45 protein-coding genes and 2 pseudogenes (1 of these 47 cut by a window edge) are annotated in these 47397 nt (G+C 72.0%); 21 read left to right on the top strand and 26 right to left on the bottom strand.

The window, feature by feature from the left end:
- Nucleotides 1-381 precede the first annotated feature (381 nt).
- Complete coding sequence (locus tag L1885_RS00465; protein ID WP_235794876.1) at nt 382-882, bottom strand: winged helix-turn-helix transcriptional regulator; 501 nt, start codon at nt 880-882, stop codon at nt 382-384.
- 137 nt (nt 883-1019) lie between these two features.
- On the opposite strand from L1885_RS00465, the gene L1885_RS00460 reads away from it, so the two are divergent.
- Nucleotides 1020-2462: an amidase gene (locus L1885_RS00460; RefSeq protein WP_235794875.1), complete on the top strand. Its 1443-nt coding sequence runs from the start codon at nt 1020-1022 to the stop codon at nt 2460-2462.
- A 124-nt stretch (nt 2463-2586) separates the two neighbouring features.
- On the opposite strand, the gene L1885_RS00455 is transcribed toward L1885_RS00460, so the two are convergent.
- Complete coding sequence (locus L1885_RS00455) at nt 2587-3591, bottom strand: Gfo/Idh/MocA family protein (RefSeq protein WP_235794874.1); 1005 nt, start codon at nt 3589-3591, stop codon at nt 2587-2589.
- A 103-nt stretch (nt 3592-3694) separates the two neighbouring features.
- Between L1885_RS00455 and L1885_RS00450 the strand changes: the two genes are divergently transcribed.
- The 6 genes from L1885_RS00450 to L1885_RS00425 all read left to right on the top strand — a co-directional run bounded on the left by L1885_RS00450 (nt 3695) and on the right by L1885_RS00425 (nt 9532).
- Nucleotides 3695-4450, top strand: a complete 756-nt coding sequence (locus L1885_RS00450; RefSeq protein WP_235794873.1) for a GntR family transcriptional regulator — start codon at nt 3695-3697, stop codon at nt 4448-4450.
- A 115-nt stretch (nt 4451-4565) separates the two neighbouring features.
- On the top strand, nt 4566-5612 hold the full coding sequence (locus tag L1885_RS00445; protein WP_443732424.1) for a sugar ABC transporter substrate-binding protein: 1047 nt from the start codon (nt 4566-4568) through the stop codon (nt 5610-5612).
- A complete protein-coding gene (locus tag L1885_RS00440; protein ID WP_235794872.1) occupies nt 5609-6673 on the top strand; it encodes an ABC transporter permease in 1065 nt (354 codons plus the stop codon). Before L1885_RS00445 ends, L1885_RS00440 begins: the two co-directional genes overlap by 4 nt.
- Entirely contained in the window at nt 6670-7539 is an 870-nt protein-coding gene (locus L1885_RS00435) for an ATP-binding cassette domain-containing protein (protein ID WP_235794871.1), read from the top strand. Before L1885_RS00440 ends, L1885_RS00435 begins: the two co-directional genes overlap by 4 nt.
- Before the next feature lie 221 nt (nt 7540-7760).
- Nucleotides 7761-8927 (top strand): ROK family glucokinase, encoded by a 1167-nt coding sequence (locus tag L1885_RS00430; protein WP_235794870.1) that lies wholly within the window; start codon nt 7761-7763, stop codon nt 8925-8927.
- Complete coding sequence (locus L1885_RS00425) at nt 8924-9532, top strand: hypothetical protein (RefSeq protein WP_235794869.1); 609 nt, start codon at nt 8924-8926, stop codon at nt 9530-9532. Before L1885_RS00430 ends, L1885_RS00425 begins: the two co-directional genes overlap by 4 nt.
- Before the next feature lie 110 nt (nt 9533-9642).
- Here the strand turns inward: L1885_RS00425 and L1885_RS00420 are convergent, their stop codons facing one another.
- Together L1885_RS00420 and L1885_RS00415 are read right to left on the bottom strand one after the other, a co-directional pair.
- Entirely contained in the window at nt 9643-10422 is a 780-nt protein-coding gene (locus L1885_RS00420) for an SDR family NAD(P)-dependent oxidoreductase (RefSeq protein WP_235794868.1), read from the bottom strand.
- A gap of 289 nt (nt 10423-10711) precedes the next feature.
- A complete protein-coding gene (locus L1885_RS00415; RefSeq protein ID WP_235794867.1) occupies nt 10712-11029 on the bottom strand; it encodes a hypothetical protein in 318 nt (105 codons plus the stop codon).
- Between L1885_RS00415 and L1885_RS00410 the strand changes: the two genes are divergently transcribed.
- From L1885_RS00410 to L1885_RS00400, 3 genes and pseudogenes are all read left to right on the top strand, one after another.
- Nucleotides 11028-11219: a hypothetical protein gene (locus tag L1885_RS00410; protein ID WP_235794866.1), complete on the top strand. Its 192-nt coding sequence runs from the start codon at nt 11028-11030 to the stop codon at nt 11217-11219. The two genes, L1885_RS00415 and L1885_RS00410, sit on opposite strands and share 2 nt — an antisense overlap.
- Nucleotides 11220-11274: 55 nt before the next feature.
- Nucleotides 11275-12285, top strand: a complete 1011-nt coding sequence (locus tag L1885_RS00405) for an alcohol dehydrogenase catalytic domain-containing protein (RefSeq protein WP_235794865.1) — start codon at nt 11275-11277, stop codon at nt 12283-12285.
- Between the two features lie 111 nt (nt 12286-12396).
- A pseudogene (locus L1885_RS00400) lies at nt 12397-12710 on the top strand (SpoIIE family protein phosphatase); the annotation flags it as partial.
- 194 nt (nt 12711-12904) lie between these two features.
- Here L1885_RS00400 and L1885_RS00395 read toward each other — a convergent pair.
- Nucleotides 12905-13243, bottom strand: coding sequence for an STAS domain-containing protein (locus tag L1885_RS00395; RefSeq protein WP_235794864.1), 339 nt, complete (start codon nt 13241-13243; stop codon nt 12905-12907).
- A gap of 367 nt (nt 13244-13610) precedes the next feature.
- On the opposite strand from L1885_RS00395, the gene L1885_RS00390 reads away from it, so the two are divergent.
- Nucleotides 13611-14282, top strand: coding sequence for a GAF domain-containing protein (locus L1885_RS00390; RefSeq protein WP_235794863.1), 672 nt, complete (start codon nt 13611-13613; stop codon nt 14280-14282).
- Between the two features lie 326 nt (nt 14283-14608).
- Here L1885_RS00390 and L1885_RS00385 read toward each other — a convergent pair whose 3' ends face one another.
- The 8 genes from L1885_RS00385 to L1885_RS00350 form a co-directional block, all read right to left on the bottom strand.
- Entirely contained in the window at nt 14609-15925 is a 1317-nt protein-coding gene (locus L1885_RS00385) for an NtaA/DmoA family FMN-dependent monooxygenase (RefSeq protein WP_235794862.1), read from the bottom strand.
- A gap of 133 nt (nt 15926-16058) precedes the next feature.
- On the bottom strand, nt 16059-17582 hold the full coding sequence (locus L1885_RS00380) for an aromatic amino acid lyase (protein ID WP_235794861.1): 1524 nt from the start codon (nt 17580-17582) through the stop codon (nt 16059-16061).
- Nucleotide 17583: 1 nt separating this feature from the next.
- Nucleotides 17584-18612 carry an ornithine cyclodeaminase family protein gene (locus L1885_RS00375; protein ID WP_235794860.1) on the bottom strand — a complete coding sequence of 343 codons (1029 nt, stop codon included), beginning with the start codon at nt 18610-18612 and terminating at the stop codon, nt 17584-17586.
- A gap of 81 nt (nt 18613-18693) precedes the next feature.
- The gene (locus L1885_RS00370) at nt 18694-19629 is read right to left on the bottom strand and encodes a glycine betaine ABC transporter substrate-binding protein (protein WP_235794859.1); all 936 of its coding nucleotides are present in this window, start codon (nt 19627-19629) and stop codon (nt 18694-18696) included.
- Nucleotides 19630-19720: 91 nt separating this feature from the next.
- Nucleotides 19721-20503, bottom strand: a complete 783-nt coding sequence (locus L1885_RS00365) for an ABC transporter permease (RefSeq protein ID WP_235794858.1) — start codon at nt 20501-20503, stop codon at nt 19721-19723.
- A complete protein-coding gene (locus L1885_RS00360) occupies nt 20500-21192 on the bottom strand; it encodes an ABC transporter permease (protein ID WP_235794857.1) in 693 nt (230 codons plus the stop codon). The genes L1885_RS00365 and L1885_RS00360 overlap by 4 nt, the downstream gene beginning before the upstream one ends.
- A complete protein-coding gene (locus L1885_RS00355) occupies nt 21189-22328 on the bottom strand; it encodes an ABC transporter ATP-binding protein (RefSeq protein ID WP_235794856.1) in 1140 nt (379 codons plus the stop codon). The genes L1885_RS00360 and L1885_RS00355 overlap by 4 nt, the downstream gene beginning before the upstream one ends.
- Entirely contained in the window at nt 22325-23047 is a 723-nt protein-coding gene (locus L1885_RS00350) for an IclR family transcriptional regulator (RefSeq protein ID WP_235794855.1), read from the bottom strand. The genes L1885_RS00355 and L1885_RS00350 overlap by 4 nt, the downstream gene beginning before the upstream one ends.
- Nucleotides 23048-23364: 317 nt before the next feature.
- Between L1885_RS00350 and L1885_RS29310 the strand changes: the two genes are divergently transcribed.
- From L1885_RS29310 to L1885_RS00320, 7 genes are all read left to right on the top strand, one after another.
- A complete protein-coding gene (locus L1885_RS29310) occupies nt 23365-23451 on the top strand; it encodes a putative leader peptide (RefSeq protein WP_372481831.1) in 87 nt (28 codons plus the stop codon).
- A 256-nt stretch (nt 23452-23707) separates the two neighbouring features.
- Nucleotides 23708-24259 carry an NADPH-dependent FMN reductase gene (gene ssuE, locus L1885_RS00345; RefSeq protein ID WP_235794854.1) on the top strand — a complete coding sequence of 184 codons (552 nt, stop codon included), beginning with the start codon at nt 23708-23710 and terminating at the stop codon, nt 24257-24259.
- Between the two features lie 90 nt (nt 24260-24349).
- On the top strand, nt 24350-25597 hold the full coding sequence (locus L1885_RS00340) for an LLM class flavin-dependent oxidoreductase (protein WP_235794853.1): 1248 nt from the start codon (nt 24350-24352) through the stop codon (nt 25595-25597).
- Nucleotides 25594-26856 (top strand): MFS transporter, encoded by a 1263-nt coding sequence (locus L1885_RS00335; protein ID WP_235794852.1) that lies wholly within the window; start codon nt 25594-25596, stop codon nt 26854-26856. The genes L1885_RS00340 and L1885_RS00335 overlap by 4 nt, the downstream gene beginning before the upstream one ends.
- A 67-nt stretch (nt 26857-26923) precedes the next feature.
- Nucleotides 26924-28033, top strand: coding sequence for an LLM class flavin-dependent oxidoreductase (locus tag L1885_RS00330; RefSeq protein WP_235794851.1), 1110 nt, complete (start codon nt 26924-26926; stop codon nt 28031-28033).
- Between the two features lie 40 nt (nt 28034-28073).
- Nucleotides 28074-28541, top strand: coding sequence for an OsmC family protein (locus L1885_RS00325; protein ID WP_235794850.1), 468 nt, complete (start codon nt 28074-28076; stop codon nt 28539-28541).
- A 10-nt stretch (nt 28542-28551) separates the two neighbouring features.
- A complete protein-coding gene (locus L1885_RS00320; RefSeq protein WP_235794849.1) occupies nt 28552-29262 on the top strand; it encodes a GntR family transcriptional regulator in 711 nt (236 codons plus the stop codon).
- Here the strand turns inward: L1885_RS00320 and L1885_RS00315 are convergent.
- Together L1885_RS00315 and L1885_RS00310 are read right to left on the bottom strand one after the other, a co-directional pair.
- A pseudogene (locus L1885_RS00315) lies at nt 29245-29745 on the bottom strand (LLM class flavin-dependent oxidoreductase); the annotation flags it as partial. The gene L1885_RS00320 and the pseudogene L1885_RS00315 overlap by 18 nt on opposite strands.
- 117 nt (nt 29746-29862) lie before the next feature.
- Nucleotides 29863-30561, bottom strand: coding sequence for an SDR family NAD(P)-dependent oxidoreductase (locus L1885_RS00310; protein ID WP_235794848.1), 699 nt, complete (start codon nt 30559-30561; stop codon nt 29863-29865).
- Nucleotides 30562-30675: 114 nt separating this feature from the next.
- On the opposite strand from L1885_RS00310, the gene L1885_RS00305 reads away from it, so the two are divergent.
- A complete protein-coding gene (locus L1885_RS00305) occupies nt 30676-31542 on the top strand; it encodes a helix-turn-helix transcriptional regulator (protein ID WP_372481829.1) in 867 nt (288 codons plus the stop codon).
- A gap of 514 nt (nt 31543-32056) precedes the next feature.
- Here the strand turns inward: L1885_RS00305 and L1885_RS00300 are convergent.
- Both L1885_RS00300 and L1885_RS00295 read right to left on the bottom strand, forming a co-directional pair.
- Nucleotides 32057-32491: a pentapeptide repeat-containing protein gene (locus L1885_RS00300; protein WP_235794846.1), complete on the bottom strand. Its 435-nt coding sequence runs from the start codon at nt 32489-32491 to the stop codon at nt 32057-32059.
- A gap of 147 nt (nt 32492-32638) precedes the next feature.
- Nucleotides 32639-33472, bottom strand: coding sequence for a helix-turn-helix transcriptional regulator (locus tag L1885_RS00295; RefSeq protein WP_235794845.1), 834 nt, complete (start codon nt 33470-33472; stop codon nt 32639-32641).
- Nucleotides 33473-33583: 111 nt separating this feature from the next.
- Between L1885_RS00295 and L1885_RS00290 the strand changes: the two genes are divergently transcribed.
- Nucleotides 33584-34423 carry an SDR family NAD(P)-dependent oxidoreductase gene (locus L1885_RS00290; RefSeq protein ID WP_235794844.1) on the top strand — a complete coding sequence of 280 codons (840 nt, stop codon included), beginning with the start codon at nt 33584-33586 and terminating at the stop codon, nt 34421-34423.
- A gap of 158 nt (nt 34424-34581) precedes the next feature.
- Here the strand turns inward: L1885_RS00290 and L1885_RS00285 are convergent, their stop codons facing one another.
- Nucleotides 34582-34758 (bottom strand): hypothetical protein, encoded by a 177-nt coding sequence (locus tag L1885_RS00285; RefSeq protein WP_235794843.1) that lies wholly within the window; start codon nt 34756-34758, stop codon nt 34582-34584.
- 222 nt (nt 34759-34980) lie between these two features.
- On the opposite strand from L1885_RS00285, the gene L1885_RS00280 reads away from it, so the two are divergent.
- Nucleotides 34981-35328, top strand: a complete 348-nt coding sequence (locus L1885_RS00280) for an ANTAR domain-containing protein (RefSeq protein WP_235794842.1) — start codon at nt 34981-34983, stop codon at nt 35326-35328.
- A 40-nt stretch (nt 35329-35368) separates the two neighbouring features.
- On the opposite strand, the gene L1885_RS00275 is transcribed toward L1885_RS00280, so the two are convergent.
- The 8 genes from L1885_RS00275 to L1885_RS00240 form a co-directional block, all read right to left on the bottom strand.
- The gene (locus L1885_RS00275; RefSeq protein ID WP_235794841.1) at nt 35369-35587 is read right to left on the bottom strand and encodes a hypothetical protein; all 219 of its coding nucleotides are present in this window, start codon (nt 35585-35587) and stop codon (nt 35369-35371) included.
- A 698-nt stretch (nt 35588-36285) separates the two neighbouring features.
- Nucleotides 36286-36720, bottom strand: coding sequence for an SgcJ/EcaC family oxidoreductase (locus tag L1885_RS00270; protein ID WP_235794840.1), 435 nt, complete (start codon nt 36718-36720; stop codon nt 36286-36288).
- An 18-nt stretch (nt 36721-36738) separates the two neighbouring features.
- Nucleotides 36739-37404 (bottom strand): helix-turn-helix domain-containing protein, encoded by a 666-nt coding sequence (locus tag L1885_RS00265; protein ID WP_235794880.1) that lies wholly within the window; start codon nt 37402-37404, stop codon nt 36739-36741.
- Nucleotides 37353-37745: a hypothetical protein gene (locus tag L1885_RS00260; protein ID WP_235794882.1), complete on the bottom strand. Its 393-nt coding sequence runs from the start codon at nt 37743-37745 to the stop codon at nt 37353-37355. Before L1885_RS00260 ends, L1885_RS00265 begins: the two co-directional genes overlap by 52 nt.
- Before the next feature lie 406 nt (nt 37746-38151).
- Entirely contained in the window at nt 38152-38952 is an 801-nt protein-coding gene (locus L1885_RS00255; protein ID WP_235794839.1) for an ABC transporter permease, read from the bottom strand.
- Nucleotides 38949-39965 carry an ATP-binding cassette domain-containing protein gene (locus L1885_RS00250; RefSeq protein ID WP_235794838.1) on the bottom strand — a complete coding sequence of 339 codons (1017 nt, stop codon included), beginning with the start codon at nt 39963-39965 and terminating at the stop codon, nt 38949-38951. Before L1885_RS00250 ends, L1885_RS00255 begins: the two co-directional genes overlap by 4 nt.
- 47 nt (nt 39966-40012) lie before the next feature.
- Nucleotides 40013-40222, bottom strand: a complete 210-nt coding sequence (locus L1885_RS00245) for an MbtH family protein (protein ID WP_235794837.1) — start codon at nt 40220-40222, stop codon at nt 40013-40015.
- On the bottom strand, nt 40219-47397 hold the 3' portion of the coding sequence (locus L1885_RS00240) for a non-ribosomal peptide synthetase (protein WP_235794836.1). Its footprint extends 3165 nt past the window's final position; the window shows 7179 of its 10344 coding nt (coding positions 3166-10344); its start codon lies off the right edge, out of view — the gene reads right to left on this strand; it ends in the stop codon at nt 40219-40221. Before L1885_RS00240 ends, L1885_RS00245 begins: the two co-directional genes overlap by 4 nt.

Genomic DNA, 47397 nt, shown 5'->3' with positions numbered 1-47397 from the left:
CGCGCGCGCCCGCTGCATCGGGACGGCGAAGTCCTTCTGGAACGAGACGGGGGAGTCCGGTCCCACGTCGGTGCCCTGCCGCGCGAGCCGGTCGAAGAAGGACGGGGTGTCGACCAGGCTGCCCACGCTTGAGACTCACGGCGGGCCCGTAGGAGTCGCGCGCGACGACGGTGGCGGCCCGCCCCTACACCCGGACGACCGCCGCGCCGTGGGCCGGTACCCGGGTCAGCGAGCCGATCGGGGTGACCTCGGCGGCGGCCTGCTGCGTCACGCCCTTCGGAGGCTGGTCCCAGAGGATGCGCCGGCCGGCCCCGCACGTGCCGGGACGCGGCGGGATCGACCCGGGCGTGCCGCGGGGTCAGGGGCCCGTGCGGGCCCGTCTCACGCGGTGGCGCCGGGGGGCGCGTCCTCGATCGGGAAGTTCGCGACGAGTCCCAGCTCGTCCATCCCCAGCAGCCTGCCGTCCTCGCTGCGGGCCTCGATCATGACGGGCTTCCCGGTGGCGCTCTCGACGAGGGTCAGCGGCCCCTCTCCCTCCGGCTGCAGGTGCCTGCTTCCCCACTGCATGAGCGCGAAGACCACCGGAAGGAGGTCGCGCCCCTTCGCGGTCAGGCAGTACTCGCTGCGGGTGCGCTTGCCCGCCTCCTGGTAGGGCTGCTTCGCCAGGATCCCGAGTTCGGTGAGGCGTTTCAGCCGCGCCGCCACGATCGCGTCCGTGCTGTGGGTACGGCGTACGAAGTCGTCGAAACGCCGTGTGCCGTACAGCGCCTCCCGCAGGACGAGCACGGTGGAGCGCGCGCCGAGCACGTCCATCGCCATCGCGATGGAGCAGTTGTCGAGCTGCCACCTGCCGCGGTCGGCGAGCGCTCCTTCGAGAGTCACCGGCATGGGTCCTCCACCGACTTTCCGATCGGGCCTGGCTATCTGATGTGGTAGTTGGATGCTAGCGTCTGGCATCCACTTCAACAAGTCAGCCCGGGTCCGGGTCGCCGGACTCCGGGACCTGAAAGGAAGCCGCCGTGACCGATGCCGAGGACGCCTACCGGACCGCGGCGGAGCAGGCCGAACTCCTCGACCGGCGCCAGGTGTCGGCCCTCGAACTGGTCGAAGCGGCGATCAGCCGCATCGAGAGGCTCGACGTGGAGATCAACGCGGTCGTGGTGCGGGACTTCGACCGCGCCCTCGTGGCGGCCCGCGCCGCCGACGCCGCGAGAGCGCGCGGTGAGCGCGGGCCGCTGCTCGGCGTCCCGGTGACCGTGAAGGAGTCCTTCAACATCGCGGGCCTGCCCACCACCTGGGGCATCCCGCCGTTCGTGGACTTCGTACCGGCCGAGGACGCCGTCGCGGTACGCAGGCTGAAGGCGGCCGGCGCGGTGGTCCTCGGCAAGACGAACGTGCCCGTCGCGCTGGGGGATCTGCAGACCTACAACCCGATCCACGGCACCACCCGCAACCCCTGGGACGCGGGCCGCACGCCGGGAGGGTCGTCGGGAGGTTCGGCGGCGGCGCTCGCCGCCGGGTTCGGGGCACTCTCCCTGGGTTCCGACATCGCAGGATCCCTGCGGGTGCCCGCGCACTTCACCGGCGTCCACGCCCACAAGGCCACCTTCGGCGTGCTGCCCGCCCGCGGGCACGTCGCGCCGCCGAACGCCCCTCTCGACTACAGCCGCGACCTCAGCGTGATCGGCCCGATGGCGCGCGGCGCGCGCGATCTCGCCACCGCGTTCGGCGTGCTGTCCGGCGGCCGGCACGGCGGCGGGCCCCGGCCCGCGCCCACCGAGCCGGCGGCCTGGCGCGTCCTGCTCCTCGACGACCACCCGCTCATCCCCACCTCGGGCGAGGTGCGCGAGGCCCTCGGGGCCCTGGCGCGGCGGCTGCGGGGCGACGGCTTCCGGGTGAGCCAGCACAGCGACCTCGTGCCCGACCTGGTGGAGGGGGCACGGGTGTACATGCGCCTGCTGCTCGCCTCGATCGCGTCGTCGTATCCGCCGGCGGCCTACGAGGACGCCCGCATCCGGGCTGCCGGCGTCGACCCCGGGGACACCGCTCTCGCCGCCGAACGGGCCCGCGGCGCCGTGCTCAGCCACCGGGCCTGGATCGAGGCGGACGCGGTCCGTGCCCGCCACCGGGAGGCCTGGGCCCGGCTGTTCCGCGAGTTCGACGTCGTCCTGTGCCCGCCCTCCCCGACGACCGCGTTCCCGCACGACCACAGCGCCGATCAGTGGGCGCGGACGATCATGATCGACGGCGTGGCGCACGACTACCCCGACCAGCTCGTCTGGTCCGGCCTCGCCGGGGCGCCCGGCCTGCCCGCGACGGTCGCGCCGATCGCGCGCTCCGCCGGCGGGCTCCCGGTCGGCGTCCAGATCATCGGCGCGCTCCACGCGGACCTCACCTGCATCCGCTTCGCCGAGCTGATCGAGCAGCGCTACGGGGGCTTCGTGCCGCCGCCGCTGCCCTGAGCCCGTACTGGACCGTGAGCCCGGACCGCGAGCCCGGACCGCGAGCCCGGACCGCGAGCCCGGGCCGCGAGCCCGGGCCGCGTCCCGGCCCGGAGCGGGCAGCCCCGCTCCGGGGGGACACGGCTCAGGCCTGTGCGATCTCCTCCAGCCGCACGGGCCGGTGCTGCGCCCGCGACAGCTCGCAGGCCTCCGCGATGCGCAGCGCGTGCAGGGCCTCGCGCGCGTCGCAGGGGTTCTCCCGCTCGCCGCGCACCACGTCCACGAACGCGTCGATCTCGGCCTCGTAGGCCGGGGCGAAGCGCTCCAGGAAACCGGGCCAGGGGTTCTCGCACCGCGGCGGGCCCTTCGGCTCGGTCGAGGTGATCGGCGTCCTGTCGTCCAGGCCCACGGCGAACTGGTCGTCGGTGCCCGCGAGTTCCATGCGCACGTCGTACCCCGCGCCGTTGCAGCGGGTCGCGGTCGCGGTGGCGAGCGTGCCGTCGTCGAGGGTGAGGACGGCCGCCGCGGTGGACACGTCGCCGGCCTCGCGGAACATCGCGGGGCCCTCGTCCGAGCCCGTCGCGTACACCTCGGTCACCTCGCGGCCGGTCACCCAGCGCAGGATGTCGAAGTCGTGCACCAGGCAGTCCCGGTACAGGCCGCCCGACAGGGGGAGGTACGCGGCCGGCGGCGGCGCCGGGTCGGAGGTGATCGCCCGTACGGTGTGCAGGCGGCCGAGGGCGCCCGAGCGCACGAGTTCGCGGGCCGCCGCGTACCCCTCGTCGAAGCGCCGCATGAAGCCGAGCTGCAGGACCGTGCCTGCGGCCTCGACGTCCCGGATCGCGCCGAGCGTGCCGGCGAGGTCGAGCGCGATGGGCTTCTCGCAGAAGGTGGGCAGCCCGGCCCGGGCTGCCCGTCCGATCAGTTCGGCGTGCGAGGACGTCGCCGAGGCGATGACCACCGCGTCCACGCCCCAGCTGAAGATCTCGTCCACCGAGGGGGCGGCCGTGGCCCCGGTCCGCTCCGCGACCGCGGCGGCCCGCGCGGCGTCGGTGTCCGCCACCACCAGGGCGCCGACCTCGCGGTGGCGGCTGAGCACGTCCGCGTGGAAACTGCCGATGCGGCCTGTGCCGATAAGTCCGATACGCATGGCCCTTAAGGTGGCGTTCACCGGCTCGCCCTGTCAAGCATTTGTCCTGACAATCGGACCTGGACCTTCCCGGTGCCGGGAGGCGAGGTCTACGCTCTGGCGCGTGACCGATCAGAGAGGCGAGCCACTCCCGCTCGAAGTGGACCGTACCAGCCCGGTGCCCCTCTACTACCAGCTGTCCCAGCAGCTGGAGGCGGCCATCGAGCGCGGCCGGCTCGCTCCCGGCAGCCTCCTCGGCAACGAGATCGACCTCGCCGCGCGGCTCGGCCTCTCCCGCCCCACCGTCCGCCAGGCCATCCAGTCCCTCGTGGACAAGGGGCTGCTCGTGCGCCGCAGGGGCGTCGGCACGCAGGTCGTGCACAGCCAGGTCAAGCGCCCGCTGGAGCTGTCCAGCCTCTACGACGACCTGGAGGCGGCCGGGCAGCGGCCCGCCACCCGGGTGCTGCGCCGCACGCCCAGGCCCGCGACCGCCGAGGTCGCCGCGGCGCTCGGGGTGGCCGAGGGCGCCGAGGTGCTGCTGCTGGAGCGCCTGCGCTACGCCCACGACGAGCCGATGGCGTACCTCCGCAACCACCTCCCCGCCGACCTGATCGACTGCGACAGCGAGCGCCTGGAGTCCACCGGCCTGTACCGGGTGATGCGGGCCGGGGGGATCACGCTGCACAGCGCCCGGCAGTCCGTCGGCGCGCGGGCCGCCACGCAGGAGGAGGCCGGCCGTCTCGGGGAGCCCGACGGCGCCCCGCTGCTGACCATGGAGCGGGTCACCTTCGACGACACCGGCCGCGCCGTCGAGTTCGGATCCCACGTCTACCGCGCGTCGCGCTACTCGTTCGAATTCCAACTCCTCGTGCGTCCCTGACCGTTCGCCGTGCGCCGGGACCCGGCGCACGGAAACGCGGGATGTACAGGCAAAGTATTGACGGGGCCGCGTACCCCGGCTAAAAAGCAGCGACCACGCGAAAGGGCATATTGTCGTGACAGGGATTCGAACAGGGGTACGACGCAAGTGGGGGAGGCGCTCCGTCCGGCGGGCCGCCGGCGCGGCGCTCGCGGTCACCCTCGCCGCCACCGCGCTGGCGGGCTGCAGCGCCACCGGCGGCAAGCGCGCCGAGGAGCGCGCGGCCGCCGCGAAGGCGGGCGGCCGCTCGGCGGTGAACACGCCGAAGTGGACCATCGGCATGGTCACCCACTCCGCCGACGGCGACACGTTCTGGGACATCGTCCAGAGCGGCGCCGAGCAGGCGGCGGTGAAGGACAACGTCAAGTTCCTCTACGCGCACAGCGACCAGGGGCAGGGCCAGGCGCAGCTCGTCCAGTCCTACATCGACAAGAAGGTCGACGGGCTGATCGTCACGCTGGCCAAGCCCGACGCGATGAAGGCCGTCGTCGCCCAGGCCACCAAGGCGGGCATACCGGTCATCACGGTCAACTCGGGTGCGGAGCAGTCCAAGGCGTTCGGCGCGCTCGCCCACATCGGCCAGGACGAGAGCACCGCCGGTGAGGCCGTCGGCGAGCAGCTGAACCAGGAGCACCGCAAGAAGGCGCTCTGCGTGATCCACGAGCAGGGCAACGTCGGCCTGGAACAGCGCTGCGCCGGCGCGAAGAAGACCTTCTCCGGGCAGCTGCAGAACCTCTACGTGGACGGCACGAGCACCCCCGACGTGCAGTCCTCCATCGAGGCCAAGCTGCAGGCCGACTCCTCCATCGACTCCGTCGTCACCCTCGGCGCGCCCTTCGCGGACGCGGCCCTCCAGGCGAAGCAGACCGCGGGCAGCAAGGCCGAGATCGACACCTTCGACCTCAACCAGCAGGTCGCCGCCAAGCTCAAGTCCGGCGCGCTCGGCTTCGCCGTCGACCAGCAGCCCTACCTCCAGGGCTACGAGGCGGTCGACCTGCTGTGGCTCTACAAGTACAACAAGGACGTCCTCGGCGGCGGCAAGCCCGTCCTCACCGGCCCGCAGATCGTGACCAAGAAGGACGCGCCCGCCCTGGAGGCCTATGCCAAGCGGGGCACCCGATGACCGCGACCGCCCCCTCCGTGCGGCCCCCGGCGAGCCCCGGCGGCGACGAGCGCCTGCTGCGGACCTCCCCGCTGCGCAAACTGATGGGCCGGCCCGAACTCGGCTCGGTCGTCGGCGCGGTCGCCGTCTTCGTGTTCTTCGCGCTCGTCGCCGACTCGTTCCTGCGCGCGTCCAGCCTCGCCACCGTGCTGTACGCCGCCTCCACCATCGGCATCATGGCGGTGCCGGTGTCGCTGCTGATGATCGGCGGCGAGTTCGACCTGTCCGCCGGCGTGATGGTGACAAGCTCCGCGCTGATCTCCTCCATGTTCAGCTACCAGATGACGGCGAACGCCTGGGTGGGCGTCGGGGTGTCGCTGCTGGTCACGGTCGGTTTCGGCGCCTTCAACGGCTTCATGCTGACCGTCACGAAACTGCCCAGCTTCATCATCACGCTGGGCACGTTCCTCATGCTCACCGGCCTGAACCTCGGCTTCACGAAGCTCATCGACGGCACGGTGTCCACGAAGACCATCGGCGACATGTGGGGCTTCGACTCGGCCCACCAGGTCTTCGCCTCCACCTGGACGATCGGCGGCATGGACCTGAAGGTCACCATCCTGTGGTGGCTGGTGATGGTCGCCGTCGCCACCTGGATCCTGCTGCGCACCCGCTTCGGCAACTGGATCTTCGCCGCCGGCGGCAACGCCGACATGGCCCGCGCCGTCGGCGTGCCGGTCAGGCGGACCAAGATCCTGCTCTACATGGGCGTCGGCTTCGGCGCCTGGGTCGCCGGGCAGAACCTGCTGTTCTCCTTCGACGCGGTCCAGTCCGGAGAGGGCGTCGGCAACGAGCTGATCTACATCATCGCCGCCGTCATCGGCGGCTGCCTGATCACCGGCGGCTACGGCTCCGCGATCGGCTCCGCAGTCGGGGCCCTGATCTTCGGCATGACCAACAAGGGCATCGTCTTCGCCGAGTGGAACCCCGACTGGTTCAAGTTCTTCGTCGGAGCCATGCTGCTGCTGGCCACCCTGCTCAACGCGTGGGTCCGCAGGCGCGCTGAGGAGTCACGATCATGATCGAACCCCCCGAAGAGGTCACGCCCGGGCGCCCGGCCCGCGAGGACGGCCGCACGCCGCTCGTGGAGCTCGCGGACGTCAGCAAGTACTACGGCAACATCCGGGCCCTGGAGGGGGTCTCGCTCGAGGTGCACCCCGGCGAGATCACCTGCGTGCTCGGCGACAACGGCGCCGGCAAGTCCACCCTCATCAAGATCATCGCGGGACTGCACCAGCACGACGGCGGCGACCTGCGCATCGAGGGCGAGACCGCCGTGCTCGGCTCGCCGCGCGAGGCGCTCGACCGGGGCATCGCCACGGTCTACCAGGACCTCGCCGTCGTCGCCCTCATGCCGGTGTGGCGCAACTTCTTCCTCGGCTCCGAGCCCACGAAGGGCAAGGGGCCCTTCCGCCGGCTCGACGTCGACTTCATGCGGGAGACGACACGCGCCCAGCTGCTGCGCATGGGCATCGACCTGCGCGACGTGGACCAGCCGATCGGCACCCTGTCGGGCGGAGAGCGGCAGTGCGTCGCCATCGCGCGCGCCGTCTACTTCGGCGCCAAGGTCCTCGTCCTGGACGAGCCCACCGCGGCGCTCGGCGTCAAGCAGTCCGGCGTCGTGCTGAAGTACGTGGCGGCCGCGCGCGACGCGGGCCTCGGCGTCGTCCTGATCACGCACAACCCGCACCACGCCTACCTCGTCGGCGACCGCTTCGTGCTGCTCAAGCGCGGCGCCATGGCCGGCAGCCACGCCAAGGACGGGATCGCCCTGGACGAGCTCATCCAGCAGATGGCGGGCGGCTCGGAGCTCGAGGAACTCAGCCACGAGCTGGCCCGCGCGCCCGTCCCGGACCACCTGGGCGGCCATACGGCAGACGCCGAGTAAACGCCACACACGAAACCCCTACACGCCAGATGGCACAATCGCCGGTGGCGGGCACCGTCCGCCGCGCTGCCCGCCACCGGGCAGGGCCCCGACCCCGCAGGGACGACACGACTCGTGCGAGCATCCAGGCCACGGCCCGGCCGCCGGCACCTCCAGCACGGCACCCACCGGCAAGGGGGCGCCACCGGCACCCCGGCCGCCCGGGCGGGAGGCGCGCTCCTGTGAGCACCTACCGCGACCTCGCGCACCGCTCCACCGCCCGCGCGACCGTGCTGCGCACGGCCGGCACCCGCGAGCGCCGCTCCCACCTCAGCGCACCCCGGGTGCCGACCGTGGGCATCGACATCGGCGGCACGAAGGTGATGGCCGGCGTCGTCGACGCCGACGGGCAGATCCTGGAGCACCTGCGCACCGAGACCCCCGACAAGTCCAAGAGCCCCAAGGTCGTCGAGGACACCATCGTCGAGCTGGTCCTCGACCTCTCCGACCGGCACGACGTGCACGCCGTCGGCATCGGCGCGGCGGGCTGGGTGGACGCGGAGCGTTCGCGCGTCCTGTTCGCGCCCCACCTCGCCTGGCGCGACGAGCCCCTCCGGGACGCCCTCGCCGCCCGCCTCGCCGTGCCCGTCATGGTCGACAACGACGCGAACACCGCCGCGTGGGCCGAGTGGCGCTTCGGCGCGGGCCGCGGCGAGGACCACCTGGTCATGATCACGCTGGGCACGGGCATCGGCGGCGCCATCCTCGAAGAGGGCCGCGTCAAGCGCGGCAAGTACGGCGTCGCCGGCGAGTTCGGCCACATGCAGGTGGTGCCCGGCGGCCACCGCTGCCCCTGCGGCAACCGCGGCTGCTGGGAGCAGTACAGCTCCGGCAACGCGCTGGTGCGGGAGGCGCGCGAGCTCGCCGCCGCCGACTCGCCCGTCGCGTACAACATCATCGAGCGGGTCAAGGGCAACGTCCACGAGATCACCGGACCGCTGATCACGGAGCTCGCCCGCGAGGGCGACGCGATGTGCGTCGAGCTGTTCCAGGACATCGGCCAGTGGCTCGGCGTCGGCATCGCCAACCTGGCGGCCGCCCTCGACCCGTCCTGCTTCGTCATCGGCGGCGGCGTGAGCGCGGCGGACGACCTGCTGATCGGCCCCGCGCGCGACGCGTTCCGCCGCCAGCTCACGGGCCGCGGCTACCGCCCCGAGGCCCGTATCGTGAAGGCCCAGCTCGGGCCGGAGGCGGGCATGGTCGGCGCGGCCGACCTCGCGCGTCTCGTCGCCCGCCGCTTCCGCCGGGCGAACCGCCGCCGCGCCGAGCGGCACGAGCGCTACGAGCGCTACGCGCAGGCCATCAGGAACACCCGCACGACCACCCCGGAGCAGGAACCGCCGTCATGACCCCGCAGTCCGCACCTCCGACGACCCCGCCCCCCGCCCCGGCCGCGCCGGCCGCGGGGGACGGCGGGAAGCCGCCGGAGGACCGCCGCCACCGCAACCGCAGGCGGCTGCTGACCCTCATCGTCATCGTGCTGCTCGTCGGGGTGCCGGCCGGCTACCTCGCGATCGCCGCCGAGCAGAGCCGCGACAGCGGCCGCAAGAGCGAGGCGGAGGCGGCGGCGACCGGCCTCCAGCCGATACGGCCCGCCGGGTTCCGCAAGCGCATCTACGACGTGCCGATCCCCGCCGGCGCCAGCAAGGTGCGCTACTACGAGACGAACAACTGGAGGAGCAGCCGGCTCTACGCCCAGTTCGACGTCACGTCGGGGCGTCTGGACACGTTCCTCAACCAGATGGGCACCGACCGCTCGGCGCTTCGGCCCGGCGCGGTGACGATCTCCGAGCGCGACCAGAAGATCGCGAAGTGGGACTTCTCCGTGCCCGACCACCTCTGGGCGGGGCTCGTCCTCAAGCAGAAGGACCCGCTGCCCACGGTGGACGTCATCGTGGACCTCTCGGACCCCGCGACGCCCCGCGTCTACGTGGTCTCCACCGCCAAGCCGTAGCCCGCGCGCCCGGGACGCACCCGTTCCGGGCATGGTCGGGAACGCTGGTACGACGTGACGTCCGGGACCCGATCGCCGGGTCCCGGGCGTCACGTCGTCCCGCCGCGTGCTCAGGCCGCCAGGTAGCGGCCCGCCAGGTTCGGGCTCTGACCGGCGAAGGCGGCGAGGTCGGCCGCGAAGACGGCGTCGAGGAGGGCCGCGTCCTCCACGCCCGGGGCGCAGACGACCTCACCGAGCTCCAGGCCCCGCAGGCCCGCGGTGACCACGTCCTCGGCGCTCATCCGGGGCACGACGCTCATGTCGAGGCCCTGGCGCTCGTGGAACTCGGTCGCCACCACGCCCGGGCACAGCACCTCGACACGGACCCCGGTGCCCTCCAGTTCGGCACCGAGGGTCTGGGACATGGCGACGAGGTGCGCCAGCGCGCCCGCGTAGACCGCCCGGCGCGGCATCTGGGAGTGGGGGGCCGGGCCCGAGAACGCGATCATGCCGGCCACGTTGACGACGGCGCCCCGGCCGCGCTCCAGCATGCCCGGCAGCGCGGCGCGCGTCAGCAGCGTCGGGGCGAGCACCTTGACGCCGACGAGTTCGCGGGCCTTGGCGGCCGGCAGTTCCGCCAGCGGCATGTAGTGGGCGACGCCGGCGTTGTTCACCAGCAGGTCCAGGGGCCGGCTCGCGCACAGCGCGGCGACCCGGTCGATGCCCTCGTCGGTGGCGAGGTCGGCCTCGACGGCCGTGACCGACGTGTCCGGGTGCGCGGCGGCGAACTCCTCGAGCCGGTCGCGGCGGCGGCCCACGACGACGAGGTCGTGGCCGTCGTCCGCCAGCCGTTCGGCGAACGCCCTGCCGATGCCCGAGGTGGCGCCGGTGACGAGTGCGAGCTTGCTCATGGGTGTGCGTTCCTTTCGAACCTTGCGAAGGCCGGCCGCGTCGCGGGTCCCGGTGACCCTGCGATCCGGGCCCGGCCCGGGCGGCCGGGCGGCGCGGCTCCGTCACGGGGCTCCGCGTCCGGGACCGGGAGGCCGCGCCTCGCGCACGAGCCCGGCGGACCGGACCGTTGCGGGCGGCTCCCCCGCGCCCTGTCCACCAGCATGGGCGCGGGCCCGAGGGCCTGCCAGGGTTCCGGCCTTCCTGGGACTGCCGGTGCCAGGACCCCGGCCGCCGCCGGGCGGCGCCGGCTCACCCCCGCCCGGGGAACGCGTGCCTGCGGGCGCCGGCGACGTACACCAGGGCGGGCACGCCGGAGAACACGGCTGGCACCAGCGCGGCGGCCGCGAACACCACCGTGCTCGCCACGACGAGCCGGCGCAGGTGCCGGACGATGTGCGTGCCGACCACGACCACGCTCAGGACGGACGTGGTGCCGAGGACGAACAGCACCCGGCCCGCCCGGCCCGCCATGCCCGCGTGGCGCAGGAGATCCGTGATGCAGGCGTACAGGATGTTGTGCGCGATCCTGTACGCGGCCGGCGCGCACAGGAAGTCCTGCGGCGGCATGCGCTTCCAGCAGCCGCTGGCCGGCGCGATGACGCTGCGCCACGAGACCCTGACCCTGCCGGGTGACCCGGGACGGACGCCGCTCCCGCTCCTGTCCGGCCGTGCCGACCGCGCCCCGCGCTCGCCTGTCCGGGTGGCCGCCCCCGGCCCGCCCGTCCCGAACCGGCGCGCGGGGTGGCGCCCCCACTAGTGTCGCCGGACCGCGGCGAATCCTTCGCCCTCTTTGCCCGGATCGAGGTCAGCTCATGCTCGTGGCCCTTGCCACCGCCGCCGACGCGCCGCTCGCCCTCACCGAACGCGAGGTGCCCGAGCCGGGGTACGGCGAGGTCCTGGTCGAGATCACCGCGTGCGGGGTCTGCTACACGGACCTGGACCTGCTGCGGGGACTCTGGCCGATGGCCCGCTTCCCGATCGTGCCCGGCCACGAGATCACCGGCGTGGTGGCGGCGGCCGGGCCCGGGGTCTCCTGGCCGCCCGTCGGCGCGGCGGTGGGCGCCCAGTTCCTCGGCGACTCCTGCCGGCACTGCGACTACTGCGTGCGCGGCGAGCAGATCCTCTGCCCGGGCAAGCGCATCACCGGCATCGAGATGGACGGCGGTTACGCCGAGTACGCGGTGCTCAAGTCGGACTTCCTCACGCCGCTGCCGGCGGGGCTGGACCCGGTCGCGGCGGCTCCCCTGATGTGCGCGGGCCTGACCGCGTACAACGCCCTTCGCCGGGGTGGCATCACGCCCACGTCGAGGGTCGCCGTCATCGGCACGGGAGCCATGGGCGTACTGGCCGTGCGCTACGCCGTCGCCATGGGCGCGCGCGTGGCCGTCGTCAGCCGCTCGGCGAGGGGCGAGGCGGCGGCACGGGAGCGGGGCGCGGAGCTGTTCGTCGCCACGGAGGAGGGCGATCCCGGCTCGGCGCTCGCCGCCTGGGACGGCGGCGCGAACCTGGTCCTCAACACCACTCCCTCCACCGCGGCGGCCGCGGCCACGGTCACGGGCCTCGCCCCCGACGGCGTCCTCGCCCTGGCCGGGTACGGTCCCGAGCCCCTGACCCTGCCCACGCAGACGATGGTCCTGAACCGGCTGCACGCCGTGATCAACCCGTCCGGTTCCCCGCACGACACCCGCGACGCCCTCGCGTTCTCCCTCGCGCACGGCATCCTGCCGGACGTGACCCCGATCGGCCTGCCCGACGTCCGCGCGGCGCTGGACGCGATGGCTGCGGGCCACGGCGGGAAGCGGTCCGTCATCGTCTTCGGGTGACGCTGTCGGGGCGGCCGTGCGGCCCGCAGATGTGAAGAAGCCCGAAAGATACGCGTCGCCGGGCGCGGCGGTCCTCCCCGGAACCTCCCGGAGCCGCCCCCGCGTGGACACGGTGTGCGGGAGCAGGAGCAGGACGGGGTGCTGGACTTCGACCTGCGACCGGAGGATCGCCTCGTGCTCTACACCGACGGCATGCAGGAGAGGCAGGCCGCCGATGTGGACCTGCCCGCGCTGGTCCTCGCCACCGCGGCGAGCACCCCCCGCGGGTCGTCCGTGCCTTGACTGCCGCGGTCATCGACGTCTGCGGCGGCGACCTTCAAGACGACGCCACGGTCGTCTGCCTCGACTGGCACGGCCCCGGCCCGGCGCGAGAAAGCAGCCGAAGCGGTCGGTCGGCGGCCCGAAAGCGGTGGGTCGGTAGGTGATCCGGGCCCGTCTCGCCCGTGAGCGGACCGCCGCTGCTCGCGGACGGGGGCGTCTGGCTCTCGGGGGAAGCCTGACGCGTGCCGGAGCAACGGCGGTCCGTGTAAGTGGCAACGACCGTGCTTCGGCGTGGGTCACGGCCTTGATCTTGTGGGCGTGGAGTCTTCACAGACGTGGGGATCGCGCGGGGGTGCGATCACGCGGCAGCCTCGGGCGGGCCGTCGGGGAGGAAGTCCTCCCACCTGCCGGCGGGGAACAGATGCTGGGCCAGGAGCAGGAGCCGCCGGGGTTGTCGGGCCAGGCCGATCACGCTGAGTGTTCGGCCTGTTTCCCGGCAGGCGTTGCGCTGGCGGGCGAGGAGGTGCAGGCCGGCGACGTCCATGAAGCGGGCGTGGTCGAGGTCCCACACCAGGTGGGTCACCGAGGTCGGCAGGGCCCGGGCGGCGGCATCGAGGTCGGGCAGGGTCGCGGCGTCTATTTCCCCGTGCGGGCGGATGACGGCGGTGGTGTGGTCGATCGTGGTGGTGACGAGCATGTGGGCGCCCCCGTTCAAGGGGTCATGAGCCCAGCGCGCCCGGGCGCCGACAGAGGCGTCCCGGCAGCGGTGGCACGTCCGGGTGCCCGTGAAGGGGGCGATTCCCGGAGCCGGTGAACCAGCGCCCTGCTTCCCAAAACGCCGATCGATCTCTTCTTCTGCCATGGTGGCACACAGGCAGCACGCGCGGCGAGCGGCTGGACGGCCGCCGGCCGAGGGCGGGCGGGAGGATGGACGGTGGAGCAGGGCGCACGGCCGTGAGCGCCCGGTCGTCCGGCCAGGCGCGGTGTGGGTATGGCCGCGGGAGCAGACCGCGAAGCGATGCACCGGGAAGCGGGGCTCAGGCACGGACTGGCAGGACTACGCGATGCGGCTGGCGGACATGGCCCGGGACCTGCTCAAGCAGACGTCCGTGGAGGCAACGCTGGAGCACGTCACGGCGTCGGCGGTCGAGCTGGTGGAGGGCTGCGACGCGGCCGGCATCCTCGTCCTGCACGGCCGCCGCGTGCAGAGCCTGGCACCCACCCACGCTCTGGTCGTGCAGTCCGACATGCTCCAGGAGCAGGAGCAGGAGCAGGAGCAGGAGCAGGAGCAGGAAGGCCCGTGCTTCGACGCCAGCCGCGAGAGCGAGCAGGTGTACCGGATCGAGGACCTCACCGATCACCGGAGCCGGTGGCCGCGCTACGCGCCCCGCGCCCGCCAGCTGGGTGTCGGCAGCATGATGGGCTTCCTGCTCTACACCGACGAGCAGACCCTCGGCTCCCTGAACCTGTATTCGGCCCGGCCGGCGGCGTTCACAAAGGACAGCGAGACGATCGGCTGGGTGCTGGCCTCGCACGCGGCCGTGCCGAGTACGCGGCGGTCGGGGGTCGTCGCCAAGACGGCGGGGCGGTGCATACCGGCCGGGTGCAGCAGCGGCTGGGCGATGGTCCGCGCTTACGACACCGTCGAAGCACCTTCGCCGGCGTCATTAGGCGGCCGGGCGCGCCGACGACGCTGCTGCTCGGGCGCCGCGGCCCGGCGGGGCGCCTACACCTGATGGACCGGACCACGCGCTCCTAGCCGCCGAGTGCGCAGCACTTGGCCCGCGGCGGCCCCCGGCCGGTCCTCAGCACCCCTGGCACGCTCCACGTCCACCGCGGCGTAGGGGGCGGTAGATGACGTTGCCGCGGTGTCTGCGCAGAACCGGCGACGGCGCCCGTTCCGTCATGCGGCGACCTCGGGCGGGGCGTCGGGGAGGAAGTCCTCCCACTTCTCATCGGGGAACACGTCCTGGGCCAGCAGCAGGAGCCGGAGTGGCTGCCGTGCGAGGCCGATCACGCTGAGCGTCCGGCCCGCTTCCAGACACGCTTGCCTGCGCACGGCCTACTGCGAGCGGACGGGGCGTGGCAGGCCCAGGTGTTCGCGCAGCGTGCTGCCCGTGTAGGCGGTACGGTATCGGCCCTCGCGCTGCAGGATGGGCACGACGTGATCGACGAATGTCGTCAGTTCATGGGGAAGCGTCGAACCCATGATGGTGAACCCGTCGGCCGCACCGCTGTCCTGCCAGTCCCCGATGAACACGGCGAGTTGCTCCGGTGTGCCGGTGAAATGCAGCTGTCCGGCGCCGCCGGTGAGATCGCGGGCGAGCGCCCTCAGTGGGACATCGGGGTTGCGGCGGGCCGTGTCGAACAGTTGCTCTGCTCTGCTGGACGGCGCGGCGCGGTCCTGCCAGAGTTCGGCCGGCAGCGGTGCGTCGCCGTCGTAGGCGTCGGGGTCCAGCCCTGCTGTGTAGAGGGCGTTTTGCCAGCGGAAGTCTTCGCTGGCGAGGTTTTCGAGCTCGTGGGCCCGTTCGCGGGCCTCCTCCTCTGTGCCGCCAAGGGTGATCATCAAGGCGGGCAGGACGGAGACGTCGTCCGGTGCGCGTCCCGCCGTGGCGGTCTCGGCGCGCAGGCGCGTGCGGAAGGCGACGGCTGCTTCCTTGGAGGCGGGTCCGCTGAAGACCATCTCGGCGTACTTCGCGGAGAGGGCGATTCCCGCCGGTGACTGGCCCGCCTGCACGAGCAGGGGCCGGCCCTGCGGCGAGCGGGGGAAGGGGAGAAGGCCCTCCACGTGGTGGTACCGGCCGTGGAAGCGGGGCGTGTGCAGCCTGTTGCGGTCGGCCCAGATGCCGCTTTCCCGGTCGCCGACGACCGCGTCGTCCTCCCAGCTGTCCCAGACCCGGATCGCGGCGTCGACGAACTCCTCCGCGCGTGCGTACCGTTCGGCGTGGCCGAGGTGGCTCTCCTCTCCGAACGCGGCCGCTGCCAGGGGAGTGATGGTGGTGACGATGTTCCATCCGGCGCGGCCGCCGCTGAGATGGTCGAGGGTGGCGAAACGCCGCGCCAGCTCCCATGGCCGACTGTACGTGGTGGAGCCGGTCCCGATCAGTCCGATGCGTTGTGTCAGCCCGGCCAGGGCGGAGAGGACCGAGATGGGGTCGAACTGCGTCTGGGGAAGATACTGGGCCCGGTACTCGGCGATGGCCAGGTTGTCGGCGAGGAAGACCGCGTCCATCAGGCCTCGTTCCGCCACCCGCGCGATCTCGGCGTAGTAGGGCAGGCCGAGGACGTCGCGCACGTCGTTGTCGACGACGCGCCACGCCGACTCGTGATAACCGTGGGGCCAGATGAAGGCGTTGAAATGCAGGGGCGCTCGATTCATCGGGTTGCCTTTCCTGGGAGGAGCGCGGCGGCGGACGAGGATGCCGCGGTTGCCTTGCGCCGTGTGGGGAGGTCGGGGCGACGGGCGACGCCGCCCGGGGGGTTTCCCGCCGTCTCGCTTGTCGCGGGGCGCCTCACGGGGCCGGGGCCCGCCGCGGTCCGCCCGCGTGGGGCCAGCCGGCGCGCAGCAGGCCCCTGATGACGGTGAGGTCCTCGCCGAAGAACCGGTCCTCGGCGGTGCCGGGGAGCAGCGAGGAGATCTCGTCCAAGGCGGCGGTGAGTCCGGGCGTGTGTTCCGACGGTTCTGCGCCCAGGCAGCGGGCCTGGTGCAGGGCGAGGAGCTCGCAGGCCAGCACGTCGGTCAGCCCCTCCACCGCGCGCCGGCACTCCTCGGCGGCCTCGACGGAGAAGGACTGGACGTCCTCCTGGCCCGCGGACGTCTCGATCGTTCCGAGGACGGCCGGGACCGTGCGCCGGCGCATCTCGTGCACGACGCCGACGGCCCGCTTGTGGACCGGGGTCAGACCGGTGTGCGGACCGGGGCGCGGGGAGAGCTGGGCGTTCAGGCCGGTGATCCTGGGGTCGAGCATGCGGTGCAGACGCGTCGCGCCGAGCTCCGCGGCGCCGGCCAGGGCCACCGTCAGCAGGTGCAGGTGGGAGGCGAGGTCGTAGCCGTGGAAGCCCGCTGTGCCGAGGAAGCGGCTCTCGTCGCCGTCCTCGACGTACGCGGGGGAGTCGGTGACACCGTCGAGGGCCCGCTCGACGGCCGCGTCGAGCAGGGAGGTCGCACGCACGAGGTGGGCCAGTACCTGCCCCGAGACACGGAAGGACACCGGGGGCTGCAGGCTGCGCGAGGATGCCGCAGCGCCGGCGAGCGCGAGCAGTTCGCTCGTGACGGACGCGAGCGTGTCGTCGCCGCGCGCCTGCGCCGGGTGGAGGGCGTCGCGTGAGGCGCCGCTGAGCGCGAACTCCCCAGCCACGACTCGCAGGCTCTGCGCGAGTGCGGTCCGTGCGGCATCGGAGCAGAGCACGGCCAGGGCAGTGGTCACGGGGACGCCCTCGATCAGGGCCACTCCCTCCTTGGGCCCGAGGGGGAGGGGGGCGAGTCCGACGGCCGTCAGCGCGGGGCCGGCCGGGACGGCGATCGACCCGGCGGGGCCGAGCACGGCGCCTCGACCGCTGATCGGGGCGGCGAGATGGGCGAGGGGGATGATCTCTCCGGCCGATCCGAGGGCGGTACGGGGGATCGCGGGGAGCACGTCGTGTGCGAGCATCTGCGCGAGCCTGAGGCACAGGTCCGGGCCGGCGCCGCTCTCGGGGTTGAGGAGTGTGCGCAGCCGGACCGCAAGGACGGCCCGTGTCTCGTGCCGGGAGAGCCACGGAGCGGCGCCGACGGATCTGGCGAGCATGAGGGATTCCTGGTGGCGGGCCTGCTCCGCCACGGTCAGCCGCTGGTCGCTCAGTGCGCCCATGCCCGTGTTCACCCCGTAGACGGGCCGCCCGGAGGCGAGGGCGGCCAGTACCTTTGCCCGCCGCTGTCCAAGGCGTTCGGTGAGGCGGGGTGAGAGGACGGGTGCGTGCCCGGCGTGAGCGATGTCCAGGACGGCCGACGGCGTGAGATCCGCGGGTCCTTCGACGCTGATGCTCCGGTCCTGCATGTCACCGGTACCTGATCATGGTGCCGACGTCGGCGCGCCGTGCGTGTTCGAGGACGAGGTGTCCGACGGCGATGTCGAGGATGGACAGCCCGCGGTGCCACAGGAGGATGCGTTCGTGGGGGTCCTCCCTGCCGGCCGCGTCTCCGGCGACGACGGCGCCGAGTTCGGCGTGCAGGCTGTCCGAGGAGAGTTTCCCGGTGTCGACGTGGTGGCGCAGGGCGCCGAAGCGGCCCGACTTCGCCTCCCGCCAGTCGTCGACGACCACCTTGTCCATGACGTCGAGGAGGTCCTCGGAGACCGCGCTGACCGTGCCGTACGGCACCACGAACGCGCCGGGGGCCACGAGCCCCGGATGCAGCAGGGGCGCGGGTTCGGTCAGCCGGGTGGCCTCGACCAGGATGTCCGCCCCGTCGAATGCCTCGGCGACGTCGGCTGTGACGCGAACCGGCGTGTCGGTCACCTCGCGCAGCCGCACGGCGAAGTCCTCCCGGGACTCGGGCCTGCGGCTCGTCACCCTGATCTCGTCGAGGTCGAAGAGGCTGTCGAGCATGGTGACGTTCGAGAAGGCGGTGCCCCGGGCTCCCGCGTGGCCGAGGACGCGTGCGTCGGGCCGGGCCAGGTGGCGGGCGCCGACGGCGGTCATGGCGCCGGTGCGGGCCTCCGTGATGAACGTGGCGTCGATGATCGCCTGGGGCACCCCGTTCGTCGGGTCGTACAGCGTGATCAGCGCGAGTTCGCTGGGCAGCCCGAGCCGGTAGTTGGGCACGAAGTCGCCTACGACCTTGACGCCGCTGACGCCCCGCTCGCCGAGCGAGGAGACGTGCCCGCGCAGCACGTTGAAGTGTCCGGCGCCCCCGTTGTCGGGAACGAGGTGGACGCGGGGTTCGAAGACGGTCTGCCCCCGCCCGTGCGCGACGACCACCTCCTCGACGGCGCCGATGATGTCGGCGGGCGTGATGCCCAGTTCGTCGATGTCGGGCCCGGACAGGAAGCGGAGCCAGATGCCTTCGTGGTGTGCCTGCGATCGCACGTGCTCTCCCGGTTCGTGACGTTGCGCCGGTGCCGGCCTCCCGCCCCGCTCCGGGGGCGGGAGGCCGGGTTCCGGTGGTGCCTACGGCTTCTCGGCCAGGTCCCCGATCGAGTCGAGGTGGTACTTCTTCGCGGTGGCCGCGGTCACCACGATGGCGTCCTTGTCCTCGGCGGACGAGCGCGCGAGGACGGTGAGAGCCGGCGGTGTGGCCTTCCGCAGGGCCGCGTAGACCTCGTCCGGTGTCTCGGCGCCGGCCTTCTTGTCGAAGTACTGCAGCAGGACGCCGCTGTACTCGGGAACCAGGTCGATCGACCCCTGCTGCAGACCGGGTATGTAGGTCTCGCGGCTGCCGATGTTGAGCTTCTTCGTGACCTCGGCGCCCTGGAGGGCGAGGGCGTCGCCGTACAGGTGGGCGAGCAGGACGCTCTCCTGGAAGTTGGCGGAGCCGACCGTGAGGCGGACTCCGGCGGCCCCGTTACCCGAGGCGCCGAGACCATGTGCCTTGAGCCAGCTCTTGGCGACGGTGTCGGGGTCCTGCTTCTCGCCGACGACCTGCTCGTTCAGCTGGACGAGGTCGTCGGTGGTGAGCTTGGCGGAGACCGCGTCGAGCACCTTGCTCGCGCCGGGCGTCACCTTCTTCTTGTCGACCAGCGGGACGACGTTCTGCGCCAGGAACAGGTGCTTGGGGTCCTGGAGCACGACGAAGTGGTCGTTCTTGATGGACGGGTCGGTGGTGAAGATGTTGCCGATGTCGATCTGGCCGTTCTTGAGCGCGTTGACGGTGAGCGGTCCCCCGGCGTCGAGTGGTTTGAACGATCCGGGGGAGACGCCGTAGTCGGCCTTGAGCCCGGACAGGCCGTCGGGCCGCGTCTTGAACTCGGGTGCCGCGCCCAGGATCATGCCGCCGGCGACGGTCTTGGAGCTGCCGGCACCCGCCCCCGTCCCGGAGCCGCACGCGGCGAGCACGGCTGCGGAGAGCGCCGCGACGGCGCCGACGAGGAATGCTCTGGATTTCATGAACGTACCCTTTCGAAAGTGCTGAGCCGGGGGAGAGGGGTGCGAGCCCGGCGCGGAGGCGGTCCGCCGGTGGTGGTGAGCGCCGGTGCGGTCAGGCGGGGACGCCCTCCTCGGCGGCGGCTTCCGGCGCACCGGGCCGGGCAGCACCGGCCGGGCCGAGGGCGGCCTGTGCGGTGCCGGCCTTGAACCGGCCGGAGACGCCCGGCGAGACCGTCCAGCGCTGCACGGCCGCCAGAAGCGTGTCCAGCGCGAGCGCCAGGACCGCGACCAGTACGGCACCGCCCGTCATCTGGCTGAAGTCCCGGGCCGCGAGTCCGTCGTAGAGGTAGCGCCCGATGCCGCCGAGGCCCACGTACGCGGCCACGGTCGCCGTGGCGACGACCTGCAGCACGGCGCTGCGCACGCCGGAGATGATGAGAGGCAGGGCGATGGGCACCTCCACGCGGAGCAGCACCTCGCGCCCCGTCATCCCGATCCCCAGGGAGGCGTCGCGGACGGCCGGGCTGACGTTGCCCACCCCGGCGCTGGTGTTGCCCAGGACGGGGGGAATCGCCATGAGTACGAGCACGATCTCGGTGGGCACGAGGTACGGGCCGTCCCCGCGGCCGCCGATGTGGGGCGAGATCACCACGTACAGCAGGATCAGCAGTCCGAAGGTGGGCAGCGCCCGCAGGCCGTTGGCGACGGTGACGATCGACGCGCCGCGTCGCGTGTGCCCGATGAGCAGCCCGAGGGGCAGCGCGACGGCGGTGGCGATGGCGACCGCGCCCAGGGAGTACTCCAGGTGCGCGACGACCTGGGCCGGGATGCCCGGCGTGCCGAGCTGATCGTGCCAGTTCGCGGGATCGGTCAGCCAGGTGAAGGCGTTGCTCATGTACGTGCCCCCTTCCGGAGCCAGGGCGTGAGTGCTCGGTCGACGACCACGACGACGAGGTCGAGGACCAGGGCGAGAGCGACGCACAGCACGACGCCCACGACGATGGGCGGGTAGTAGGGGCCGTCCGACGAGAGCTGGAAGCCGTTGGTGAACAGCTGGCCGAGTTCGGGCACGCCGATGGTGCCGGCGATCGCGACGAGGCTCACGTTGGCCACTACCGCCACGCGCAGGCCGGCCGTGATCACCGGTACGGCGAGCGGAAGGTCCACCTTCAGCAGGCGCTGCGGAGACGTGTAGCCCATCGCGGTCGCGGCCTGGGCGACATCCTCCGGCACCGCGCCGAGCGCATCGGCCACGACCCGCGCCAGCAGGGCGACGGTGTAGACGCTCAGGGCCACGACGACGTTCACCGGGTCGAGGATGCGCGTGCCGAGGATGCTGGGCATGACGACGAACAGGGCGAGCGAGGGGATGGTGTAGAGCAGCCCGCCGACCGTGACGAGCGGCGGGTAGACCCAGCGGTGGCGGGCCGCGAGGTAGCCGAGCGGCAGCGACACCACGAGGCCGATCAGCACGGGCACCACGGACAGCCAGGTGTGCGACCACAGCCAGGAGAGGATCTCCGCGTGGTGCGAGGTGACGTACTCGACGACTCCGGGCGGGCCCCCGCCGGCGGCGGCGTTCACGCGGTCTCTCCCCGGCCGGCGGCGTCCGCGGCGGTGGAGCCGTGCTCCTCGATCAACCGGACCGCCGCCGCGGGGCTGATGGTGCCCAGGAGATGCCCCTGGCCGTCGGTGACGACACCGCGGCCGCTCGGCGACGAGAGCGCCGCGTCCAGTAGTTCGCGCAGGCTTCCCCGCACCGTGGCGAGGGTGCCTCCGAGGTTCAGGGCGTCGGGCGTCACGAGGTCGTCCCGGGCACTGCGCACGCTGTGCTCGGACAGCCAGCCCTGCGGCCGGTCCTCGGCGTCCACCACCAGGACCCAGCCGTGCGCCAGCCGGTCCCGTGCCGTCGTGAGGCTCTCGCCCAGTCGCACCGTCTCCTCGCGCTCGACGGGGACGGAGGACGGGACCGTGGTGAATCCGAGCGCGCGGTAGCCGCGATCGCGGCCGACGAAGCCCGCCACGAACGCGTCGACGGGCCTGGCGAGCAGCTCGGAGGGGCCGGCCACCTGCGCGAGCGTGCCGCCGACACGCATGACCGCGATCTGGTCGCCGAGCTTGACGGCCTCGTCGATGTCGTGGGTCACGAAGACGATGGTCTTGCCCAGGTCGCTCTGGAGTCTCAGGAACTCGTTCTGCAACTGCTCCCGCACCACGGGGTCGACGGCGCTGAACGGCTCGTCCATCAGCATGACGGGAGGGTCCGCGGCCAGGGCCCTGGCCACCCCCACGCGTTGCTGCTGCCCGCCCGACAGCTGCGCCGGGTAGCGCTTCGCCATCTCCTGCGGGAGGCCCACCCGTTCGAGGAGTTCCAGGCTCCGCGCCCGCGCCGTCCTCCGGTCGACGCCGAGCAGCAACGGCACCGTGGCGATGTTGTCGACGACGGTCCGGTGGGGGAGCAGGCCCGAGTGCTGGATGACGTAGCCGATGCCGCGCCGCAGCCGCGCGGGGGAGACGGCGGACGTGTCCGCGCCGTCGATGAGGACGCGGCCCGACGTCGGCTCTATCATCCGGTTGATCATGCGCAGCGATGTCGTCTTGCCGCAGCCCGAGGGTCCGACGAGAACGGTCGTCTTGCCTGTCGGGGCCTCCAGGTCGAGCTGGTCGACGGCGACCGTCCCGCCCGGGTAGCGCTTGGTCACGGACTCGAACGTGATCATGATCCGGCCCTCCAGGGCATCGCGCCCGCGAGCGTGCCTGCGATGCTCTGAGCCGCACCGGCCACGAGCACGCCGTAGTGCTGCACGGACTTGTCGTCCATTCGGAAGGAGGGGCCGAGTACGCTCACCGCGCCTGCGACACCGCCCGGCCTGGCGATGGGCGCGGCGACCGCGGTGACGTCCGGCTCGAAGCGGTCGCGCCGCGCCACGTAGCCGCTCTCCGGAACCGCGCCGGTCAGTGCCAGGCCGACGGCGGTGTCCACGAGCGGGACCGAGCGACCCACCCAGCTGATGTGCCGTATGGAACGGGTGCCTTCCATGCCCGCCACGTAGATGGCGGTGGCGCCCGGGCCGAGGACGCTCAGGTAGGCCGACTCACCCGTCAGGCCCACCAGGTCACCGAGTACCGGCTCCGCCGCGCGTGCCAGCCCGTGCCGTCCCACGGCCTGGGCGCCGATCTGGAGCAGGCGTGGACCGGCCTCGAACACGCCTCCACGCCGAGCGACGAAGCCCGCGCCTTCCAGGGTGCGCAGGAGGCGCAGGGCGGTGCTCACGGGTACTTCGGCGCGCCTGGCGCACTCCGTGAGGGTGCCTTCGCCGTCGGCGCACACCTCGCCGAGCAGACGTAGCGCCCGTTGCACCGTGCGTGTGGGCCCGTTGGCCCGCGAGGCCTCGGGCGCCGTCACGTGGGACCGGTCCTGCCGGTCGTGGGTTCGCATCGCAGGGGCCCGCCTGCCGTCAGGTAGAAGTGTGTTGCCATCAGGCGAGATGCTGACACGCTTTTCAGCCGTATGGAGCGCGGCCGGGTAGACGACACAATCCTGCAATGCCTGGGCAACATTGCCGCATCACTCGGCAGGCGGACCGGGGAGACACCGGTTCAAAACACCGGACGTCGAGGGGGGCCGCACGGGCAGGCGGGATGCGAACGAAACCACCGCGAGCGGGGGTCCGCTGTCCCACCTGGTGGGACGCCTCGCGCTGAAGTGGGTTCGTCCCTTGACGAGACCAATCGCAAGCTGTTTGGCTGATTGGTATGAAGGTCGGATCAACGCTTACGCGGCGGCGCCACGTCGACTACGGTCGTCTCGCCAGCGCCTTCTGCTCTCGCGCCGCTCACTGACGGCACGTTCTGCCCTCCCCGGGTCTCACCGGCCCCGGTCTGCGCCTCCCCGCATCCCGTCCGCCCGACCGCTGCCGCCCGGGCCGACGCCTCCTCCCATGGCTCCCCTCCCTCCCGCTCTCCGATCACCCCTGCCCGGGGCCGGTGTGCGCTGCCAGCGGGCCGACTCCGCCGCGTACCGCGGAAGTCGCCGCGGTGGCCTGCCTGCTGCCGCGCCGGGGTGCTCCGAAGCACGCCCACGACGAATCGAGTGCCCATGGCCACCGTCCTGTCCCTCTCCGGAAGCCCGTCCGCCTCCTCCCGCACTGCCGGGCTGCTGCGTCACCTGGGCGCCCGGGTCGCCGAACAGGGCCACCACGTCGTCCCGTTGGACGTACGCACCCTCCCCGCCGAGCCCCTCCTGCACGGCGACACGGCCGCCCCCGACATTCTCCGCGCCGTCGAACTCGTGCAGAGCGCCGACGGGGTCGTCGTCGGCACGCCCGTCTACAAGGCCGCCTACTCGGGGCTGCTGAAGTCCCTGCTGGACCTGCTGCCGCAGACCGCGCTGGCCGGCAAGACCGTCCTGCCGCTCGCCACCGGCGGGACGGCGGCCCACGCTCTCGCCATCGACTACGCGCTGCGCCCCGTGCTGTCGTCGATGGGCGCCCCTCACATCGTGCAGGGCTGGTTCGTGCTCGACCGTCACATCAGCCTCGACGGCGGCCGGGTGCGGGTGGATCCAGGCGCGGAAGAGGGACTGCACAAGGTGGTCGACCGCTTCACCGGCGCCCTGGCGTCGAGGTCCGCCCTGGCCGGGGCCCGCTGACATTCCGCCGCGCTGTGCCCTGCCTCATCTCGTATAAATTATTTTTTATCTGAGGTGGGTCCGGACTCCTTCGCACCCCCTGGAGCAAACATGTCCCTCCGCGACCGGGCGGACCTCGCCGTGCCCCGCGCACCGCAGGACTTTCCCGACAGCCCCCTCAGCCGGGCCTTCCGGCAGCCGCTGATGCTGGGCGTTTTCCTGCCGCTGCAGACCGGCGGCTGGTCCCAGTCCACGCTGCCGCGCGGCACCGACTGGACCTTCGACTACAACCTCGAACTCACCCGCCGCGCCGAGGCCCTCGGCTTCGACATCGCCTTCGGCCTGTCCCAGTGGCTGCCCAAGGGAGGCTTCGGCGGGGCGAGCCACTACCGGGAGAACTTCCTCGATCCGTTCGTCTCCGCCGTGGCCCTGTCCTCGGCCACGCGAAGCATCCTGCTGCTGGGCACCATCCACGCCCTCTACGGCCCGTGGCACCCCCTGCACCTCGCCAAGTTCCTCGCCACGGCCGACCACGTCTCCGGCGGCAGGTTCGGGGCCAACATCGTGACGGGCTACGCCGACATGGAGCCGGCGATGTTCGGCCTGACCCGCCCCGAGCACGACCGCCGGTATGCGATGGCCGACGAATTCGTCGCGGTCGCCGAGGACTTGTGGGCGGGCGAGGACAACCTCACCTTCGAGGGCGAGCACTGGTCCCTGCGGGAGGCGTACGTCTCGCCCCGCCCCGCGTTCGGCCGGCCGGTCCTCGTCTCCGCCGGCGGCTCGCCCGCCGGGTTCGCCTTCGCGGGCCGCCACTCGGACATCGTCTTCATCTCCAGCCCCGCGGGCGAGGACATCACTGACGCGCTCGCCGCCCTGCCGGCGCACGTGCGGGCCGTGAAGGACGCCGCCCGCGCCCAGGGCCGGGAGGTGCGCGTCGTCATCAACCCCACGGTGGTCTCGCGCCCCACGAGCGCCGAGGCCCACGCCTACTACCGCGCCATCCAGGCCCACGCCGACCTGGAGTCGATCGCCGCGTTCCAGTCGCGGCACGCAGCGGGCGACAGCCGGTCCTGGCTCGAACACAGCGCCCGCGGCCGAGCCGTCGGAGGCCACCTGCACGTCGTCGGCTCGCCCGAAGAGGTCACCGGGCAACTCGCCGCCCTCCACGCCACCGGCATCGACGGAGTGCAGCTCACCTTCTACGACTACCTCCCCGACCTCGGCCACTTCGGCGAGGAGATCCTGCCGCTGCTGGAACAGGCGGGCCTGCGCCTGCCCGTGCCGCCGGACGGCGGCCCGCACGCGGCGCCCGTGGCGGCCGCCACCCGCGCCCCGCGCGGCGGAGGTGCCTCATGACCGCCCTGACACCCCCCGCCGTCGAGCGGACGGCCGGCCCCGCACTCGGCAGGCAGGCCTGGCTCGTCCTCGCCATCACCCTGGTGTTCTGGGTGGCGGACGGCTACGACACCTTCGTCCTGATCATCACCGGCCGGCCCGCCCTGCTCGACCTGCTCCCCCCGGACCAGGTGTCCGCCGTGCCGCGCTACATGGGCTACCTCCTCGCCGTCACCCTGGCCGGCTGGGCCACCGGCGGCATCCTGGGAGGCGTGGTCGGCGACCGGCTCGGGCGCCGTCGCACCATGGTCGCCGGTGTCGCCCTCTACAGCCTGGCGACGGTGCTCGCCGCTACGACGGGCACCTGGTGGCTGCTCGGCCTGTCCCGGTTCTTCACCGGCGTCGGCATCGGGGCCGAATGGGGGGTCGGCACGTCCCTGCTCCAGGAGACCTGGCCCGAACGGTGGCGTACGAGGGGTGCCGGCCTGCTCCAGGCGGGGTTCTCCCTGGGCGGGCTCGTCGTCTCGGCCCTGTGGGTGCTCGTCGGCTCCACCTGGGGCCTGTCCTGGCGGTGGATGTACGCCTTCGGCGTGCTGCCCCTGGTGGTCGTCGCCTTGGTGCGCCGGCGCATCCCGGAGTCGGCCCGGTGGACGAGCAGCGGGCGGCGCGAGGAGCGCCCCGGGTTGCTGCGCGGTGCGAGCGCCCGGCGCTTCCTCGCCGCACTCGGAGTGTCCGTCGCCATCACCGTAGGCTGGTGGGCGGTCTCCTCGTACCAACCCACCTTCGTCGGCGGTCTCGTCACCGACCCGCGCAGGACGGCCTTCTACACGGGCTGGGCGGGAGCGCTCTACAACGTCGGAGAGATCGCCGGCTGCATCGCCTTCGGCTTCCTGGCCGAGGCCTGGGGCCGCCGGGCCACCACACTGGTGTTCCTCGCCGGCTCGTGCGCGGTCGTGCCCGTGGTGTTCCTCGGACTGCACCAGGCGGGGCCCGCGACACTGGCGCAGTTGGTCGCGGGCCTGTTCACCGGCGGCCTCTACAGCTGGTACGCGGTGCACACACCGGAACTGTTCGCGACACGGGTGCGGGCCACCGCGATCAGCGCCGTGTTCTCCGGCGCCCGCTACCTCGCCATGATCGCCTCCATCGTCTCGGGATCCCTCGCCTCGGCGCTCGGCGGCTTCGACCGGGCCGCCGTCCTCTTCACCCCCGTCTACCTGCTGGGCGCCGTCGCCGTGCTGTGCCTGCCCGAGACCCGGGGCAAGGGGCTTCCGGCATGAGGGCCGAACCCTGCACCCCCGCCCCTCACCCGCACGCGACCCGGCCCTGCGCGCAAGGAGCACACCGATGACACGCCCCGATCCCGAATTCCTCTGGTACTACGTGACGCACGACGGCCCCTACCCGTGGGAGCCCGCGGGGCGCCGCGACATCCGGCTCCCCGACATCACCGCCCTCGCTTCCGCGCTCGACCGCTTGCCCTACACCGGCGCCCTGCTCTCCACGACAGGACACAACGTCTGGGTGACGGGCACCACCGCGGCCGCAGTCACACGCCGCTTCCGTCCCCTGCTCGCGCTCCGCCCACAGTTCACGTCGGTCACCGAACTCGCCAACATGGCACTCAGTTTCGACGACCTCTTCGACGGCAGACTGCTGATCAACGTCATCAACTCCGAGACACCCGTGTGGCGCCAGCACGGCATCCAGCTCGAGAACGACGAGCGCTACGACCTGCACGCCGAGTACTGGGAGGTCTTCAACCGCCTGGTGGCGGGGGAGACCGTCACGTACCGCGGCCGGTACGTCGACGTGGAGAACGCGCGCGGCAACCCCTGGATCGAGCCGCACCGCGACCACATCCCGCTGTGGTTCTCCGGGTCGTCGCCCAAGGCCCTCGACGTGGCAGGCCGGTTCGCGGACGCATACCTCACCTTCTCTGAGCCGCTGGAGCAGTTGACCGAGAAGACGGCGGCCGTGAGCGAGAAGGCAGCTGCCCACGGCAGGAAACCCCGCATAGGGCTGCGCGCCTCCCTGATCACCGGCGCCACGGACGAGGACGCCTGGCGCAAGGCGGACCGGCTGCTCGCCGCGACCAGCAGGGCGACCCTCGACCGCAAGCTCGGACTCATCGCGAAGGGCGGCAACGGCGGCGGCACGTCCGTGACCCAGTCGCGCGTCTTCGCGCACCTCCCCGCCAAAGGACTCGACGTCCTGCGCGAGGGCGGCCTGCCCGCGGCCCGCGACCTGGCCCACGACGACAACCTCTGGCCGGGCATCTCTCTGCTCCAGCAGGGACCGCCGATGGCCCTCGTCGGCGGCCACGACAGCATCGCCACCCGGCTGAAGGAGTACCACTCGGCCGGCGTCGACATCTTCATCCTCGACTCCCTACCGCTGCTCGAAGGGGCCTACGAGGTCGCCGAACACATCATCCCCGCACTCCGGACCCCCTGAACCGCACCCGGCATCCACTGCACCGAGGAGAGAACACACCATGACGATCCACGACGACAGCGTCACCGTCACCACCACACGAACGGCAGGACGGTTCCTGGCCGAGGCGCGCGAGCAGTTCCTCGTCACCGACTCGACCGGCGGCAGGGGCGGGCGGAGCCAGGCCTGGCTCGCCGGGGAACTGCTCCTCGCCTCCCTCGGGACCTGCGCGGTCAGCAGCATCACCCACTTCGCCCGCGAGGAGGACGCGGCGCTCGACGACGTCGAGACCACCGTGGGCTACACCCGCGACGCGACCGACCCCACCCGCTACGAGGAGGTCGCACTCTCCGTCACCACCTGGGGGGTCGACGAGGACACCGCGCGGCGGCTCACTCGCCTCTACACCGAGAACTGCCCGGTGTACGGGACGATCTCCCGTGGCGGCACGGTCACCGTCGCCCTGCACGCGCTGCCGGGCGACCCGGATCGCCGCGGCCCCGGAGTGGGCCGCGCGACCGGCCGTTAGGCTGGCGGCCATGAGTCTCGGCCCGGTGCACACCCCCACCAAGAGCGAGGTCGCGTACGAAGCGCTGCTGCGCGCGATCAGGACGGGCGAGCTGGCGCCGGGCCAGCGGGTCGTGCTGGCCTCCCTCGCGCAGCAGCTTGAGATGAGCCAGACACCGGTGCGCGACGCGCTCTCCCTCCTCGCCGAGCAGGGCCTCGTCGTGCGGCGGCCCAACCATGTGACGGTGATCGGCGGCAACTCAGCCGAGCGTTCCTCCGAGGTCTCCATGCTGCGCTCCATACTGGAGCCCGAGGCGGCGATGCTGGCGGCCATGCGCGCGGATCCGGGAGACGTGGCGGACATCGCCGCCGCGTGCGACGCCATGGACCGCGCGCTCGCCGAGACGGGCCCCGCCGGCACAGGCGACCTCAACGCACGCTTCCACCTGGCCGTCGCACGGGCCGGCGGCTCCCCGCTGCTGGCCGACTTCGTTGCCCGCGCCTGGCGGCAGATGCCTCTGGAGGGGCTCACCGCGAGCGGCCGGCTCGCCCGTGCGGCGCAGGAGCACCGCGACGTGCTGGCCGCCATCGAGGCCGGCGACCGCGACGCGGCGCGCGCGCTGATGGCGGAGCACGTCGGACGTGCCGCGCAGGCCACGGAAGACTATCTGCGGCGAGCTTCGCCGGACGGCGGCCTTGTCCGCGACCGTCTTCGCGATCCGTCTTCAGGTTTCCGTTCCTGAGGCGAACGGCACGGCGTTCGCCTGTCGGCGGGCCGGACGCGCGGGGTGGTGCCGCAGGCCTGCCGCGGCCAGTCTTGGCGGCACGCCCTCCCCGAACCAGTAGGCCTCCTCGACGTGGGGGTGGCCCGACAGCACGGACTCGTCGATGCCGAGCCGGTGGTGCTCCTCGATGCGCGCTGTCACCTCCGAGTGGCTGCCCACGAGGGCGGCACCCGCACCGCCGCGCACCAGGCCGATGCCCGCCCACAGGTTGAATGCGACCTCCAGCCGGTCCCGACCGCCACCGCGGAGGGCGAGCATCCTGCGCCGGCCCTCCGACTCGCTGCGGGCGGGTCCCGCCTGCACCTCGGAGAAGACCTCGTCCGAGAGACCGTCGAGCAGCCGCCGGACCTCGGCCCAGGCCTGTTCGGCGGTGTCCCTCGCGATGACGTGCAACCGCATGTAAGAGACCCGGTGTAGACGTCGTACGTCCCGTACGGCGGCTTCCGTCGCCCGGGTGGCTCCACACCGGCCGTACCCGACGGGAGGCCGGGAGGGCAACCGCAGATCGATCACGATGCGAGCTGCGCCCCTGAAATGGCTGATCCGGCGCGGCCGGTGTCAGGACCAGGCGATCTCGCCATGGCGGGAGACGAAGCGTCCGCTGCCGGCGCCGGGCTCCTCGGTGGCGAGAGCGACGATCGCGTCCGTGCCCTCGGTGACGGTTTGGGGGCCGCTGTGACCGTTGAGGTCGGTCGCGGTGTAACCGGGGTCGGCAGCGTTGACGCGGATGCCCTTGAGCCCCTTGGCGTACTGCGTGGTCAGCATCGTCAGGGCCGCCTTCGAGGAGGTGTACAGCGGCGCGACGACGTGCGACTCGGGCCGGCCGTGGTCGTGGGTGAGGGCGAGGGAGCCCATGCCGCTGCTGACGTTGACGATCACAGGGTCATCCGAGCGGCGTAGTAGCGGCAAGAACGCGGTAGTGGTGCGGATGACGCCGATGACGTTGACGTCGAGGACGTCACGGGCGACGGCGGCAGTGAGGTCGCTGGGATCCCCGACGGGGCCGTGCACACCAGCGTTGTTGATCAGGACGTCGATCCTGCCCTCGTGTTCGGCGACGTCTGCGGCCGCGGCGGCCACGGATGCGTCGTCAGTCACGTCGATGGGGACATAGCGTGCGCCGAGCGCAGCGGCGGCCTCCTCGCCCTGTTCGCGGTTGCGTGCTCCGAGGAGCACGGTGTGGCCACACTCGATCAGGCGGCGGGCGGTCTCGCGGCCGAGTCCCTTGTTGGCTCCGGTGATGAAAATGATGGTCATGCGTTCGACTCTGATCCCGACAAGGGAGGCGGACCAGGGACGCTTCGGCGGTAGGAAAACCAGTACCACCCTCGCGCCCCCATGCGCGACCGGGGATGCAGGAGGATGGAGTTCATGTCGGCGACACCCGGAACTGGACTGGGCGTGATGATCCGCACGTGGCGGGAACGGCTGCCCCCATCGGCCGCCGGACTGCCGGTGGCCCGCAGGCGCCGGGCAGCCGGGCTGCGACGCGAAGAACTGGCTGACCTGGCTGGGGTATCGGTCGACTACATCGTGCGCCTCGAACAGGGTCGTGCCACGACACCCTCACCGTCGGTGGTGGCGTCCCTGGCGCGAGCCCTGCAGCTGTCCACCGCCGAGCGTGACCACCTGTACCGGCTTGCCCAGCTCGCACCGCCGGTGGACGGTACGATCTCTGACCATCTCCCGCCCGGCGTGCAACGGGTGCTCGCCCGCCTCCGGGACGTGGCGGTGGCCGTGTTCGCGGCGGACTGGCAACTGGTGTGGTGGAACCGCGGGTGGGCCGCCCTTCTCGGCGATCCCTCCGCCTCGCCACCGCGGCTGCGCAACTTCGCCCGCGACAGGTTCCCAGTGGACGCCGGCCCCGCCCACCTCGCGCTGTGGCCAGTGACCGAGGCGGACCGCGACACCACCGACGCCGCCGTCGTCTCCGACCTGCGCCGCGCCACCAGCCGCTTCCCCCAGGACAGCCGCTTGGCCGCGCTGATCCGCGATCTGAACGCGGGCAACAGGAGGTTCGCCGAGCTATGGGCGACCGGAGAGGTGGCCGCGCACCGCGAAGACCACAAGACGGTCGACCACCCGTCGGTGGGCCCGGTCACGGTGGACTGCGACGTCCTGACCGACGGCGACTCCGAGCTCAAGATCGTCATCATGACCGCCGTGCCCGGCAGTGAGGACGAGACCAAGCTCCGGCTCACCGCCATCGCCGGCTCACCGGCCACCACGCACGACTGATTCCACCTACGCATCGATCGACCGGCCGTCTGTGCGTGGCAAGCGCCCAGAGGACGCCTCGTCATCTGTAGTGAACTCGGCCTCTGCAAGTACCAGGCCCCGCAAGTAGCCGTCGAAGACGTCGACCCCCAAGGGGGAATGCTGAAACTGGTCTTGGACAGCACGGCGGTCGGCAGGAGGCGATCAAATCGTACTCGGGTGGTGACACCCATTCGACAAGTGCGTACTTGCCTGGGTGAACCGCCTGGCCTTCGAGCCTGCCACGTTTGTCCGTCATGAGGACGGCCTCTCAGCCGTGAGGGCGTGGAAACTCAAGGTCAACAGTGGTTCGTCGTCGTGAGCGGATGGTGTCGGCTTGCTTGCTCCGGAGGAGCGCCACGTTCGAATCAGGCAGGGTGGCACGCGAGCGGACCGCTCGGGGGCTTTCAGCGGTCGTAGGCGTTGTGGCAGACGGCCACCCTCTGCCACGGCGCCTGCGGCCGCTGAGGCCGTGAGGGGTCGGTTCGCGCGTCGCTCAGACCCAGACGTTCGAGCGGTCTGGGGCTGAGCCATCCCGCACTTGGTAGATTCCGGGCCTCACTTCGTCGGACTGCTCGCGGACGATCGGTTTCAACTCGGCAGACCAGTGGGTCATCCAGTCCCAGGTTGCTCCTGCCAGGTCCGTGTCGGTCAGGTCCGCGTCGGTCAGGTCCGCGTCGGTCAGGTCCGCGCCCCTCAGGTCCGCGCCGGTCAGGACCGCGCGGGCCAGCTTCGCGCCTGCCAGCCTTGCATCGCGCAGGCTCGCGCGGGACAGTCGGGCGCGAGAGAGGTCCGCGCCGGCCAGCACCGCGCGCATCAGCCGCGCGCCGGACAGCTTCACACCGGACAGGTCCGTGTGACTGAGGTTCGCGTTGCCCAGGAACGCGGCGCGCAGGTTCACGCCGCGCAGGTCCACGCGGGTCAGGTCCATGCCGTTGTTCGCCCACCCGCTCCGCTGTCGGGTCACCCAGCGGCCGACGTCGGCCCCGTGGACGAACGTTCCGGGTCTGATCTCCCTACCGGGTGTTCCGGGGTGTACGAGGCTCTTCACGGCTGCAACCGGCTGGGGGGTGTGGTGTTACGGGCGGGGTGTGCTGGTGAGGCTGAGGAGGGTGAGTCGTTCGGCGGTCGGGGTGGCGGGGATGGGTGAGAAGAGGGCGAGGACCTGGGTGCGGTCTTCGTCGAGCGTGGACTGGCAGTCGAGTTCGAGCAGGCCGACTTCGGGGTGCAGGATGCGTTTGCGGCGGCAGCGCAGTACGGCGACGTCGTGCAGTTCCCACAGGGCGGCGAATTCGGGGCTGGCGGTGCCCAACTGCTCGACCAGCCTGCGGGCGGGTTCGTCGTCGCGGCGGGTGACGGCGGAGCGTAGGTCGGCGACGAGCGCCCGTGACTCTTCGGCGTGGTCTTCGACCGGCGTCCCATGGCGGGCGGCGGGATCGGTGAACCAGCGGTAGATGACGCTCGCCCCGGGGCCGCTGAGACCCGTGAGGTCACCGAAGACGGCGCGGGCGAGATGGTTTTGGGCGAGTGTGTCGCCGAGGTCGGTCATCACCTGCGCCGGCACGTCGTAGAGCCGGTCGAGGACAGTCAGCAGGGCCGGGGCGACGTGCCGGTCGCCGCGGCGGCTATCAGGCACGTTCAGGCCGGCCAGCCGGTAGAGGTGGTCGCGTTCGTCCAGGCTCAGGCGCAGTGCGCGGGTCAGTGCGCGCAGTACCGGCTCCGACGGCGTAGCTGTGGCACGCTGCTGTTCGAGGCGTGTGTAGTAGTCCGTCGAGACGTCGGCGAGCGCCGCCACCTCTTCGCGGCGCAGCCCGGGTGTGCGCCGTCGGCCGGCCGCGGTCAGGCCGACGTCGGCGGGGCTGAGCGCCTCGCGTCGCACGCGCAGGAACTGGGCCAGCTGCTGAGTGTCCACACGAAAAGTCTGCACCCACAGTGAGGCGGTAGGCAGAGTGAACCTCACTCTGCCTACCGCCCGGGTGATCACCGACGCTGGGCCGTACCGACACACGTACGGAGAAACAGCATGACTACTGCACGCACATGGTTCCTCACCGGCGCCTCCCGGGGGTTCGGCGCCCTGTGGGCCGAAGCGATCCTCGAGCACGGCGACCAGGTCGTCGCCACCGCCCGCGACGCGGAGGTCCTCAAGCCGCTCGCCGACCGCTACGGCAGCCAGGTAATGCCGCTGGCACTCGATGTGACCGACCGGGCCGCCGTCGACACCGCGGTCCACACCGCCGAGGAGCACTTCGGGGGCATCGATGTCCTGGTCAACAATGCCGGGCACATGCTTGTCGGGGCGGTCGAGGAGGTCGGCGCCGAGCAGGCCCGCGCGCAGATGGACGTCAACTACTTCGGCGCACTGTGGACCACCCGGGCCGTCCTGCCGAAAATGCGAGAGCGCCGTGCCGGCCGCATCCTTCAGGTCTCCTCCCTCGGCGGGCTGATCGCCTACCCGGCTCTGGGCATCTACCAGGCAACGAAGTTTGCGATGGAGGCGATGAGCCAGTCCCTGGCCGCCGAGGTCGAGGCATACGGCATCCACGTCACTTTGATCGAGCCCGTCATGTTCCCCACCGGCCTGGCTGAAAACTCTCCCCAGTCCCAGCCGGACCCGGCCTACGCCCACGCCCGCCAGGCGCTGTTCACCGGCGCGAGCGCGAGTGGGTTCGTCCCGGGCGATCCGGCCGCGACCTCCCAGGCACTGCTGGCCGTGGCAGATGCCCCGAACCCGCCCCTGCGCGTCCTGTTCGGCACCGGCGGCCTGGACGCACTGCGCACCGAGTACGCGGGCAGGCTCGCGAGCCTGGAGGAATGGGACCACCTCGCCCGACTCGCCCAAGGCAACCCGGCCCAGAAATGACCACCATGACACGCACCATCCACGTGTAGCCCGCTCCCCAGCGAGCGGTGCTACCCCGGACGCCCTCCCGTCCTCAGGGCTGAGACAGGCATGAGGGCGCTTCGCCACCCTCATGCCTGTCTCAGCCGGCTTCCCAGTGGCGGGGGGCGGGCGCCGCGTCATTCGACCCAGCGGGGGTCGTCCGGCAGCCGGTCAGGGTCGAGCAGGCACGCGGCTTCGAGGAAGACGATCAGGTCGTGGTCGGAGTCGGCGAGGCCGATGATGCGGTCGCGGATGGTGACGCGCCAGTCGCCGGTGGCCGATGGCCGGTGCATGACGATCGGGGCATCCGCCATGCGTTCCCGCCTGCACGGCTGTGTCGTGTACGCACGTCGGGCGGGTGGCAGCGGGGCCCGGCTGGGATCAGCTGGGCCCCGTCGCGCGGCCGCTTCCTGACCGGCCCCGCTGGGTCACCCCACGCCCCGTCCATAAACGTGCTCGCGTCCGGTCGGCAAGTGAAACTGTGACCGACACGCCACGATGACGGCCCGTGATACCTATGCTCACAGCATCCGAGGGTGCAGGTGAAGGTACAGGGACGCATCCCCCAGTCCTCCGTGCCGCAGGCCGGACAGGTCGCGGACACGGTCGCCGCTCTACAGCACCAGGTGGCGCGGCTTCAGCAGGCCCTGCTCTCTCACGCCCCCATCGACCAGGCCACCGGCATCCTCATCGCGCTGGGCCGGCTCATGCCCGAAGAAGCCTGGGACGTGCTGCGCGAGACCTCCATGAACACCAACATCAAGCTGCGCGAGCTGGCCGAGCTGGTCATCACCGGCGCCCGCGCCGGCAGTTTCGATGATCGCATCACCGGTGCCCTGGTCGCACGTATGCCCCACACCCCTCGCCGCCCAGGCGGCGTCTGAGGGGTGCGGGCCACACGCCGGAGGCCACGGCCACCGGGGGTCACTGGTGGAGGGTGGCCTCCTTGAGGTTCCAGCCGACGCCCGAGCAATCCTCCGGCGGCGGCGGGAACGTCTTCCCCGTCACATCGGTGTTGGTGTAGCGGTGGGATTGGCCGCACGTACACTCGTAGATCCCGCTCACGGGGACCTTCTTGCCCGGCCGGTGCATGCGCGTCTCGTCGTCGGGCCGTGTGGGTCGCGGGGACTGCTCGTGTGCCATACCTCCAGCGTGCGCCTGTCCGCGCCCGCCCGAGGCCGACCCGCGAGCGGTGGCCGTGACGAGCCGTGCCCGGGATCGTTGATTCACGCAGCGGGGCGTCACCGCTTCGGCTGGTTGCTCACCTCTCCCGGGGCCCAAAGCTCCTGCGCGCCGACCAGCCCCCAGGCACCGCATCGCTGTTGCCTGGGAGGTTGCAACGAGGGTCGCGTGGGAGGTTCCACGGCCCTCCCGGCAATGGGCCCTTTTTGCAGGTCAGCGCGTGGTGAGTGGACAGACTTCCCCTCTGACGCCCCTGTGAAAAGACGGGCGGGAGCAGCGTCGTTCGGGGAAGCAAATCGCTGCGGCGAGAGCGCTGCGCTGGGCCTGATTCTGCTCGCCGGGCGGCGTGCCCGGCTCGCGCGCCGCCGCAGGTCGGGCGACGACTACGGGGCGCGTGCCTCCCACTGTGCCGCCCGCGCCCGGAACGGGGGGTGCGGCACGCGCCCGCACCATCGCAACGGGTGATCACCGCACAGGGGCGGGGGCGGGCACTGCGCCTGCCGGCTGCAGGTGCTGCTTCCCTGCGAGGTACGCACCGGGGAGGTGCAGGCTGGAGGTATGGCGGGCGCTCCGATCGTGGTGCACCGGCTGTCCGCCTCTGTCCACTTGAAGGAAATCTTGGCCCGAGACGCCCTACGAGAGCTGGAAAAGTGCCCGAATCACGTGGCCGTTTGTGCGTCCAGAGCCATGGCGGACTCGAGAGAGACCCGGCGCGTGTTCTGCAGCGTCGCCATCTCCCAGCGGTCGTTCTGCCAGATCACTGCGAAAAGCTGCAGGAAGTAGCGGGATGGAGGGGGCTCCTCCTCACCGGCCATCACCATGCCGAAGCGGTGGTGAATCACGGCGAAGCCCGGTGCGACGACCCGGGCGAACTCCACCTCGCCGCGCACGAGCCGGGAGCCCTTCAGGAATGTGTCGAAGGCCGGCTGCTGGAACGCGATCACCGTGTCGCGTCCCTTGTGGACGGTGCCGTCGAAATCGATGAGTTCGGCGTCCTGTGCGAAGTCCGCCGCGAACGCGGCTGCGTCGCCGTGGTTCCAACCCTCGATCATCCGGGCGGGGATGCGGTGCCGTGTGTCGGCTGACGGATCCATTTCAGGCCCCTTTCCGTTTTACGTCTTTCGGTCACCATCCTTGCGGGGTCCAGCGACGTGGTCATTGACGGCCAGCGCACCGTCATTGGACATCCGTGCCCCCGGGCTGTGCCCGTAGGTCGCCCTGAACAGTCGGCTGAAGTGGGCCGGGTCGGCAAAACCCCAGGAGGCGGCCACGGCGGCCACCGAGGTCTTCCTCCAGCGCAGATCCGTGTAGCAACGCTCCAGTCGCCGCTGGCGGATCAGGGCAGCCACGGTCAGGGGCTGGCCTTGGAACAGTTTGTGCAGTCGGCGCAGCGAAATGTGGTGCGCCGCGGCGACCTTGGCCGGGGTGAGATCTCTGTCGGACAGTCTCGCCTCGATGAAGCCGATGACGCGCGTGCGCAGTACGTCGTCGTCGACGGGCCGAGTGTCGCCCAGGTAGGAGGCCATCGCCACCGCGGTCAGTTCGATCACAGCGGCTGCCGCCCGGTCCGCCTCGTGGGCGCGGAACCCGGCCAGGGTTCGCGTCATGTCCCTTAGGAGTGAGGACACCAGCGCTGCGGGGCCCTGGTCGCCGCGGATCCTTGCACCGACCAGCCGCGCGGCCTCATCTTCGCGGAGCCGCAGTAGGTGCCGCGGCAGCAGCATCGTCACGTGGGTGGTCGCGGAACTGGCGAACCGCACCGGCCGTACCGGGTCAATGAGGACCAGGTCCGTGGGGCCCAGTACGGCGGTGTGCTGCCGCCTTGCTCGGCGCGTACGTGTCCTCGTGTCACCACCTCGATCTGCCACAGCTCGCTGTCCTGAGCACGTGCCGAACGGGCGTCGCGGAAGCATTCGCCTTCCGGAGTCACCAGTTCGGTCAGGTGCAAGGGGCCCAGGTCGCGGGTGACGACGTTGGCACGGAAGTCCTGGCCCGTGTGCCGGTCACCACGCAATGGTGGCAAGTCGCTTCGAACAAGTGCCTCCAGGAAGCCGTCGGCGCTTTTCATTCCGGGCCCGGCTTGCGCGGTGCCGTTCAGTCGCGGCTGGCTCCTGTCCATCACTGTAGTTTTCCACCTTTACAGCGCCTGTCGCGTTCGCGCTGCGCCAACCTCTCCGTCGCGCAGTCCAACAGAGGACGATGCCGCGGGAGGTGCCTGGGGAGCGCGAGCGGCGATGTTCACGAGATCGGGTTCTGGCTCAACTTCCGTGGTCTGCATACGGTGAGTGACGGTGTGGCGGTGCGGTCGACGTTGGCAAGTTGCCCTGAAATTCGCCAGTGGCTGGGGCATGGTGGTCGACAGTGCGGAACCGTGGACGATCTGGTGCCTCGGCTGGAGGGGCTGCTGTTTCCGTCGGTCGCGGGGGTCGCGGTGCTTCGCAATGTGTTGTCCCCTGCGTGAGGGGGTCGGAGGGTTCGGCTTGTGCGCGCGGCCCGTTTGCGCGCTCAGAGGACGTGCTCGGCACTCAGCCGCGGGTGATGCGCCTGAACCTGGTGAGGGCGATGCCCATGAAGGCCGCCGTGATCGCGGCCGCGCAGGCCAGTGAGTAGGGGAGGGCGTGGACGACGGGCCAGGCGCTGCCGTAGGGGTGGTCCCCGGGAGGCGGGTTGGCGAAGAGGCGCCGCACCGCGGTCGCCGTGGCCGAGACGGGGTTCCATTCGGCGACGGTTCGCAGCGGGCCGGACATGGTGCTGGTGGAGACGAAGGCCGACGAGACGAACGTCACGGGGAACAGCCAGATGAGGCCGGCGCTCTGCGCGACTTCGACGCTGCGTGCGACCAGTCCGATCGTGGCCCCTACCCAGGACATGGCGAAGGCGAACAGCAGCACCAGAAGGTAGGCGAGGGCGGCCGCGGTCGGTGATCCATTGATGCGCCAGCCGACCAGGAGGCCGCACAGCGAGGTCACGGTCAGCGTGACGACGCTCATGAGCAGGTCGGACAGGGTGCGTCCGAGGATGACCGCCATGCGGGGCATGGGCAGGCTGCGGAAGCGGTCCACGATGCCCTTGTCCAGGTCCGCGGCCAGGCCCAGGGCGGTGAACGCGGCGTTGAAGGTGACCGCTTGGGCGAAGATGCCGCCCATCAGGAAGGTGCGGTATCCGGCGCCGCCGAGGCTGCCGCCGAAGACGTAGGCCAGCAGGAGCACGAACATCACGGGTTGGACCAGGGCGGCGATCACGGATCCCGGCGTGCGCCGGAGGTTGAGCAGATTGCGTCCGGCGAGGATCGCGGCGTCGCGGGCGGTTCGCGGCAGGAGGTTCACGAGTTCTCCCGGTGGCGTCCGCCGGGCGTCGGCGCGCCGGCTCCAGGAGGTGGCTCGGGCCTGGTGTGGCCGGTGAGGGCCAGGAACACGTCGTCCAGTGTGGGCGGGGCGAGCGAGACGTCGGCCACCGGCACCTCGGCGAGGCGCAGCAGGCCGAGGGCGTACTCCAGGGCACGGGCGCCGTCGTCGGTGGCCACGGTGCAGCGGCCGGTGCGCGGGTCGAAGTCGGGGCGGTGGGGGCCCAGGCCGGCGAGGACGCCGAGGGCCCGTTCCCGGTCCCGGACGTGTGGCACGGTGAGGGCGAGTCGTTCCCCTCCGACTCGGGCCTTCAACTGGGGGGCTGTACCTTGCGCGATGACCCTTCCGCGGTCGATCACGACGATGTGATCGGCGAGTTGGTCTGCCTCTTCGAGGTATTGGGTGGTCAACAGGACGGTAGTGCCTGCGGCCACCAGCTCTCTGATGGAGGTCCAGGTGTCCGCGCGGCCGCGTGGGTCGAGTCCTGTGGTGGGCTCGTCGAGGATCACCACCGGGGGTTTGGCCACGAGGGCGCCGGCGAGGTCGAGCCGGCGCCGCATGCCGCCGGAGAACGTGCCGCTCGGGCGGTCCGCGGCCTCCAGGAGCCGGAAGAATTCGAGGAGTTCCGCTGCGCGGCGTCGTGCCGCCGCCCGTCGCATGCCGTAGAGGCGGGCGACGAGGTAGAGGTTCTCGCGGCCGGTGAGCTTCTCGTCGACGGCCGCGTACTGCCCGGACAGTCCGAGGCGCCTGCGTACGCCGTCCGGGTCGGCGGCGACGTTGTGGCCGGCCACCCAGGCGCGTCCCCGGTCCGCGCGCAGGAGCGTGGAGAGGATGCGCACGGTGGTCGTCTTGCCGGCGCCGTTGGGACCGAGCACTCCCAGCACGGTGCCGGCGGCCGCCTCCAGGTCGACACCGTCGAGCGCGAGCTTCGTACCGAAGTGTTTGGTGAGCCCCACGGCGCGTATCGCCGCATCGGGGACCTGCCGGTACGTCATGGGGCTCCTCGTGTCGTCGGAAGGATCGGGGGCTTGGCCCGGGAGGGTCAGCCGGCGGCTGCGGTACGGGCGCTGCGCGGGGTGATGTCGGTCCAGTGTTGTTCGACGTAGTCGAGGCACTTGGCCTGTTCGGCGGGTCCGAAGACGGCGGTCCATCCTGCGGGTATGTCGGCGAAGGAGGGCCACAGGGCGTGCTGGTCCTCGTCGTTGACGACGACGTGGTGCTGGGTGCGGGGATCGTCGAAGGGGTTGGTCATGACGGGTCTCCTTGCGTGGTGCGGTGCAGTGAGCGCAGTGCGGCGGCCACGGTGGGCCCGATCTGGGCGCGCGCGGCGGGCTGGAACATGCGGGCGTGGGCGAAGGGCACGTCGTGGTTCTCGATGTGTCCGGTGATGTACGGGTCCCACAGGCTGAGGGGGAACTGGTCGGCTGGCCGGCCCTCGGTGGCGGTGAAGAACAGGACGGGGCCGTGGAAGGGGCGCGGGGTGAAGGAGCGCATCAGCCTGGCCTGGGCGATGAACGAGTCGACCATGGCTTCGAGCGTTGCGGGTTCGAGGGAGCCCATGGGACTGCCGATGGCGCGGAAGTGGTCGCGGACGTGGGTGATGTCGAGTGGCTGCGGATCGGTGAGGAGGTCGCCTTCCAGGCCCAGGTTGGCGAGCAGCGCTCGGAACATGGTGTCCCGGTCGGCACGGTCGAGGTCGTCGCGTGGCGCGACGGGGAAGGCGTCCAGGATGGTGAGCAGAGCCACCCGTTCTCCGGCTTCCTGGAGCTGTACGGCCACCTCGTGGACGATGTTGCCGCCGAAGGACCAGCCCAGCAGGTGGTACGGCCCGTGGGGTTGCACGGAGCGCAGTTCGCTGACGTAGCGGGCGGCGAGTGCGCTCAAGGTGTCCGGGAGGGGTGAGGTGCCGTCGAGGTTGGGTACCTGGAGGCCGTAGACGGGCTGGTCGGCGTCGAGGTGGGGGAGGAGTCCCCCGTAGGTCCAGGCGAGACCGGTCGCCGGGTGGACGCAGAACAGTGGCGGCCGTTCGCCGGTGGTCCGCAGAGGCAGCAGCGTGGCGAGGGGGTCGTCGTCCGCGCCGTCGGCGAGCCGTGCGGCCAGCCGGGCGACGGTGGGTGCTTCGAAGATGCTGCGGATGCTGACGTCGACGCCGAGGACGGCCCGTACGCGGCCGATGAGGCGTGTCGCGAGCAGGGAGTGTCCGCCCAGGGCGAAGAAGTCGTCGTCGATGGTGACCTTTTCGATGCCGAGGGTCTCCGCGAAGAGGGTGCACAGCACGTCCTCGCGGGGGGTGCGGGGGCTGGTGCGGCCGGTGCCGGTGCGGACTGACGCGGTGGGTTCCGGAAGGGCGTGCCGGTCGAGCTTGCCGCTGGGCGTCAGGGGAATGTCGCCGACCACCGCCCACGCCGTGGGCAGCATGTATTCGGGCAGGGCGTCGGTGACGTGCTCCCTGGCGGCTTCGAGGATCGCTTCGGCTTCGGGTGGGAGGGTGTCGCCGGGCGGGTCGGCCGGGACGAGGTAGGCGGCAAGGCGGGGACCTGTGCCGGTGTCCTGCGGGACGACGACGGCCCGTGCGACGGCGGTGCAGGTCTCCAGGACGGCCGCGACTTCGTCGGGTTCGACGCGGAAGCCGCGGATCTTCACCTGGGTGTCGCCGCGGCCGGCGAACAGGAGGGCGCCGTCGGAGGCGCGGCGGGCCCGGTCGCCGGTGCGGTACATGCGTCCGCCGCCGGGCCGGAACGGGTCGGGCAGGAAGGAACGGGCAGTCTCGCCCGGCCGGTTGAGGTAGCCGAAGGCGAGGCTGTCGCCGGCCAGGTAGAGGTCGCCGGCGACCCCCGCGGGGACGGGCCGCAGCGCCGTGTCCAGCAGGTAGGCGCGGGTGCCGGTCACGGGCGGGCCCAGGACGGGGCGGTCGGCTGCGGCCAGGGGTGTCACCAGGGTGTCCACGGTGGCCTCGGTCGGTCCGTACAGGTTCCAGCTCACGGTCCCGGGCGCGGCCCGCAGTCTCGACCACAGCGTGGCCGGTACGGCCTCTCCGCCCAGGGCGAGGACGCTGGGCGTGTGCGCGCCGGGAGCGAGGAGGCCGGCGTCGAGGAGCTGGGCGACGTGGGTCGGGGTCGACTCCAGCACGTCGAGGCGTTCCGTGCGTACGGTCTGGACGAGGGCCTCGGGGTCGCGGCGTGTGAGGTCGTCGATGATGTGGAGGGTGTGTCCGGCGATCATCCACAGGACCGGGTCGAGGGAGGCGTCGAAGGACAGGGAGGCGGTCAGGGTCACGTTGAGCCGGTCTCGGCCCGCCGTCCGTGCTGCGGGGGCGTAGAGGTGGGTGCGGTGGTGCTCGAAAAGGCGGGCCAGTGAGGCGTGGCCGACGAGCACCCCCTTGGGCGTGCCGGTCGAGCCCGAGGTGTGGATGAGATAGGCCGGATCGATGGGCCTGGGCGGGCGAGCGCTGCTGACGGTGTCGGGGCCGGCCGGGAGCGCGTCCTCGTCGAGTACGAGGACGGGGCGGGAGCCGGGCAGCCGCGGCGTGGACGCCTCGTCGGCGATCACCAGCGCGGGCGAGGCATCGTCGAGGACGGCGGCGATCCGCGCGTCCGGAAGGCTGCGCTCAAGCGGTGCGTACACCGCGCCGGCCTTCAGCACACCGAGCAGTGCGGCCAGGGAGCCGGTGGAGCGCGGCAGCAGGACGGCGACGGTGTCGCCGCGGCGCACACCCGCGGTGGCGAGGAGCGCCGCGACCTTGCCGGAACGCTCGTCCAACTCGGCGAAGGAGAGCCGTCCGTCGGGAGCGGTGACGGCGATGTCACCGCTTCGGGAGGCGGCGACGGTGTCCGCGAAGTGGTCGAGGATCGTGCGGGCCGGTTCCTGGGAGGTGCCGCCGTCGCCCTGGGCGAGCAGTGCGGCCTCTTCGGTCGCGTCGGTCGTGCGGAGCTCGGAGATCGGGAGGTCGGGGTCCGCCACGGCCTGTCGCAGGAGGAGAGCGAGCAGGCCGGCGAGCCGCTGGGCGGTCTCGGCGTCGAAGAGGTCGCGGTCGAACTCCAGCGTCCCGTCCAAGCCGGCCCCGCCCCGGTCGGAACCGACCTGGGTGAAACCGAAGGAGAGGTCGAACTTGGCGCCGCCGGTCTCGACGGGGGCGAGTCGTGCGTGCAGGCCGGGCAGTTCGAGGCGGGGAGGGGGCGTGTTGTTGAGGCTCAGCATCACCTGGAAGAGCGGGTGGCGGCTGAGGGAGCGGGCCGGTTGCAGTTCTTCCACGAGCCGCTCGAAGGGGAGGTCCTGGTGCGCGTAGGCGGACAGGTCCGACTCCCGGACCCTGGCGAGCAGTTGCCTGAAGGAGGGATCGCCGGCCAGGTCGGTCCGCAGGGGGAGGGTGTTGACGAAGAACCCGACGAGCCCGTCGAGAGCCTCGTCGGTCCTCCCCGCTACGGGGGTACCGATCGTGATGTCGTCGTCCCCGCCGACCCGGTGCAGCAGTGCGGCGACGGCCGTGTGCAGGACCATGAACACGCTGGCCGAGCAGGCACGGGCCAGCGCCGTCAGGGGCTCCACGGTCGTGGCGGGTAGGTGGAGCGGCACGCTGCCGCCCCGACGCCCGGAGACGTGGGACCGCGGCCGGTCCGTGGGCAGGGCGGTCTCCTGCGGTGCACCGGCCATCTGGTCCTTCCAGTGGGTGAGCTGGCCGGACACGGCGGAGTCGGGTCGATCGGTGCTGCCGAGGAGGTCGCGCTGCCACAGCGTGTAGTCGGTGTACTGGACGGGCAGCCGCGGCCAGCTGGGGGACCGGCCTGCCACGCGGGCGCTGTACGCCCCGGCGAGGTCCTGGGCGAGCGGCCCCATGGACCAGCCGTCCGCCGCGATGTGGTGAACGGTCACCAGCAGGACGTGCCGGTCGTCGCCGAGTTCGAAGAGTTCGGCCCTCAACGGGATCTCGTGGACGAGGTCGAAAGCCCGGGTGGCGGACACGGCGAGCCCCGTCTCCAGGCTGTCCTCCCGGATCGGTGTCAGAGGGAGCGCCGGCCGTGCGTCCCCGGTGTCGAGGACGGCCTGGTACGGCGCGCCGTCGTGCTCCTTGATCACGGTGCGCAGGCTCTCGTGGCGGGCCACGAGATCCGAGAGCGCCGCGCGCAGAGCGGCGTGGTCGAGCTGCCCGTCGAGGTGGACGGCGATCGGAATGTGGTAGGCGGCGTTGCCCGGGTCGAGCCGGTGCAGGAACCACAGGCGGTGCTGCGCGGGGGAGAGCGGTGGGTGTTCGGGCCGCAGGGCCGGGCGCAGGGCCGGGCGGGCCGTGGCGGCCTCGTCGAGGCGGGCCGCGAGGGCGGCCGGCGTGCCGGCCTCGAAGAGGGCGCGGACGGGGAGCTCGACGCCGAACGCGGCCCGGATCCGGCCGACGAGCCGTGTGGCCATCAGCGAGTGCCCGCCCAGGTCGAAGAAGTCGTCGGCGCGGCCGACGTCCTGGTGTCCGAGGCTGTCGGCGAACAGAGCGCACAAGATCTCCTCCCGAGCCGATCGGGGTGCCTCCTTGGGCGCCGCGGCATCGTCGGGGGAGGCATCCGGCAGGGCATCGAAGTCGGTCTTGCCGTGCACGGTCAGGGGAAGTTCGGCTACCGGGATCACGGCGGAGGGGACCATGTAGCGCGGGAGGCGGTCGGCCGCGTACGCCCTGATGTCCGCGCTGGGGGTTTCCCGGCCGTCGCGCGGGACGATCCAGGCGATGAGACGACCGGTGCCGTCGGGACCGGGGCGTACGGTCGCGGCCGCGCGGGCGACGGCGGGGTGTGCGCCCAGTGCCGCGGTGACCTCGGCGGTCTCGATCCTGAATCCGCGGACCTTGACCTGGCCGTCGGAGCGGCCGGCGTAGACGAGGCGGCCCTGCGCCCGCCGTACGAGGTCGCCGGTGCGGTACATGCGGCTGCCGGGCGGCCCGTAGGGGTCCGGCAGGAAGCGCTCGGCGCTGGCGCCGGGACGACGGTCGTAGCCGCGGGCCAGTCCCGGGCCCGACAGGTAGAGCTCCCCTGTCGTGCCGGGGGCCGCCGGGCGCAGACGCGTGTCGAGCACGCGGGCGCGGATGCCGGCGACGGACTGGCCGAGGTGCGGCCGGGTGCCGGGCAGGAGGCGTCCCATCACGCTGTCGACGGTCGCCTCCGTCGGTCCGTACAGGTTCCACACGGCGACGCCCGGAAGGTCGCTGAGTTCGTTCCACAGGGTCTCGTCGACGGCCTCGCCCCCCAGCGCCACGACGCGCGGCCACGGCCGGCCCGGCGCGAACAGGCCTGCCGCCCTGAGCTGTTCGAGGAACGAAGGGGTGGTTTCCAGGACGTCGATGCCGTGCTCGTGCAGGTGCGCGGTGAGTGCCTCCGCGTCGATCCGGACGGCGTCGTCCAGGAGGTGCAGTTCGTGTCCGGCGACCATCCACAGCAGCGGGTCGAAGGACGCGTCGAAGGTGAGTGCGGCGCTCAGGGCGACCCGCAGGGGCAGCCCGTTGTTGGCGGCCTCCGCGGGCCCGAGCAGCCGTTCCTGGTGGCTGGCCAGGAGGTTGGCGAGCGCGCCGTGTTCGACGACGACGCCCTTGGGCCGGCCGGTGGAGCCGGACGTGTACAGCACGTAGGCCGCCTCGCCCGGGGCCGGGGGCTCCGGAAGGCGCCCGCCGCTGGATACGGACGGCCGACCTGCGTCGTCGAGGAACAGTGCGTCGACCGAGTCGGGCAGCGCGGGAGCCAGCTCGGGCGTGGTCAGCAGGAGCCGCGGTGCCGCGGTGTCGAGGATCATGCGGTTGCGGGCGGCCGGATGGCTCGGGTCGAGCGGCACGTATACGGCTCCGGCGCGCCACGTTCCGAGCAGGGCGGCAACGGCCCACGAGGTGCGGGGCAGGGCGACGGCGACCCGGTCGCCCCGGGCGACGCCGCGGTCGGCCAGGAGGCGAGCCACCTCTTCGGCACGTCCTTGGAGGTCCGTGAACGTGCTCTTCTCCGCCGCGGAGACCACGGCGGTGCGCTGCGGAGAGCTCGCTGCCTGTGCGGCGAAGGCGTCGAGGACGGTGCGCCCCGGGCTGAGTGCGGTGGGCCCGGCCGCCTCGTCGAGTGCGGCCGCCCGCTGCTCGGGCGTGAGGAACTCGACGTCTGTGAAGGGACGTTCCGGGTCGTCGAGGAGCGCGTCGAGCAGGAGCGTGAAGTGCTCGGCGAAGCGTTCCGCCGTGCTCCGGTCGTAGAGGTCCTGGCTGTACTCGAGTTCGCCGACGATGCCCCCCGGGTCGTTGCCGGCGTCGTGCTTCTCGGTGAAGTCCCAGGTGAGGTCGAATTTGGCGCCGCCGCGGCCCACGGACGGGTCGTGGACGACCGCCAGGCCGGGCAGGGCGGGCGTGGGGGCGGGCACGTTGTTCAGGGAGAGCATGACCTGGAACAGCGGGTGCCGGCCGGCCCGTCGGCCGGGCGCCAGTTCCTCCACCAGCCGGTCGAAGGGAAGGTCCTGGTGGGCGTATGCGGCGAGGTCGTGGTGGCGGACCCTGCGGACGAGGTCGCGGAACGCGGGGGCGCCGGAGGTGTCCGTGCGCAGGACGAGTGTGTTGACGAAGAAGCCGACTAGGCCGGTGAGCTGCTCGTCGGCGCGGCCGGCCACCGGTGTGCCAACCGGCACGTCCTCGCCGGTGCCGAGCCGGCTCATCAGGGCGGCGAGCGCCGCGTGGAGCACCATGAAGGGGGTGGCGTCCAGGGATCGCGCCAGGTCGGCCAGCGCGCGGTGTGTCGAGGCGCTGAGACGGACCGGGACGGTGCCGCCGCGACCCGAGGAGCGGGCGGGGCGCGGACGGTCGGCGGGCAGCGTGGCCTCGGCGGGCAGGTCGTGGAGGGTGGCCGTGAAGTGGGCCAGCTGCTGCCCGGCGAGGGATGAGGGATCGGCGCTGTCACCGAGGAACTCGCGCTGCCACAGGGTGTAGTCCGCGTACTGGAGGGGCAGGGGCCTCCAGTCGGGGGCGCGTCCGGACAGACGTGCCGCGTAGGCGGTGGACAGATCGCTCATCATCGGCGCCATCGACCAACCGTCGGCGGCGATGTGATGGAGCGTCAGGACGAGTGTGTGCTCGTCGGGACCGGTGGCGAACAGTTCAGCTCGCAGGGGCAGATCGCGATCCAGCGCGAAGGGGGACGCATCGGGCCTCACCCCCTGCTCGCCTCGAAGCCGGTGGTGGAGGACGACACCTACGGTGTCGGCCGGCAGTACCCGCTGGTGGGCGCCGTCCTCGTCCTCCACGATCAGGGTGCGCAGTGCCTCGTGGCGCCGCACGACGTCGTCCAGCGCGTGGGACAGGGCGGACGTGTCGATCTCGCCGGTGAGGCGGAGGGCGACGGGCAGGTGGTAGGCCGCGCCCCCGTCTCCCATGCGTTCGACCAGCCACAGCCGCTGCTGCGCGAAGGACAGCGGCACGCGCTCGGGCCGTGC

The sequence above is a fragment of the Streptomyces fuscigenes genome, assembly GCF_021556455.1.
Classification (GTDB): Bacteria; Actinomycetota; Actinomycetes; order Streptomycetales; family Streptomycetaceae; genus Streptomyces; species Streptomyces fuscigenes.
This window is presented reverse-complemented; position numbering and strand designations above follow the sequence as displayed.

What these genes read in the sequence shown, in the direction of transcription:
- L1885_RS00455 (WP_235794874.1), bottom strand. Translation starts at nt 3,591, where the DNA reads ATGCGTATCGGACTTATCGGCACAGGCCGCATCGGCAGTTTCCACGCG.
- L1885_RS00440 (WP_235794872.1), top strand. Translation starts at nt 5,609, where the DNA reads ATGACCGCGACCGCCCCCTCCGTGCGGCCCCCGGCGAGCCCCGGCGGC.
- L1885_RS00435 (WP_235794871.1), top strand. Translation starts at nt 6,670, where the DNA reads ATGATCGAACCCCCCGAAGAGGTCACGCCCGGGCGCCCGGCCCGCGAG.
- L1885_RS00425 (WP_235794869.1), top strand. Translation starts at nt 8,924, where the DNA reads ATGACCCCGCAGTCCGCACCTCCGACGACCCCGCCCCCCGCCCCGGCC.
- L1885_RS00420 (WP_235794868.1), bottom strand. Translation starts at nt 10,422, where the DNA reads ATGAGCAAGCTCGCACTCGTCACCGGCGCCACCTCGGGCATCGGCAGG.
- L1885_RS00410 (WP_235794866.1), top strand. Translation starts at nt 11,028, where the DNA reads ATGCGCTTCCAGCAGCCGCTGGCCGGCGCGATGACGCTGCGCCACGAG.
- L1885_RS00415 (WP_235794867.1), bottom strand. Translation starts at nt 11,029, where the DNA reads ATGCCGCCGCAGGACTTCCTGTGCGCGCCGGCCGCGTACAGGATCGCG.
- L1885_RS00405 (WP_235794865.1), top strand. Translation starts at nt 11,275, where the DNA reads ATGCTCGTGGCCCTTGCCACCGCCGCCGACGCGCCGCTCGCCCTCACC.
- L1885_RS00395 (WP_235794864.1), bottom strand. Translation starts at nt 13,243, where the DNA reads ATGCTCGTCACCACCACGATCGACCACACCACCGCCGTCATCCGCCCG.
- L1885_RS00390 (WP_235794863.1), top strand. Translation starts at nt 13,611, where the DNA reads ATGCGGCTGGCGGACATGGCCCGGGACCTGCTCAAGCAGACGTCCGTG.
- L1885_RS00385 (WP_235794862.1), bottom strand. Translation starts at nt 15,925, where the DNA reads ATGAATCGAGCGCCCCTGCATTTCAACGCCTTCATCTGGCCCCACGGT.
- L1885_RS00380 (WP_235794861.1), bottom strand. Translation starts at nt 17,582, where the DNA reads ATGCAGGACCGGAGCATCAGCGTCGAAGGACCCGCGGATCTCACGCCG.
- L1885_RS00370 (WP_235794859.1), bottom strand. Translation starts at nt 19,629, where the DNA reads ATGAAATCCAGAGCATTCCTCGTCGGCGCCGTCGCGGCGCTCTCCGCA.
- L1885_RS00365 (WP_235794858.1), bottom strand. Translation starts at nt 20,503, where the DNA reads ATGAGCAACGCCTTCACCTGGCTGACCGATCCCGCGAACTGGCACGAT.
- L1885_RS00355 (WP_235794856.1), bottom strand. Translation starts at nt 22,328, where the DNA reads ATGATCACGTTCGAGTCCGTGACCAAGCGCTACCCGGGCGGGACGGTC.
- L1885_RS00350 (WP_235794855.1), bottom strand. Translation starts at nt 23,047, where the DNA reads ATGCGAACCCACGACCGGCAGGACCGGTCCCACGTGACGGCGCCCGAG.
- L1885_RS29310 (WP_372481831.1), top strand. Translation starts at nt 23,365, where the DNA reads ATGAAGGTCGGATCAACGCTTACGCGGCGGCGCCACGTCGACTACGGT.
- ssuE (WP_235794854.1), top strand. Translation starts at nt 23,708, where the DNA reads ATGGCCACCGTCCTGTCCCTCTCCGGAAGCCCGTCCGCCTCCTCCCGC.
- L1885_RS00340 (WP_235794853.1), top strand. Translation starts at nt 24,350, where the DNA reads ATGTCCCTCCGCGACCGGGCGGACCTCGCCGTGCCCCGCGCACCGCAG.
- L1885_RS00335 (WP_235794852.1), top strand. Translation starts at nt 25,594, where the DNA reads ATGACCGCCCTGACACCCCCCGCCGTCGAGCGGACGGCCGGCCCCGCA.
- L1885_RS00330 (WP_235794851.1), top strand. Translation starts at nt 26,924, where the DNA reads ATGACACGCCCCGATCCCGAATTCCTCTGGTACTACGTGACGCACGAC.
- L1885_RS00325 (WP_235794850.1), top strand. Translation starts at nt 28,074, where the DNA reads ATGACGATCCACGACGACAGCGTCACCGTCACCACCACACGAACGGCA.
- L1885_RS00320 (WP_235794849.1), top strand. Translation starts at nt 28,552, where the DNA reads ATGAGTCTCGGCCCGGTGCACACCCCCACCAAGAGCGAGGTCGCGTAC.
- L1885_RS00310 (WP_235794848.1), bottom strand. Translation starts at nt 30,561, where the DNA reads ATGACCATCATTTTCATCACCGGAGCCAACAAGGGACTCGGCCGCGAG.
- L1885_RS00305 (WP_372481829.1), top strand. Translation starts at nt 30,676, where the DNA reads ATGTCGGCGACACCCGGAACTGGACTGGGCGTGATGATCCGCACGTGG.
- L1885_RS00300 (WP_235794846.1), bottom strand. Translation starts at nt 32,491, where the DNA reads ATGGACCTGACCCGCGTGGACCTGCGCGGCGTGAACCTGCGCGCCGCG.
- L1885_RS00290 (WP_235794844.1), top strand. Translation starts at nt 33,584, where the DNA reads ATGACTACTGCACGCACATGGTTCCTCACCGGCGCCTCCCGGGGGTTC.
- L1885_RS00285 (WP_235794843.1), bottom strand. Translation starts at nt 34,758, where the DNA reads ATGGCGGATGCCCCGATCGTCATGCACCGGCCATCGGCCACCGGCGAC.
- L1885_RS00275 (WP_235794841.1), bottom strand. Translation starts at nt 35,587, where the DNA reads ATGGCACACGAGCAGTCCCCGCGACCCACACGGCCCGACGACGAGACG.
- L1885_RS00270 (WP_235794840.1), bottom strand. Translation starts at nt 36,720, where the DNA reads ATGGATCCGTCAGCCGACACACGGCACCGCATCCCCGCCCGGATGATC.
- L1885_RS00260 (WP_235794882.1), bottom strand. Translation starts at nt 37,745, where the DNA reads ATGGACAGGAGCCAGCCGCGACTGAACGGCACCGCGCAAGCCGGGCCC.
- L1885_RS00250 (WP_235794838.1), bottom strand. Translation starts at nt 39,965, where the DNA reads ATGACGTACCGGCAGGTCCCCGATGCGGCGATACGCGCCGTGGGGCTC.
- L1885_RS00245 (WP_235794837.1), bottom strand. Translation starts at nt 40,222, where the DNA reads ATGACCAACCCCTTCGACGATCCCCGCACCCAGCACCACGTCGTCGTC.